The organism is Paenibacillus sp. J31R109, from assembly GCF_059692055.1.
This window is the reverse complement of sequence record NZ_JCAUAR010000004.1, coordinates 114,282-171,952: the sequence shown is the minus strand read 5'-3', so window position 1 is coordinate 171,952 and position 57,671 is coordinate 114,282. Positions and strand designations below refer to the sequence as shown.

General features: G+C 40.2%; 52 protein-coding genes (1 of these 52 only partly in view). 49 read left to right on the top strand and 3 right to left on the bottom strand.

Annotated elements, in window-relative coordinates; all coding sequences use genetic code 11:
• The 4 genes from ade to AC58QT_RS13745 form a co-directional block, all read left to right on the top strand.
• A protein-coding gene (ade, locus tag AC58QT_RS13760) for an adenine deaminase (protein ID WP_497409466.1) crosses the window boundary here: on the top strand, positions 1-1,438 show its 3' portion. 362 nt of this gene lie to the left of the window's left edge; the window shows 1,438 of its 1,800 coding nt (coding positions 363-1,800); the start codon falls outside the window, past its left edge; it ends in the stop codon at positions 1,436-1,438.
• Between the two features lie 164 nt (positions 1,439-1,602).
• On the top strand, positions 1,603-3,429 hold the full coding sequence (locus tag AC58QT_RS13755; RefSeq protein ID WP_497409465.1) for an APC family permease: 1,827 nt from the start codon (positions 1,603-1,605) through the stop codon (positions 3,427-3,429).
• A 415-nt stretch (positions 3,430-3,844) separates the two neighbouring features.
• Positions 3,845-5,359, top strand: coding sequence for an ATP-binding protein (locus tag AC58QT_RS13750; protein WP_497409464.1), 1,515 nt, complete (start codon positions 3,845-3,847; stop codon positions 5,357-5,359).
• Between the two features lie 28 nt (positions 5,360-5,387).
• Positions 5,388-6,086: a response regulator gene (locus tag AC58QT_RS13745; RefSeq protein ID WP_497409463.1), complete on the top strand. Its 699-nt coding sequence runs from the start codon at positions 5,388-5,390 to the stop codon at positions 6,084-6,086.
• 76 nt (positions 6,087-6,162) lie between these two features.
• Here the strand turns inward: AC58QT_RS13745 and AC58QT_RS13740 are convergent, their stop codons facing one another.
• Positions 6,163-6,867 (bottom strand): hypothetical protein, encoded by a 705-nt coding sequence (locus AC58QT_RS13740; RefSeq protein ID WP_497409462.1) that lies wholly within the window; start codon positions 6,865-6,867, stop codon positions 6,163-6,165.
• Between the two features lie 252 nt (positions 6,868-7,119).
• Here AC58QT_RS13740 and AC58QT_RS13735 point away from each other — a divergent pair, with 252 nt between their 5' ends.
• The 31 genes from AC58QT_RS13735 (at position 7,120) to AC58QT_RS13585 (ending at position 39,967) form a co-directional block, all read left to right on the top strand.
• Positions 7,120-8,145 carry an HD-GYP domain-containing protein gene (locus tag AC58QT_RS13735; RefSeq protein ID WP_497409461.1) on the top strand — a complete coding sequence of 342 codons (1,026 nt, stop codon included), beginning with the start codon at positions 7,120-7,122 and terminating at the stop codon, positions 8,143-8,145.
• Positions 8,142-8,444, top strand: coding sequence for a helix-turn-helix domain-containing protein (locus tag AC58QT_RS13730; protein ID WP_310499847.1), 303 nt, complete (start codon positions 8,142-8,144; stop codon positions 8,442-8,444). Before AC58QT_RS13735 ends, AC58QT_RS13730 begins: the two co-directional genes overlap by 4 nt.
• A 215-nt stretch (positions 8,445-8,659) precedes the next feature.
• On the top strand, positions 8,660-9,421 hold the full coding sequence (locus AC58QT_RS13725; RefSeq protein ID WP_497409460.1) for a YveK family protein: 762 nt from the start codon (positions 8,660-8,662) through the stop codon (positions 9,419-9,421).
• Positions 9,402-10,073, top strand: coding sequence for a CpsD/CapB family tyrosine-protein kinase (locus tag AC58QT_RS13720; RefSeq protein WP_497409459.1), 672 nt, complete (start codon positions 9,402-9,404; stop codon positions 10,071-10,073). Before AC58QT_RS13725 ends, AC58QT_RS13720 begins: the two co-directional genes overlap by 20 nt.
• Positions 10,074-10,119: 46 nt before the next feature.
• Positions 10,120-11,400 carry an efflux RND transporter periplasmic adaptor subunit gene (locus AC58QT_RS13715; protein WP_497409458.1) on the top strand — a complete coding sequence of 427 codons (1,281 nt, stop codon included), beginning with the start codon at positions 10,120-10,122 and terminating at the stop codon, positions 11,398-11,400.
• 21 nt (positions 11,401-11,421) lie between these two features.
• Positions 11,422-13,137 carry a hypothetical protein gene (locus AC58QT_RS13710; protein WP_497409457.1) on the top strand — a complete coding sequence of 572 codons (1,716 nt, stop codon included), beginning with the start codon at positions 11,422-11,424 and terminating at the stop codon, positions 13,135-13,137.
• A 12-nt stretch (positions 13,138-13,149) separates the two neighbouring features.
• Positions 13,150-13,350, top strand: coding sequence for a hypothetical protein (locus tag AC58QT_RS13705; protein WP_497409456.1), 201 nt, complete (start codon positions 13,150-13,152; stop codon positions 13,348-13,350).
• A 78-nt stretch (positions 13,351-13,428) separates the two neighbouring features.
• Positions 13,429-14,214 carry a hypothetical protein gene (locus AC58QT_RS13700; RefSeq protein WP_497409455.1) on the top strand — a complete coding sequence of 262 codons (786 nt, stop codon included), beginning with the start codon at positions 13,429-13,431 and terminating at the stop codon, positions 14,212-14,214.
• On the top strand, positions 14,214-14,483 hold the full coding sequence (locus tag AC58QT_RS13695) for a PqqD family protein (protein WP_497409454.1): 270 nt from the start codon (positions 14,214-14,216) through the stop codon (positions 14,481-14,483). Before AC58QT_RS13700 ends, AC58QT_RS13695 begins: the two co-directional genes overlap by 1 nt.
• Positions 14,470-14,925 (top strand): signal peptidase I, encoded by a 456-nt coding sequence (locus AC58QT_RS13690; protein WP_497409453.1) that lies wholly within the window; start codon positions 14,470-14,472, stop codon positions 14,923-14,925. Before AC58QT_RS13695 ends, AC58QT_RS13690 begins: the two co-directional genes overlap by 14 nt.
• Before the next feature lie 22 nt (positions 14,926-14,947).
• Positions 14,948-16,738 (top strand): ABC transporter ATP-binding protein, encoded by a 1,791-nt coding sequence (locus AC58QT_RS13685; protein WP_497409452.1) that lies wholly within the window; start codon positions 14,948-14,950, stop codon positions 16,736-16,738.
• Positions 16,707-17,714 (top strand): nucleotidyltransferase family protein, encoded by a 1,008-nt coding sequence (locus AC58QT_RS13680; protein WP_497409451.1) that lies wholly within the window; start codon positions 16,707-16,709, stop codon positions 17,712-17,714. Before AC58QT_RS13685 ends, AC58QT_RS13680 begins: the two co-directional genes overlap by 32 nt.
• Positions 17,715-17,899: 185 nt before the next feature.
• Positions 17,900-19,837, top strand: a complete 1,938-nt coding sequence (locus AC58QT_RS13675; protein ID WP_497409721.1) for an asparagine synthase-related protein — start codon at positions 17,900-17,902, stop codon at positions 19,835-19,837.
• Positions 19,838-19,851: 14 nt separating this feature from the next.
• Positions 19,852-19,989, top strand: a complete 138-nt coding sequence (locus AC58QT_RS13670; RefSeq protein ID WP_497409450.1) for a paeninodin family lasso peptide — start codon at positions 19,852-19,854, stop codon at positions 19,987-19,989.
• 95 nt (positions 19,990-20,084) lie between these two features.
• The gene (locus AC58QT_RS13665) at positions 20,085-21,017 is read left to right on the top strand and encodes an aldolase (RefSeq protein WP_497409449.1); all 933 of its coding nucleotides are present in this window, start codon (positions 20,085-20,087) and stop codon (positions 21,015-21,017) included.
• A complete protein-coding gene (locus AC58QT_RS13660) occupies positions 21,014-21,331 on the top strand; it encodes a lasso peptide biosynthesis PqqD family chaperone (protein WP_497409448.1) in 318 nt (105 codons plus the stop codon). Before AC58QT_RS13665 ends, AC58QT_RS13660 begins: the two co-directional genes overlap by 4 nt.
• Before the next feature lie 22 nt (positions 21,332-21,353).
• Complete coding sequence (locus tag AC58QT_RS13655) at positions 21,354-21,800, top strand: lasso peptide biosynthesis B2 protein (protein WP_497409447.1); 447 nt, start codon at positions 21,354-21,356, stop codon at positions 21,798-21,800.
• 17 nt (positions 21,801-21,817) lie between these two features.
• Positions 21,818-23,005 carry a nucleotidyltransferase domain-containing protein gene (locus AC58QT_RS13650; protein ID WP_497409446.1) on the top strand — a complete coding sequence of 396 codons (1,188 nt, stop codon included), beginning with the start codon at positions 21,818-21,820 and terminating at the stop codon, positions 23,003-23,005.
• Positions 23,006-23,015: 10 nt separating this feature from the next.
• Positions 23,016-24,830, top strand: coding sequence for an ABC transporter ATP-binding protein (locus AC58QT_RS13645; protein ID WP_497409445.1), 1,815 nt, complete (start codon positions 23,016-23,018; stop codon positions 24,828-24,830).
• Between the two features lie 148 nt (positions 24,831-24,978).
• The gene (locus AC58QT_RS13640) at positions 24,979-25,710 is read left to right on the top strand and encodes a glycosyltransferase family 32 protein (protein ID WP_497409444.1); all 732 of its coding nucleotides are present in this window, start codon (positions 24,979-24,981) and stop codon (positions 25,708-25,710) included.
• Positions 25,707-26,897: a glycosyltransferase gene (locus AC58QT_RS13635; protein ID WP_497409443.1), complete on the top strand. Its 1,191-nt coding sequence runs from the start codon at positions 25,707-25,709 to the stop codon at positions 26,895-26,897. Before AC58QT_RS13640 ends, AC58QT_RS13635 begins: the two co-directional genes overlap by 4 nt.
• Positions 26,898-26,899: 2 nt before the next feature.
• Positions 26,900-27,937, top strand: a complete 1,038-nt coding sequence (locus AC58QT_RS13630; protein ID WP_497409442.1) for a glycosyltransferase — start codon at positions 26,900-26,902, stop codon at positions 27,935-27,937.
• Positions 27,938-27,948: 11 nt separating this feature from the next.
• Positions 27,949-29,106, top strand: a complete 1,158-nt coding sequence (locus AC58QT_RS13625; RefSeq protein ID WP_497409441.1) for a polysaccharide pyruvyl transferase family protein — start codon at positions 27,949-27,951, stop codon at positions 29,104-29,106.
• A 16-nt stretch (positions 29,107-29,122) separates the two neighbouring features.
• On the top strand, positions 29,123-30,319 hold the full coding sequence (locus tag AC58QT_RS13620; RefSeq protein WP_497409440.1) for a glycosyltransferase: 1,197 nt from the start codon (positions 29,123-29,125) through the stop codon (positions 30,317-30,319).
• 4 nt (positions 30,320-30,323) lie between these two features.
• A complete protein-coding gene (locus AC58QT_RS13615; protein ID WP_497409439.1) occupies positions 30,324-31,505 on the top strand; it encodes a glycosyltransferase in 1,182 nt (393 codons plus the stop codon).
• Positions 31,506-31,524: 19 nt separating this feature from the next.
• Positions 31,525-32,718, top strand: a complete 1,194-nt coding sequence (locus tag AC58QT_RS13610; RefSeq protein ID WP_497409438.1) for a glycoside hydrolase family 88 protein — start codon at positions 31,525-31,527, stop codon at positions 32,716-32,718.
• The gene (locus AC58QT_RS13605; RefSeq protein ID WP_497409437.1) at positions 32,715-33,275 is read left to right on the top strand and encodes an acyltransferase; all 561 of its coding nucleotides are present in this window, start codon (positions 32,715-32,717) and stop codon (positions 33,273-33,275) included. The genes AC58QT_RS13610 and AC58QT_RS13605 overlap by 4 nt, the downstream gene beginning before the upstream one ends.
• Positions 33,272-34,822 (top strand): lipopolysaccharide biosynthesis protein, encoded by a 1,551-nt coding sequence (locus AC58QT_RS13600; RefSeq protein ID WP_497409436.1) that lies wholly within the window; start codon positions 33,272-33,274, stop codon positions 34,820-34,822. Before AC58QT_RS13605 ends, AC58QT_RS13600 begins: the two co-directional genes overlap by 4 nt.
• A 46-nt stretch (positions 34,823-34,868) precedes the next feature.
• Positions 34,869-36,626, top strand: coding sequence for a class I adenylate-forming enzyme family protein (locus AC58QT_RS13595; protein WP_497409435.1), 1,758 nt, complete (start codon positions 34,869-34,871; stop codon positions 36,624-36,626).
• Positions 36,619-37,713 (top strand): acyltransferase family protein, encoded by a 1,095-nt coding sequence (locus AC58QT_RS13590; RefSeq protein ID WP_497409434.1) that lies wholly within the window; start codon positions 36,619-36,621, stop codon positions 37,711-37,713. Before AC58QT_RS13595 ends, AC58QT_RS13590 begins: the two co-directional genes overlap by 8 nt.
• Positions 37,714-37,756: 43 nt before the next feature.
• On the top strand, positions 37,757-39,967 hold the full coding sequence (locus tag AC58QT_RS13585; RefSeq protein ID WP_497409433.1) for a right-handed parallel beta-helix repeat-containing protein: 2,211 nt from the start codon (positions 37,757-37,759) through the stop codon (positions 39,965-39,967).
• A gap of 67 nt (positions 39,968-40,034) precedes the next feature.
• On the opposite strand, the gene AC58QT_RS13580 is transcribed toward AC58QT_RS13585, so the two are convergent.
• Positions 40,035-42,440, bottom strand: coding sequence for a right-handed parallel beta-helix repeat-containing protein (locus tag AC58QT_RS13580; protein WP_497409432.1), 2,406 nt, complete (start codon positions 42,438-42,440; stop codon positions 40,035-40,037).
• A 485-nt stretch (positions 42,441-42,925) separates the two neighbouring features.
• Here AC58QT_RS13580 and AC58QT_RS13575 point away from each other — a divergent pair, with 485 nt between their 5' ends.
• From AC58QT_RS13575 to AC58QT_RS13510, 14 genes are all read left to right on the top strand, one after another.
• On the top strand, positions 42,926-44,755 hold the full coding sequence (locus AC58QT_RS13575; RefSeq protein WP_497409720.1) for a polysaccharide biosynthesis protein: 1,830 nt from the start codon (positions 42,926-42,928) through the stop codon (positions 44,753-44,755).
• 18 nt (positions 44,756-44,773) lie between these two features.
• Complete coding sequence (gene galU / locus AC58QT_RS13570; RefSeq protein WP_497409431.1) at positions 44,774-45,652, top strand: UTP--glucose-1-phosphate uridylyltransferase GalU; 879 nt, start codon at positions 44,774-44,776, stop codon at positions 45,650-45,652.
• Positions 45,653-45,663: 11 nt separating this feature from the next.
• A complete protein-coding gene (locus AC58QT_RS13565; RefSeq protein WP_497409430.1) occupies positions 45,664-46,830 on the top strand; it encodes a glycosyltransferase family 4 protein in 1,167 nt (388 codons plus the stop codon).
• Positions 46,793-47,854 (top strand): glycosyltransferase, encoded by a 1,062-nt coding sequence (locus AC58QT_RS13560; RefSeq protein ID WP_497409429.1) that lies wholly within the window; start codon positions 46,793-46,795, stop codon positions 47,852-47,854. Before AC58QT_RS13565 ends, AC58QT_RS13560 begins: the two co-directional genes overlap by 38 nt.
• Positions 47,855-47,870: 16 nt before the next feature.
• Positions 47,871-48,713 carry a glycosyltransferase gene (locus AC58QT_RS13555; RefSeq protein ID WP_497409428.1) on the top strand — a complete coding sequence of 281 codons (843 nt, stop codon included), beginning with the start codon at positions 47,871-47,873 and terminating at the stop codon, positions 48,711-48,713.
• 31 nt (positions 48,714-48,744) lie between these two features.
• Complete coding sequence (locus AC58QT_RS13550; RefSeq protein ID WP_497409427.1) at positions 48,745-49,818, top strand: EpsG family protein; 1,074 nt, start codon at positions 48,745-48,747, stop codon at positions 49,816-49,818.
• A gap of 25 nt (positions 49,819-49,843) precedes the next feature.
• On the top strand, positions 49,844-50,905 hold the full coding sequence (gene galE / locus AC58QT_RS13545; protein ID WP_497409426.1) for a UDP-glucose 4-epimerase GalE: 1,062 nt from the start codon (positions 49,844-49,846) through the stop codon (positions 50,903-50,905).
• Positions 50,906-50,916: 11 nt separating this feature from the next.
• On the top strand, positions 50,917-51,522 hold the full coding sequence (locus tag AC58QT_RS13540) for a sugar transferase (protein WP_497409425.1): 606 nt from the start codon (positions 50,917-50,919) through the stop codon (positions 51,520-51,522).
• Positions 51,509-52,498 carry an ATP-grasp domain-containing protein gene (locus AC58QT_RS13535; protein WP_497409424.1) on the top strand — a complete coding sequence of 330 codons (990 nt, stop codon included), beginning with the start codon at positions 51,509-51,511 and terminating at the stop codon, positions 52,496-52,498. The genes AC58QT_RS13540 and AC58QT_RS13535 overlap by 14 nt, the downstream gene beginning before the upstream one ends.
• Positions 52,488-53,177 (top strand): HAD family hydrolase, encoded by a 690-nt coding sequence (locus AC58QT_RS13530; RefSeq protein ID WP_497409423.1) that lies wholly within the window; start codon positions 52,488-52,490, stop codon positions 53,175-53,177. The genes AC58QT_RS13535 and AC58QT_RS13530 overlap by 11 nt, the downstream gene beginning before the upstream one ends.
• 56 nt (positions 53,178-53,233) lie before the next feature.
• On the top strand, positions 53,234-54,403 hold the full coding sequence (locus tag AC58QT_RS13525) for a DegT/DnrJ/EryC1/StrS family aminotransferase (RefSeq protein ID WP_497409422.1): 1,170 nt from the start codon (positions 53,234-53,236) through the stop codon (positions 54,401-54,403).
• Positions 54,404-54,699: 296 nt separating this feature from the next.
• Positions 54,700-56,508 (top strand): glutamine--fructose-6-phosphate transaminase (isomerizing), encoded by a 1,809-nt coding sequence (glmS, locus tag AC58QT_RS13520; protein ID WP_497409421.1) that lies wholly within the window; start codon positions 54,700-54,702, stop codon positions 56,506-56,508.
• 8 nt (positions 56,509-56,516) lie between these two features.
• Entirely contained in the window at positions 56,517-56,864 is a 348-nt protein-coding gene (locus AC58QT_RS13515; protein WP_497409420.1) for a helix-turn-helix domain-containing protein, read from the top strand.
• 152 nt (positions 56,865-57,016) lie between these two features.
• Positions 57,017-57,358 carry a helix-turn-helix domain-containing protein gene (locus AC58QT_RS13510; RefSeq protein ID WP_497409419.1) on the top strand — a complete coding sequence of 114 codons (342 nt, stop codon included), beginning with the start codon at positions 57,017-57,019 and terminating at the stop codon, positions 57,356-57,358.
• A gap of 18 nt (positions 57,359-57,376) precedes the next feature.
• Here the strand turns inward: AC58QT_RS13510 and AC58QT_RS13505 are convergent, their stop codons facing one another.
• Positions 57,377-57,550, bottom strand: coding sequence for an anti-repressor SinI family protein (locus tag AC58QT_RS13505; RefSeq protein ID WP_497409719.1), 174 nt, complete (start codon positions 57,548-57,550; stop codon positions 57,377-57,379).
• Positions 57,551-57,671 lie beyond the last annotated feature (121 nt).

Below are 57,671 nucleotides of genomic sequence, written 5' to 3'. Positions count from 1 at the left end.
TGCGAATGTGTTCGGCTCAGAGGGTGTTCGACTGATGCATGAAGAAGGGCAGCAGCTGCCCCTTAAAGTGTTCACTACGTTCCCTTCTTGCGTACCTGCGACCAATGATCTGGAAGATGGCGGCGCTACACTGGAAGTAGCCGATATTCAAGCGGGGCTGCAGTGGGACAATGTGGTGGGACTTGGTGAAGTTATGAACTTCCCAGGCGTGGTGTATGGTGATCCCAAAATGTGCGGAGAAATTGAAGCAACGCTGTTAAGCGGGAAGACCGTTACCGGACATTTCCCAAGTGACGATGATCGCATGCTGCAAGCTTATTTAGCGTCTGGCGTAACATCCGACCATGAGACGGTAACAAGAGAGCAAGGTCTGCATAAGGTTCGCATGGGGATGCATCTCATGATTCGTGAAGGCTCAGCGTGGCATGATGTCAAAGAAGTCATCAAGATCGTCACCGAGGATGGCGTAAATACGTCCAATATTTCGCTTGTAACGGATGATGTGAATCCACAGACACTAGTGGAAAAAGGACACCTTAATCACGTGGCGCGGCGCGCGATAGAAGAAGGCGTGAATCCGGTCACAGCGATTCAAATGGTTACGATCAATGTGGCGCGCTATTTTAAGCTGGAGCATGATTTAGGCTCAATCTCACCAGGCAAGTGCGCGGACATTCTGTTGATCGATGATCTGCAGAAGATGGAGCCAACCACCGTTATCACGGATGGTCAAGTGATTGCTGAGCAAGGGAAGCTCGTGGTAGAGTTCCCTGTGTTTACGTATCCTGCGCATATACGTACGTCCATGAACGTGAAGCGGGAGCTGACAGCCGACGACTTCAAGCTTGCATCGAAGGCTGGGCAAGAGACAACGAAAGTCAACGTGATCAACGTTATTGAAAATAGCGCCAGAACTGAAAAGATGACAGCAGAGCTGCGTGTGGACGCGGGTCATATTCAACCTGACCCTGCGCAAGACGTGGTTCGTCTAGCTTGTATCGAGCGGCACCAGGGTACGGGTCAGATATCGCTTGCCTTTGCACATGGCTTTGGTATGACGTCGGGGGCAGTAGCCTCAACAGTGGCCCATGACAGCCACAATCTTCTTGTAATGGGGATTGATGAAGCCGATATGGCCTTCGCGGCGAATGAGCTAGTGAAGCTGGGCGGCGGCATGATCGTGGTCGAACATGGGCAAGTCCTGGCACAGGTCCCAATGACGATCGCTGGACTCATGTCAGAGAAGTCTTTGCCTGAAGTAGTGGCGGAAGTCACACAGATGGATCAAGCATGGAAACAAATCGGCTGTTCCCTAAACGCGCCGTATATGACATTCTCGCTCATCGCGCTACCGGTGATTCCGGAGATTCGTATTTCTAATCGTGGGTTGGTGGATGTGACCGAGTTTACGTTGATTGATGTGGAGATTGTTTCGTAGTTTCAATTTTTTGAAATCAGTATGAAGTGCTTACTCTGCTAAGCGACCGAGCGAATCGGTCGTTTTTTTGTGTGCAGTTCTGTCCGTATTTCCATAATTTATAATTATTTTAGAGAATAAGGACAAACTAAACCGAACATATCAACATCTGGGTGGTGCACACATTGTTATCTGATCTGAAGCGTTTGTTAATTGGCCAGCCATTGAAGTCCCACGAATTGGGCGAGCAGAAACTGAATAAAAAGAAAGCCCTGGCCATTCTTTCATCGGATGCGCTATCCTCAGTAGCCTATGGTCCGGAGCAGATTCTAATTGTTTTAATTACCATTAGTGCGGCAGCCTTCTGGTATACAATCCCTATCGGTTGCGGTGTTCTGTTTCTTTTAGTTGCCCTTATTTTGTCGTATAGACAAATTATTTTTGCATATCCGCAAGGCGGCGGTGCCTATGTCGTGTCCAAAGAGAACCTAGGCATGAACGCTGGTCTGTTTGCAGGCGGCTCCTTATTGGTCGATTACATTTTGACAGTAGCGGTCAGTATTTCTGCGGGGACCGATGCGATAACTTCGGCTTTTCCAAGCTTACATGCCTACACAGTTCCGATTGCACTAGCGCTCGTGCTATTCATTACCATCCTCAATCTCCGTGGTATAACGGAGTCGGCGTCCATTTTAGCGTATCCCGTGTACTTGTTTGTGGTGGCACTGCTGATTCTTATTGGGGTTGGTTTGTACAAAATAGTAACAGGTCAAATCTCAGCCGATTTACATACGCCGTTGGGGACACCGATTGCTGGCATATCCCTGTTCATTTTGCTAAGAGCCTTCTCTTCGGGAAGTTCTGCTCTAACTGGGGTGGAGGCGATCTCCAATGCGATTCCCAATTTTAAGTCTCCTGCCCCGAATAATGCCTCCAGAACGTTGATGGCCATGGGCTTTTTACTAGCCATTCTTTTCGCGGGGATTATTTACTTAGCCTACTATTACGGCATTGCACCTGAGGAAAAGGAAACCGTCGTTTCTCAGATTGCGACCGTTACGTTTGGTAGAAATCTGATGTACTATATTGTCCAAGGCACGACAGCGATGATTCTCGTTCTTGCAGCAAATACGGGATATTCTGCCTTTCCTTTGCTGGCCGTTAATTTGGCTAAAGATAAATTTATTGCAAGAATGTTTACGATGCGCGGAGATAGATTAGGGTATTCGAATGGGATTATTTTCTTAGCTGTCACTTCAATGTTGTTAATTATCGTATTCAAAGGACAGACGGAGCAACTCATTCCTCTTTATGCTGTAGGGGTATTTATTCCCTTTACATTGGCGCAGACAGGTATGTTGGTGAAATGGAGTCGGGAGAGGCCGCCAGGTTGGTTGCTCAAATTATCCGTAAATTTGGTGGGCGCCATTATGAGCTTCATCGTGATGATGATCTTTTTTATCACCAAGTTCGGTCAAGTGTGGAGTGTACTCCTTTTCCTCCCGCTCATCGTTTTTATTTTTCATCAAATTAAAAAACACTACGATGCCATCGCGGAACAATTGCGTTTAACCTCTTGTGAACCCGTCGTACCCATTGAAGGGAATGTTATGATCGTGCCAGTTGCAGGCTTCACCCATGTGGTGGAGAATTCGCTCAACTACGCGAAATCACTCTCTCCAGATCAAATTATTGCGGTATATGTGGCGTTTGAGCGGGAGGATGAGAAGAAATTTGCGGAAAAATGGCAAAAATGGCAGCCCGATGTGCGTTTGGTTTCGCTGTACTCCCAATATCGAAGTATCGTGCATCCACTGACCAAATTTATCGATACCGTGGAACATAAAGCAACGGAATCCAACTATCGGGTAACTGTGATCATTCCGCAGTTTATCCCCAAGAAAAACTGGCATAACATCCTTCACAATCAATCCAGTTTACTGATCAGGGCCTTCCTGCTGTATAAGCGGAATTTGATTGTCACGACCGTGCCGTATCATTTGAAAAAGTAGAGGGAGAGCAATGCGTGTAAGTCGATTATTTCGACTTGCAGATGCCGAAAGCCCTCCCCAGGCACCCATTAGTCCTAAATTAGCGAACTAATCTCGCAATCCGCGTCTTGAAATCTTAATTAGTCCGAGTTAGCCTGACTAAATCCGCCAAAACAACCCCTACACAGGGAAAAGGGGCAGATAGTTGGGCCGAATCGGACTATTTTCACTTTTTAGCGTTAAAACTTCAAATTAATTCGGAGATATCGGACAAACGTAACTCAACACCTAGTAAAGAGCTATAGTTACTTAGCCGAACCTCAATTTTTATACTTTTTTTATACAATTGCTACTCATCTTTACTCCTTATTTACAGAGATCTGCGTTACAATAGTGTGCGTGTGGCAAACTTGGTGAAATAGGGTAAAATAAGTCTATGGAAACTCAACAAAACGAAAAAAATTACTGGAAATCGTACGGGGTGACGAGCCTTTTTATTGTCGTGTTAACGATTGTATTAAAAGGTATTGCTCCTTTCCTTGATCTCGTCAATATCTCGCTCCTATATTTATTTCCGGTGCTGTTTAGTGCGGTTCGTTGGGGGAGAGGTCCCTCTTTTTTTGCTGCGGGATTAGGTGTATTGGCGTTTGACTTCTTCTTCGTTCCGCCTACGCGCAGTCTGTCGGTAGCTGATTTACGTTATATTTTCACCTTCATAGTCTTCTTGTGTGTGGCGGGCTTGACGGCAAGTCTTGCTTCTAAGCTTAGAAATCAGATCCAGCAAGCGCAAAAGAGAGAAGCGAATACAGCTGCCCTATACGCGTTAAGTCGCAAGATTACAGCGATTTCTGATCTAGATGTCTTACTCATTGAGATTGTTCAGCACATTGCTGAAACACTGGATACGAAAGTGGCTATCTTTTTTCAGAATCAGCTGGGAGAGCAAGAGCTGACTGCTTACTCGAAAAATGACAAGGATTGGGCGAGTGATGAGTCGCATCTCTCTATCGCGGCCTGGGTCAATGCGAACCATACGATTGCTGGTCGGGGGACGCAGACGTTGCGTGAAGCCTCTGATTTACATATTCCATTGGCAACCGATCATCAGATGCATGGCGTGCTTGCTGTGCATGTTGGCCATCGCAGTGTGCTGGAAATGCCGGAACTTATTCCCATCATAGAAGCATTATCGGATCTCGCGGCCGTGGCTATTTCTCGGGTTAAGCTAGCGGATGAAGCCAAAGTGGCTCAATTGACAGCTGAATCCGAAAAGCTTCGCACAGCGCTGCTGGACTCGCTCTCTCATGAATTGCGTACGCCGCTGGCTACCATTATTGGTTCTGTCACGGGCTTGCTTGAGGGTGAGCACGTTTTTAGTCCTGATGATCGTCGAGAGTTACTCCTTACAACCCGTGAAGGGGCTACGCGTATGAATAGACTCGTTGGGAATCTGCTCGGTATGGTTCGCATTGAGAGCGGGATGATGCGTTTAAATAAGATGTGGTGCGGGATCGAGGATGTTGTCGGGGTTGCCTTAACGCAATTGAAGGATTCCTTGCAAAATCGAGTCATTCATATCGCATTGGATCCGGAGCTTCCGTCTGTTCCACTGGATGAAGTGCTTATCGAACAAGTGTTGATAAACGTGCTCAGCAATGCGATCAAGTATTCACCTGAAGGCAGCGAGATCCGGATTGAAGCGGAAAAGGCTGGCGATAGGCTGCTTTTGAGCATTACGGATGAAGGGGCGGGCATACCTCCTGCCGATAGGGAACGGATTTTTGAAAAATTTTATCGTGGAAATCGGACGAAACATATACCAGGCACAGGTCTTGGGCTTGCCATCTGTAAAAGTATTGTAGAAGCGCATGGCGGTTCAATCACCGCTAGCGAGAGAAAAGACGGTCGGCAGGGTACGGTGATCGAACTGAGCTTGCTTTTATCACAATAGAAATTCGCTAAGAGGGATGGAGAGAAGGATGACAACCACAGGGGCGAAAATTCTGGTCATTGATGACGAGGCACAAATTCGCAAATTAATGCGTGTTACGTTAACTGCACATGGATTTGTAACAGCGGAAGCTGCAACTGGCAAAGAAGGATTGCTGCAGGCTGCGATGTTTCGGCCAGATCTCATAGTGTTAGATTTGGGGCTGCCAGATATGACCGGTATGGAGGTATTGGACGGCATTCGTGAATGGTCGAATGTTCCCATCATTATCTTAACCGCGCAGGATCAAGAGCTTGACAAAGTCGCCGCCTTAGATCGAGGTGCAGACGATTATGTGACGAAGCCATTCGGTATGGGCGAATTCATGGCTCGCATGCGAGTGGCGCTTCGGCATATTGCCAAAACGCAAGATGAGCCTGTGCTTAGGCTTGGGCAGCTCGTTATTGATTTGGCTAAGCGCTGCGTAGAACTCCATGGTGAAAAGCTGAAGCTTACGCCAACTGAGTATGATTTGCTCAAGGTGCTTGGCGTTAATGCTGGACGCGTGATGACTCATAAACAGTTACTCAAGGAAGTATGGGGCGGTCAGCAGTATGAATCAGACAGTCAGTACCTGCGCGTGTATGTTGGACATCTGAGGAAGAAAATAGAGACGGATCCGACAAGACCTCAGTATATTTTGACAGAGCCGGGCATTGGGTACAGGTTTGCTTGGCAAGAAAGCTAGTGACATGGAATTAAATAAAAAAGCTTCCAGCCCTACAAAAATCGTGGGATTGGAAGCTTTTTTGCAATCTATGGTGTTAACAAGTAAAGGAATCGATAAAGCGTAAGTCAATTCCGAAGAAGATCCAAGAGAATCCAGTCCAACGGAATCCCGTAATCGATGTCCGTCCAACGAACACTGGGAAATACCAGTATTGTTGTCCGTTACTTTGCCATATATACGTGAATCTGAACAAGCAGCGGGAGATTCCGCCTGGATCTACGGCGTATACGCCGGGTGCTTTAAGTGGTTTTTGCGGTATGTGAGATGGCGGCGCGGACGTTGGCGGTTGATACCCGCCTTGGCCTTGGCCTGGTCCAGGTCCACCTGGGAAACCGCCTGGTCCACCCGGAAATCCACCAGGTCCACCTGGGAAACCGCCTGGCCCGCCCGGAAATCCACCAGGTCCGCCTGGAAACCCACCAGGTCCACCTGGGAAACCACCTGGCCCGCCCGGAAACCCACCAGGCCCGCCTGGGAAACCGCCTGGTCCGCCTGGGAATCCAGGCATCATGCCGCCAGTTCCTGGGAATCCGGGGATGCCCAAACCTCCTAAGCCACCCAAGCCGCGTGGATCATAGGCAGGTACCCATCCATAGTATTGAGGTACGGGATACCCATAAGGGTATGGTGTATGTTGTGGATAATAGGCTGCTGGGTAGTCCGAGTCCGTTGCCGCGCTTTGTGAAATCTCAGTTTCCAGTTCTACATCGCGCAGTTCTTGTTTCTTGTTCGATGCCATTCGTAAGTCCTCCTTAGGTAAAAGCGGATTGTCGATACTTACTATATGCAGGGAGATAGACGGATGTCACGGTTTAAAAATAACAAAAGTTAAGCATCACTAGACCTATAAGAAGTGGTATAATAGTTCGAATTGGGAAAATAAACCTACAATAGATTGTCGAAATATAGGTTAAATATCCCATATATATGATGGAATTTGTCGTATATAATGGAAAATGGAACGATTTTGAAATTAATGGGGCGGGATTTCTTGAGAGACCTTTTGGGTAAAAGATTAAGATATGATGTGACAACAAGTTATGGACTAGTCTTAGTCCCTGTTCATACCGTTCTAAATCAAGAACATTTGGATTTATTTAGGCAACATCGCATCGATCAGATGGATATTGTAACAACGACGATGCTTGAGAGCCAGCCGCCTGAATCGGTACCCGCTCAAGATGCGAATCGTCTTGTTCAAAAAGCTACGGAGTATGCCAAAGACTTATTCGAGCGTATTAAGACGCAAAAGAAGATACCTCTTTTAGAGATCAAGTCAGAATTAATTCCAATCGTTCAGCAGGCAGCCGAAAACCCTGATCTCTTTCAATTGTTTCAAGCCGTTAAGGCTAAGGATGAATACACCCACCAGCATAATATCGGCGTGGGCATTCTATCAACACTCATTGGCAAATGGATGGACCTTGCAGATACAGAAGTAGCGCTTCTATCCTTAGCGGCTACTATGCATGATGTGGGTAAAATCAAGATATCTCAAGAGATTTTAATGAAACCTGGAAAATTAACTCCGCAAGAGTATGATGAAATAAAAAAGCATACCATTCTTGGTTATAACATGCTGCGTGAGACGGTAGGCATTAACTATCGTGTAGCGCTGGTAGCTCTACAACATCATGAACGGGCTGATGGCACGGGGTATCCGCTGCAGTTGCAAGATAATCAACTGGACAAAATGAGCAGAATCGTCGCGGTAGCTGATGTTTTCCACGCAATGTCATCGAAAAGGCCATATCATGAAATGATGCCTTTTCACGAGGTTGTCAGTCGGTTAAGAAAAGGTTTCTTTGGAGAATTAGATCCACATATAGTTTCCGTCTTTTTACAAAACATGATTTACAATCTAGTAGGCAGGCAAGTTCTTCTTACAGATGGACGCTGGGGCGAAGTCGTCTATATTAATCCAACGGATGATACGAACCCACTCGTGAAAATCGAAAATACCTTTCTTGATCTCAGTCGAGAAAGACACATTCATATAAAGGAAGTTGTCATATGAAGCCAATAATTATAGAGAAGTCAGACGTTTTACTCCAATTTTATTCCAACTATGGTCTAACACAACGTGAAACCGAAATACTTTCCTTACTTGCGACATATGGTTACACCAACAAGGAAATTGCCGAAAATTGCTGTATCAGTGAGAAAACCGTGAAAATACACCTCGCCAACATTATGGGTAAAATCGGAATTGGCTCCATGCGCAAGCTATTAGCCTTGCTGTTGCAGCAAGCTCTGCTTGTTTCTGGACTGGGAGCGAATGAGTCTGTGCGTGTGGCGTCGGTGGGAATGAGATAAGTAAGGTGAATTACCTAGTGAAAGCAGCCTATCCTCTAACGAGGAGAGTGCTGCTTTTTGCTTTCTCTAAACCTCGAAGTCTCGATACATTTTGGAACCAAAAACGCACAATATTATATTGACATGATACAAAAAGTATCTTAAAGTAAGAGTAACAATTAAGATACAAATAGTATCATAGCAAGGCGAAATATAGACTTCTACCGGAGGGGAATATGGAAATTAATATGAAAGAATACGTGATGGTTATCATGAAGCGATGGTGGCTAATCGTTATAGTCGTTTGTACGTGTACGATTCTAACAGCGATGTATACAACTTCGAATTATGTTCCCATCTATCAGGCTTCTACGAAATTAATCGTTAATAAAACGTTTGAACAGGATCAACTAGGTACGGAGCAGATTGATTATGGCGCGATTGGAGTTAATATGGCGCTCATTAATACGTACAAAGAAATCATAAGAACCCCAGCTATTATGGATAAAGTCGTTCAACGTTACCCTAATCTGCGAGTTTCGACAGATCAATTAATTTCAATCGTCAATGTAACTAATCTGAATGATACACAAGTCATGTCGATTGTCGTAAGACATTTTTCGCATGAAAGAGCTGTAGGTATCGCTAATGCTGTATCGGATGTTTTTCAATCAGAAATCTCTAATATTATGAAGGTTGATAATATCACCATCCTGAATCGAGCCAAAATGCAGGACAATCCTACTCCTGTTAATCAGAAATCGAATCAGTACATCATTCTTAGTTTTGTTGCTTCCCTGGCTGCTACAATTGGTATCATTCTCTTGCTGGATGCTTTAGATGATACATTGAAAACAGATGAGGATATTCGAGAGGTGTTTGAGACTTCAACATTAGGCTACATTCCAAAAGTGAAGTACGGAAAATTGAAATTGAAACGGAAACATAAATTAAGTAAAAAAGCAGAGGATATTTCATATGCGAAAACTATCTACTAATACGAGCTCAACCGCCCTGATGCAAATTATCCAAGCCTCCTCTACATCTGAAGCTTACAGCTCCTTGAGATTTAATATTGAATGCTCTGTGTTCGGACGTGACGCTAAAACAATTACCATTACTTCAGCAAGTCGAGGTGAAGGGAAAACAACCACTGCTGTTCAATTAGCAGTCGCCTATGCTCAAATTGGCAATAAGGTCATGCTACTTGACGCGGATCTTCGGAACCCATCAATTCACTTGGTATTTGGTGTTGAACCTAGTCAGGGGCTAACCAATTATCTAGAAGGCCAAATTTCCATTAATGAAATCGTTCGAGAAACGATTGTAGAGAATCTCGACTTAATTACATCAGGATCACGCACAAAGAATCCTTCGAGTTTATTGGCATCAAAGCCAATGGACGCGCTCCTCGCTATGTTGAGAGAGAACTACGATATGGTTATTATTGATACTTCTTCGCTTCTTACAATTACAGACGCCAAAATAATGGGAACGAAGAGTGATGGAGTTCTGCTTATTGTAGAGTATGGAAAAGTGAAACGTGATATTGCGAAGAAGGTGAAAGAAGAGCTTGCACTAGCCAATATGAAATTAATCGGTGTAGTTCTTAACGAAGTGAAGAATAATCAGGCAGATGCTTATCTCTAATCAAATCTTTTGAAAAATAAAAGTAAGGGGAGAGAGTTTATAGCAAATGAGAAAAAAAAGAAGAAAGCCACAGTCACGAGCTGTAAGAATTGCTACTATTTTAACACTCAGTATAGGAATATTGGCAGGATGCTCGGACACCGCGATTGAGGGTACAGATGCAAATACGGTTTACACAGACCAAGTGCAACAACCGGTTAAAGTATTCAAGGTAATTAAACAAAAAATCGGAGAGTCGCTGGAGCGCACTGGCGAAGTTCAATCTTCTGCTCAATTTAAGATCATTGCTAAAGCAACTGGGGAAATTGAGCAAATTATGAAGAAACGCGGTGAAATGGTTCAAGAAGGCGATGTCATTATCAAATTAAAGTCTAGTGAGATTCTAGCTCAAAGAGAAGCTGCAATGGCGAACGTTAAATCGCTGCAGGACGGGATTGAAAAGGCGAAAGTAAGAGGACAGAAAGAATCGAATAATCAGAAAGCAGAGCTGAGTAATACCATTCAGAAAATGGAAATAGGGATGACAACACTTTTGCGTAATTACAACAAAATGAAAAATGACTATGATATCGGACTAGCGACCAAAGCTCAGCTGTACCAAATGGAGACTCAGATGATGAATGCTCGAATGGATTTGGATCAAATGAAGATAAAGTTAAACACATTTGACCCTATTGATTTGGCATCAGATATGGAATCCCAGCTGCAAGCAGCTAAACTTAATCTACAGCAGGTTGAGCAGTCTATCCAGAGTCTTGAAGTGAAGGCTACAGTCAGTGGTCTCATGACAGAGATGCCACTTGAAACCGGAATGGGGATACAAGTTGGATCACAAATTGCCTTAATTCAACGGTTGGATCCGATTAAAATTAAAGCACAACTAACAGATGAAGAGATGAAGCTAGCAAGTGGTAAGTCGGAAATGGCTTACGTACTTCCGAACAACAAAACGAGGTATCAAGGCGCCATTAGCTATCTATCGAAAGTCATAGATCCTGAAACAAAAGCTTACGAAATTAATCTTGAAGTACCTAACAAGGAGCTTACCTTGAAACCAGGTATGAAGTTAAAGCTCTTACTGTCAGATGATAAGGACCTCATTGTTGTGACCGTGCCAACGTATAGTATCGTTAGAGAAGGCGAGAACGCCTATGTGTTTGTAGTTTCAAATGATACCGTTGAGAAGCGCAGCATTCAATTAGGTCGATTAAACGAAACTAAGCAGGAAGTGCTTTCGGGACTTAAAGAAGGCGAGTTGGTTGTAAAGTCCAATCCAAGCGCATTAATAGATAAATCTAAAGTTCAAGTAGCAGTTGAAGAGCAATAAATAAAAATGGAGTGACTTTATTTGAAAATAAACTGGAAAAAAACAACGATTATGTTCGTCCTAGCGATCTCCTTGGTCATCCCATCGGCCTCCTTCCACGTTGCTGCTGATGAGAAATACGGACAAATAACATCACTCAATTACTCCCCGTTAACAGCATCACTTCAGGTTGAGGTTAAAAGCATATTGAATGAACCTACAACAGAAGGCACAAAAATTGGTGCAGTAATTAGGTATTATAATGCAGGAGAGCGTTTAGTAGGTGTTCCTGAGTATGAAGTTCGTGTTAAGACGAACGAAGGTTTGGAATACATTATGCGTCCCAGTTTAACGAATGCGAAGAATATTCAACCCAAAGAAACCGTAGAGCTCAGTTACTTGAATGTGATAGATCGATATGACGTTTTTGCTTTAGATGAGTTATCTTGGTCGGATGTGGATGAATTCGTCTACCCGAAACAAGAAAAACGAATTATTTCCCTACCTATTGCAGATCTGGAGTGGAAAGGGGAGAAGGCGAATCTTTCAGACCCTGCCCAAATCAAGCAATGGAGAGATTCCTTCACAATCCCTATGCTTTCGGACAAGATTGAATATAAGCCAGTAAGCATCAATGAACAGAATACGGTAAATGGTCTCAAAACAGTCGTGGGTTTCATTGCAACCAACCTGGGAGACAAGCCCATTACAATCCCTGATTTTCGCATAAATGGTAAGTCAGCGAATAAAGTATTCGTCGGTGAAAGACTGGAGCAAGATGAACTTGTACTCGAGCCTGGTGAGAAGAATTATGTACATTATGCCATTCCGGTCAAGAGTCGAGCGGAGTTGAAAAGTTTAACGGTTCTAACACCGGAAGAATTTGTAGCAGAGGATAAATCACATATCTCCTATACCATTGGTAGATTGACGATTCAAGTAGGCGGCATCAATAGTACTAATCTTCCTACGAACCAGATGGCGTTATATGAGTGGAATAAGCCGATTCAATTCGATCCCATGAGTCAACTGATTCCATCGGATATTGAGGTATCCATGGTTGATCTAAACATGAGCGAAAGTGCTGGCGGTGGGTTTAAATCTGTAGTTGCTAAGTTTAGATTACTGAATAAGAGCAGCGATTCCGTACCCGTTCCTCAATTCCAAACGGTGTTGACTATTGCTAATGGTAAAAAGTTTGCGGGAACTAGACAAGAAACGAAGGTTGATACACTCATTCCCAATATTAGCTATGTCATATACTACACGTATATCGTACCAAACGCAGAGACCGGTGAGCGTCTAACGATGGAAATTCTAGATGGCAAAAAGGTTGCGCCCTATAACTTCACTATCGCTGCGTTCAGGACCAAAGTTATGGAATCATCGGATACTAGCCTTGCTTTCTATCCATTTCAAGTCAAAATAAATGATACATCTTTGCAAACAAGCTTCAATTTAGGAAACGGGGCTAATTACTCCTATAAGTTAAGTGTAAATTTTAATGTTAAACTGCAGGATGAGGTTGTCGTAGATCAGAGTTTTTCCAAACTAAGATTAGAGGTCGCGGATGGGGCAAACCGAATTATGGCATCGAAAGTATTTACTTTCGCAGGAGAGAAGAAGCTGGTGAGCGACACAGATATTCTAACCTTCGACGCAGATACCTTAGAAACTACGTTAAACATTCGCATGTATGAGATCACAGATACCCCATTTGGTGAAGTAAGAAGACTAGTGCAAACGGTGAAACGATAGGAGAGATGTACGATGGATAATCAGGATCAAAGACAAAAAGTGTATTCACCACCAATGGTGTTAAGTCAGCAGCCAGTAAGGTTTGAAACCGCCCAGAGTTGGAATAAAGGTCATGGTAATTTGAAACACCCAGGGAAGGGTAATGGTGGCATTAACTATCCGAATCCTCCTTATTCAGGACCACACAATGGAAAAGGGAATGGTAAGCACTAGAAAAGAATTTGCGGAGGTCATGAGATGCTGTACAGCGTAAGTTGGCCTCCCTTATTATGATGTCTTGAGGGGTAGAACATGGAACACATTCATACGATAATTGGTGAGCATTATATTCAAGTTCAGACGCAGTCCACTAAAATCATAGATTGGATTCGGAAAAATTTCGCAATTATTCCCGCAGCACCGTATACCCCTCATATGAGGGTTAGGCTTCATGAAGGATATGGTGTTCCTTTTGTAAATTATGAGGTGTCCATCAAACAAGAAGAGAACAATCAGCTAGTCTATCGAAGGTCTGATTACCTCATCGTGGTTGATAGTGATTATCACGAAGCATCTATCTCCGTACATAATGAATTGGCATTAAAACATGCGTTCATGAACCTTTATAGCGCATTTCTCGTGCATAACCGATGGGGATTACTCATTCATTCATCTTGCGTGATCGAGAATGGTAAGGCCTATTTATTCGCTGGTCAATCTGGCGCCGGCAAATCAACCGCTGCGAAACTGTCGGATCCTCGTGAGCTTCTCTCCGATGAAGCTTCCATTGTGAAGATTACACCAGATGCCATAACGGTGTTTGACTCACCTTTTCGAAGCGAATTATCTCGATCAGGTTGTATGGAAAAAAGTTCACTTGCAGGAATTTATTTATTAAATCAAGCGACCTCTAATCACAAGGTGGCTCTTAGCAAGTCAGATGGTTTTCTACAACTCGTTGATAAAGTATTTTATTGGGCACATAGCTTGGAAGAAACGGTTAATATCCTGCATTTGTTACTTGATTTAGTGAAAGTAGTCACGATTAGTGAATTGCATTTTCAGAAAAATGATACTTTTTGGGAGTTGATCTCGTAATGACGCACTATGTACGAATGAATAATTATGAGTCTATTGAGCTTGATATGGAATGGATTATTCTTAATACGGATGAGTATACGTTAACGAAGCTGAATGGTGTGGGTGGATTTTGCTGGTCTCTGCTCGGCACGGCACAGTCTATAGGCACTATTGCTGATGCGGTTCGAAATGAATTCCAAGAGGTTCATAGTCACGTCGAAACAGACGTCGAAGTATTTTTGCAGGATATGATGAATCGGGGTCTTGTTCAGCTTGCTAGATCATAAGAACATCAATCAGATCATTGCACTAACGATGGAGAAACAAGGTTGGATTGATCTACCTTCGCAAGGTATGAGTATGTATCCTTTTATTAAGAAGGGGGATATTTGTAGATTTGTACGTGTAGAAGCATCACGTATGAAAAAAGGCGATATTCTCTTATTTCGCGACCGACACGGTCATTTAATCGCTCATCGATTGTCTCGTATCGTGATGAACAATCAACAACTACATTATCTGTGTAAAGGTGATACGAATGTAGCGTATGACGATTGGATTGCACAGAATCAAATCATCGGAAGACTGATTTGGAAGAAACGTAATGGGCGTCTTATTCAAATTACGAATCTAGCTTCAAGTACTTGGAGCTGGGCAATACGTACACTCCCTCTGTTGTCGCGATTAGTTCAATTCTATTTAGTTCGAAGTAAACTTGCGAAATCGTAAACGAGTATGGAGTGTCGATGAGATGAATGGTTTATTGAAAATGAATGAAGCACGCAGAACATATAACGTTTTGAAGCCCTACATTAAGCAACATCGAAGACCTTACGTGGGTCTTTTCCTCCTACTCTTCGTTGAAATTATGCTAACTATTGGATTCTCATGGTTTTTTGGTGCAATTACAGATGCAGCAATTCACAGTAACATTTCACGGATGAAATGGTTAGTACCTCTTGGTATCGCACTTGTTTTAATTAGTATTACCTCCACTTATCTCAATACCCTTTGGGAGACGATTGCCACTAATGCCGTTAAAAGGGACTTCTCTGAGCACCTATTCAAACACATTTTGCAATTACCAGGTAAACAAGTAGATCGTATTCATTCTGGCGATTTATTAGCTCATTTCACGAACGACATTCATAATCTGGATGGCATTATTGGCAGCAGTCTAATAAATTTGATTAAGTTACCTTTCATTTATGGTGCTGTGCTTATTTATTTACTGCATATCAATTGGAAATTAGCGCTTTTATGTGCATGTGTAGCACCAGCAGCCATGGTTTCTGGGGTTATATTTGGTATATTACTGCGTAATAATAATAGGCGAATTCAAAATTTGGTTGTTCAATTTAATGTGCTGTTAAATGAAACATTTCAAGGCTTTTTCGTTATTCGTTCCTTTCTTATGGAGAAAGCTGTATTCACCAAATATGCGATTAAAAATAAGAAGCTTTACGCATTGGAATTAAATAATGCCAAATTACGTGGTTGGTTTTATGTGGGAAGTCAAGCTGCCGCTTCAATTACATTTCTAGTCAGTTTGTGTTTGGGTTCCTATTATATTTCCATGGGTCTGTTAACTGTAGGAGCTTTGCTTACTTTTATCAATCTCGTCAATCATTTGGTGTATCCATTAACGGAGTTTGCTGGACAATGGGCTGGCCTTCAGAAATCGATGTCTGCTATGGAACGAATATTTAAAGTATTAGAGATCGAATCTGAATCAGATGATTTCCCAGCCGCGATGAAAGTAGAACCCATTATGTCCTCTATTGCCTTTAACAATATTACTTTCCAGTATGAAGAGCAGGCTCATTTATTTGAACATCTGAATGTACACATTCCAGCGGGGAAAATCGTAGCTATAGTAGGTTTAAGCGGAGCGGGCAAAACCACGCTGTTCAATCTACTCCAAGGTTTCTACAAACCGCAAGCAGGTGAGATTTTAATAAATGGACGACTAATTTCAAACCTTTCAATTTCTGAGCGAAGAAGTCTATTTGCTCATGTTTCTCAGGATACCATGCTATTCAGCGGTACAATCCGAGATAACTTGTTAGTAGCGCGGCCTGATATCACCGATAACCAAATGATTGAATCTACTAAAATCGCGGGAATCCATGCCTATATTTCTACGCTGCCCCTGGGCTATGAGACAGAAGTTGGGGAAAACGGTATGAAACTTTCCGGCGGTCAACGACAACGATTAGCGATTGCAAGGGCAATTCTGAAAGATGCGCCTATCCTGTTATTAGATGAGGGCACCTCAGCCTTAGATAGTGAGACGGAATATCATGTGAAAGCGGCATTGGATCGCCTTATGCATAATCGAACCACGCTCATTATTACACATCGCCTAGCGTCCATTCACAAAGCAGATTATATTCTCGTAATGGATAAAGGTGAAATTGTGCAAATGGGGCGGCATGAGGAAATTATGCAAAAGGAAGGGGTATACCGTTATTTGCATGGCATGGAATCCAAGAGAGGAGAGTGGGGCTATGCTGATGCCTTTGATCAAAGCGTTGTATGACCCGCAAGCGTCTCTTCCAGAGGAGTCCATGTTCTATGAAAAAGTACTTGAGGAAATCAAACGGTATTCTATAGGTTCACAAGTATTTTCGCTACTCCATCAGCAGGGCAAATGGGCTCAGGTACCTACTTTTTTTCAAGAACATTTAAAGCAGTACTCTGATGAGACGCGTTGTCTTAATTTTTTCATTAAAAGTCAACTTGACCAAATTCTTCGACACTTCGAGGCATCAACTATTTCCGTCATCCCGTTAAAAGGTGTTCGATTTGCTGAAAAGTACTTCGGCCATTTTGGCGCTAGAGCGACATCGGATATTGATGTACTAATCAAAAAGTCCGATTTGGAGGCCGCGATTCAATGTTTAAAAACACTGGGATTTGTCATCGAGGAGAGGAGGTCTCCATCTCATTTCCATTGGAGTTTCTCCAAGCAATTGCCGTGTAGTGCGATTCCATTGACCGTTGAGCTGCATTGGAATGTACTAGTAGAACAAACGTCCAATATCAATATGAATGAATTCTGGGAGCAAGCGACACCACTCGCATCGTACCAGTATGTGAAGGAACTTTCTGTCTATCATACGTTCTATATGATTTGCTTGCACGGTTGGAGTCATTACATGGATTCGCCTAAATACTATATCGACATTTTGCAATTGCTCCTTCGACATCCTGATGACATTAACTTTGAAGTGCTCTTTAAGCATGCTGCTTCTCATCAAACGTTAAAAAGAATACACCGCACGTTAGTGAACGTGTATGGCCATTTCCCGTATCTTGGGGCTTTTAAAGAGCTTCCGGTCTTTTATAAGAGGGGAAGTAGTTCGTCTGATAGCCGTTATTTGGTGGCTTTAGCGAACAAGATTCATAACAAATTTTTCAACTTTGACTCGGGTTCGCATACCTTGGTGGCGATGATCCATACCTTATCTCAATTGGTAAATTCAAGGTTTTCTAGCAGAATAAAAAAGTTTTAATAAGGCTGTTGACAGTGGAGATAGAAGATGATATTCTGAGATTGTTCTCGATAAAGAACAACGAGTGCTCGAAAGAGAAACTTAAAATAAAGATATATCCACAAGTAATAAAGTCGAATTATATAGCGTTGTTCTTTAATAAGAACTTCGAGTCGAAATGACAATGATGTGAAGAGGGTGAAATGATGAGTGCCATTGTTGGAATATACAACTACAATCAAGAGCCAATTCAAGTTGAACATGGATATCGCATGATGTTCGATTTAGAGAAATTTCCAGCGGATGACATTCAAACATGGCACCAAGATACAGTGTTTCTAGGCTGCCATGCACAATGGATTACGCCAGAATCCGTCGGTGAGCGATTGCCTTATTATGATAATGCAAGGAAGCTTGCGATAACAGCAGATGCGATCATTGATAATCGAGATGAGCTATTCGAGAAATTACAAATAGAGCGAGAACGAAGAGCGAAGATGCCGGATAGTGAGCTGATTCTGCTGGCGTACCATAAGTGGGGCGAGGAAAGTCCGAAGCACTTAATTGGTGATTTCGCTTTCATGATCTGGGATGAGAGAAAGCAGCGATTATTTGGGGCTAGGGATTTCTCGGGATGTAGGACGTTGTATTTTAAACGAAACCAGCATCAAATTGCTTTTTGTACAATCATGGAACCTCTATTTACTTTGCCAGGGATGGGAAAAAAAATTAATGAGAAATGGATTGCTGAATTCCTTGCAATTCCTATGACGACGGATTCGATAGATTGTTTCTCCACGGTGTACGATCAGATCGAACAGTTGGCTCCTTCCCATTCAATAACGGTAGACAACGGCAAAGTAACATTTTCCAAGTACTGTACAGTTACGGACGTCCAAACGCTGAAATTGAAGTCGAATGAAGAATATGAAGAGGCGTTTCGTGATGTGTTTGGGCAAGCTGTCGAAGCGAGACTGCGCACACGTCGCCAAGTCGGTTCACATTTAAGTGGCGGACTAGATTCTGGGTCTGTAGTCAGCTTCGCAGCGCCATTATTAAGAAAAGAAAATAAACGATTGCATACATTCAGTTACGTGCCGGTTGATGATTTCACGGATTGGACGAGCAAAGGAAGATTTGCGAATGAGAAACCATTCATTCAATCAACGGTAGATCATGTTGGGAACATTACGGATCACTATTTAGATTTTAAAGGGCTCAGTCCTTTATCCGAAATCGATGATTGGCTCGATACCTTGGAGATGCCTTATAAGTTTTTTGAAAATTCCTTTTGGTTGAAAGGGATCTATGAGAAGGCCAGCCAGCAAGGCGTTGGGGTTCTACTTAATGGACAGCGCGGGAATTGGACCGTTTCTTGGGGACCGGCATTAGACTATCAGGCTAGACTGCTAAAAAAGATGAAATGGATTCAACTTCACCATGAAGCCAAGCAGTACAGTATGAATATGGGAACTGGCAGGAAACGAGTCCTTTCGTTAGTAAGTAAAAAGGCATTTCCATTTCTAGGTAAACTACTAGGAGCTCAAGGGGAGGGTAAATTCCCAAAGTTAATTAACCCGCAGTTCGCCAAGAAGATGAATGTGCTGGATAAGTTGCAAGCGCATGGCTTTGATCGAACAGATTTCTCAGCGCAAAGCGCGTATGATATCCGGAAGAAACAATTCGAGCAACTATATTATTGGAGTTTAAATGGGACAATTGGGACGAAATTATCTTTACGCTATGCCTTGTGGGAGCGTGACCCAACAAATGATCTGAGAGTGGCTCGCTTTTGTCTATCTGTACCCGAAGAACAATGCGTTCAAGATGGTGTTGATCGCTCACTAATCAGACGAGCAACAGCGAGTTATTTGCCTGACAAGGTGAGGCTCAATCAACGAACCCGCGGTGTACAAGGTGCGGATGGTGTTCATCGAATGGCGCCATCGTGGGATGTATTTATACAAGAAGTTGAAAAGTGCATTCAGAATCCTAGAAATTCAGAATATTTAAACCTGACAGAACTGAAATCGGCACTCGCAGAGATAAAAGCAGCAGCTAAACCAGAATATGTCTATGAGTTTGGATTTCGTATTTTAATGCGAGGTCTGATATTTTCTAGGTTTATGAATAACATGTCATGAGAGGGGGTGAGTACATGCAAAATCAAGCTAAGAAATTGTGGGAAAATCCGACTTTGGAAGTTCTTGAAGTAAAAATGACGATGGCTGGACCAGGGATTAAGACGCCTGATGGCGTTCAACCAGATCCAACTGAAGTTGTTCACTACAGCTAATTAGTACATATGTAGAAGCTTGATATTACCCTTATACTGTAACAGGTGTAAGGGTTTTTATCCTAATAAACATGCAAATGTGTGGAGTGAGAGAAATGATTGAAACGCTGAATAGAGTTGTATATAAAGCATTTGGGCTGCGCATATCCAGTGAGTTTCTGCTACCTGAGTTAGCTCAAATAAGTGAGCTAACTGCCCAATATGATGTGCTGGTGAGACGAAGTGACTTAACTACAGAATGGTTTCAGGTAGCTAAGTCGCATGAAAAGTTTGCTGTTAGTGAGAATATGTTCATGTTTCATATCCCTGACACAGCCATCTTTCGTATTAATGATGGGGAGAGCATCGACGTATCAGTGATGGACGGCGCGGATGAAGCGAAAATCCGGCTTTATGTGCTAGGTACGTGTATGGGTGTTCTACTCATGCAGAGGAAAATATTGCCACTTCATGGAAGCGCAATTGAGATTGATGGAAAGGCTTATGCGTTCGTTGGTGACTCTGGTGCAGGTAAATCGACTCTAGCATCTGCTTTTCTTAGTAAGGGGTATCGCTTACTCAGTGATGATGTGATTGCGGTAACATTAACGGAAAATCATATTCCAATGGTGATGCCTGCTTATCCACAACAAAAACTATGGCAGGAAAGTTTAACTGAATTCGGGGTAGGAACAAGCAGTTTACAATCCATATTTGACAGGGAAACGAAATATCTGGTTCCCGTTCCAACTAAATTTGCCAATGAGCCATTGCCCCTCGTGGGGATCTTTGAACTTAATAAAACAGCAAGCGACGGTATTCAGATAGGGTCGATCGAAGGTCTTGAAAAGCTGCGAATTTTGTTTCATCATACCTTCCGAAGCACTTTGCTGGAGAAACTTCAACTGTTGGATTGGCATTTTATGACGTCGGTAATGATTTCTAAGCATATTGACTTCCATCAGTTGCGTCGACCGTCATCGGGTTTCACGGCTCACGAAATGGTTTCTTTAGTTCTACATACGATCCAAGAGGGGGAAAGATCATGATCGAGAATCAGCGTATTCCTATGAATTTTCAAATTCATCAAGGAAAAGGGAACATTGTAAGTGATATGGATGGCGAAAAAGTCATGATGAATATAGCGAATGGAAGCTATTATAATCTTGGCGTTATTGGAGGTAGAATATGGAATCTGTTGGATACCCCTGCTTCGGTTGCAGAGCTAGTGTCGGTATTAGTGTCTGAATACGATGTTGAACATAGTGTCTGTGAGGCACAAGTGATTTTATTTTTGCAGGATTTGTTGGGTCAAAACCTAATCTATTTTGGCGAAGAGACTGGGCATACGCTTCCAGCTTAGGTCGGCAGAGGATGTGATCGATATGAGTAAAGTCAAAGTGTTACTCTCTCTAAACGGGAGAACGCTGCTTCTATGGATCGAGGCGCTATTTTACTTGGAATGGGCGCGTATTCTTGTGAGATTGCCTTTTGCTAAGGTGGCTCCTTCATTGGGGACCTCTATGCAGGAGACGTCAGATGCTCAATTTGAAAGTAATAAGATGACTCTGCGGCAAATTTCCAGTGCGATTAATTTGATGAGCAAGTACACGATTAGGGATAGCATATGTCTGGTTAGAGCGATTGCGGCTATGAAAATGCTCCATCGACGTCAGATAGAGAGTACCCTTTACTTGGGGACCGCACGAGATGAATCGAAGAAGATGATTGCTCATGCGTGGTTGCGAAGCGGCCATTATTATGTAACAGGTAGGGAAGGCATGGAGCGATTTACAGTTGTAGGTAAATTTGCAAAGATGAGCAGTAAATGAGATAAGGGAGACATGGAATGAACACGGATATAGAGTTAGATTTAACCGATTTATCGAAAGAGTTGAAACTGCTGCTCGAATTCGTGAAGTGTGAGAGCGACGGAATAACGCTTTCTGACCAACATCCATTGATGAAAGATACGAATTGGGATATCTTCTTAGGATTATCAAAGCATCATCGCATATATCCCTATATCTACAATCAAGTGAAAAAAATGAATAGCACTACGATTCCATCTTATGTTACTGAAGCTTTGCGCAGGGAATATCAACAGAATACATTTCAAATGCTTCACTTAAGCGGTGAAATGGAACAAGTATGCCAAATGCTAGCTGAGAATGAGATCCCAGTGTTGCTGCTCAAAGGACCCGCGCTAGCGGTAGATCTCTATGGAGATCTGTCTAAGAGAACTTGCAGTGATTTAGATGTGCTCATTTCTTTAGAGCAGTTGGAGAAGGCACATGAGCTCCTCACTCAACTTGATTACGTAAAAGATGACTACTTCTCAACGGTCCTGAATGATTGGCAGTGGAGACATCATCATGTCACCTACTTCCATCTTCACAAAAAGGTAAAACTTGAAGTTCACTGGAGACTCAATCCAGGGCCTTCGTATGAACCAACCTTTCAAGAGTTGTGGGACAGGCGAAGAATAAGCACAATGGTTAGCCAACCCGTATTTATGCTAGGTTATGACGATCTCTTTCTATTCCTTTCTTCACATGGTGCACGTCATGGTTGGTCAAGATTACGCTGGCTCGTTGATATCGATCGCATTGTGAGGCTTGGGCATAATTGGAGCAATGTATCTCGTGTACTGAAAAAGTATCAAATGAATCATCTTGGCGGTCAAGCACTCTTCTTAACCTCTCAATTGTTAGGTACTCCCTTAGGTAAGGACTTATACGCGATAACTAGTGGCAAGCGACCGAGAGCACTAGCGCATGACGCCTTATTTTATTTGAAACAAATGATACATCTTCATCAAGAGCCTTTACCAGATGATGTTGCTAGCTACCACAAACGTTACTTATTCTCGTTAATGTCCTTTCAGTTGAAGCTTCTTTATATCATTAGTTTCCTATATCCGTATCCCATAGATGTGGAAATACTTCCACTGCCAAGGAATCTACATTTTTTGTATTTTCCATTGAGACCTGTGCTGTGGGTTTGGAGGAAAACAAGGAATCACGCATGGCAATAGGGGGACAGACATGGAGTACATCTTGCATTTTACCAAAAGACTGTATGCTTTTAATGGCAATAAATTAATGTTTAGCATTATGGGCATGGTATTGATTAGTTTATTAGAAGGAGCTGGCGTATTCTTATTGCTTCCCATCATCAGTGCAACAGGCCTTATGGATATCCATACGAGCGGTTCTCCTATTTCGCGATTCTCTGCCTTTTTCCAAGAGTTTCCCACAGCACTAGGACTACCTATTATGCTAGGTATGTTTGTACTACTAAACATTGGGCAGAACTGGATCCAACGATCTCTCACTTTGCGAGATACCCTCATACAACAAAGTTTTCTCCGTCATTTACGGTTGGAGACCTATTCGGCATTGATGCAATCGAATTGGATTTTTTATGTGAAACATCGAAAATCAGACCTTATTAATTCGTTAACAACGGAATTAACGCGTGCAGGGTATGGAACCAACTTAATTATTCAGTTTATTGCGTCGATTATTTTCACTTTGATACAAATTAGCTTAGCTTTCTGGTTATCTCCGACGATGACAATTTTCGTAATAACATTTGGCATTATCCTTACCTTCTTTTCACGAAAATTTATTAAAAAGGCAAAATCAATTGGCGGTCAAACATCCCAATTGTCCCAAAGCTTTCTGGCAGGCATTACGGATCAACTTGGTGGTATGAAAGATATTAAGAGCAATACGCTGGAGGAATCCAGGCTAGCTTGGTTTCGCTCCCAAACTCAGAAATTAATGAGCGAGCAGATTGATTATGTCAAGCTAAGATCTGATTCTCAGCTATTCTATAAAGTGTCATCTGCCATATTGATTGCTGCATTTATGTATCTATCCTTTACCTTATTTCAAGCCAAAGCGGGCCAACTGTTGCTCATTATCGTCATATTTTCTAGATTGTGGCCACGCTTCACAGGTATTCAATCAAATTTAGAAAATATTTCTGCTACGATTCCAGCGCTTCAATCAATTATTAAGTTGCAGAACGAGTTGCGGCTTGCACAAGAGTTTCATATCGACCCTAATCCCAACCAGCAAGAAGTTCAACCATTAGTCGTACATGAGCATATCGAATGTCATAATTTGTATTTTAGATACCAGCCTGCTGAAGAGACGTTTGCGCTTACTGATATTAATTTGCAAATTAAATCGTTACAAACAACGGCTATCGTGGGTCGTTCAGGTGCCGGCAAAAGTACGCTTGTTGATGTTATTATGGGGCTCATACAACCAGAAAAAGGGCAAATACGGATAGATGGAGTACCGCTCCAATATAATCAAATTCGTTCATTTAGAAGATCAATTAGCTATGTATCACAGGATCCCTTTCTCTTTCATACAACGATCAGGGAAAATCTACTTATGATAAGTCCAGACGTATCTGAAGAAGAGATGTGGGAAGCACTGGAGTTTGCGGCAGCAGCGGAATTTGTCTCGAAATTGCCACAAGGGCTCGATACAGTCATCGGTGACCGTGGAATTCGGTTCTCAGGTGGCGAAAGACAACGACTTGTATTAGCCCGTGCAATTTTAAGAAAACCAGCCATTCTTGTTTTGGATGAGGCAACGAGCGCATTGGATTCAGAGAATGAGGCTGGGATTCAAGAGGCATTGGATCGTCTAAAAGGAAAAATTACGATTGTCGTTATTGCCCACCGGTTATCGACCATTCGGAATGCGGATCAAATCATTGTGCTGGATCAAGGGGGAATTATTCAACGAGGTACTTTTTACCAACTTGCACATGAGGAAGATGGATTATTCTCGGAGCTATTAGGAAATCAGAAATTGACTATTTCTCATGCGATATAGAGTATTCAGTTTATGTGTGGGTGTTCGTTATCGAAGTATAAATGTGTTGACATGTTCTTTATAAAGAACTATTCTAGAGATAGATAGATGTTCTTTATAAAGAATTTTATTTTCATTTAAACGTATTCGTGTGTGAGGAGATTATAAGATGACCATCCCTAAGATTATTCATTACTGTTGGTTTGGACATAATGAGAAGCCTGATATCGTGAAGCGATGTATTCAAAGCTGGCATCATCATCTAAAGGACTATCAGTTTATTGAGTGGAACGATCGTAATTTTGATTTGAACAGCAATCCTTATGTAAGAGAAGCTTACGAAACAGGCAAATATGCGTTTGTAAGTGATTATGTAAGAGTAGACGCATTATATCATTATGGTGGCATATATCTTGATACCGATGTAGAGGTATTTAAACCATTTGATGATTTATTGCATCATGACTCATTTTGGGGATTTGAACAAGAAAATTTTATTGCGACTTCCACAATTGGAGCCTCCCCGCATAACAAGTTAATCCAAGTCTTCTTGGATTCCTATACGAACAAAAACTTCTTACGCTCGGACGGTACCTATGACTCATTAACCAATGTGGCTTTGATTACCAACATACTTAGCGACTGGGGAGTCAAACCGAATGGTGAATTTCAAGAGCTAGAAGGTGTTGCGACGTTTTATCCCCAGGCGTATTTCTCCCCCTATGACTATATCAATTGCCGGACCTTAAAAACGGGAGATACTTATGCCATGCACCATTTCTATAAGAGTTGGCTGCCGCTGAAGGCAAGGTGGAAGGGGCGGATTAAGCTCATCGCTTCTAAAATTATTGGTGGGAACAACATTGTAAGAATTAGGAAGGTGTTAAGGAGGATATCATGAAAAACATACTAATCTCCTCCTTCGATATGGAAGTAGGGGGAGTAGAACGCAGTCTAATAAGTATGTTAGACCAATTCGATTATTCAAACTATAAAGTTGATCTTATGTTATATAAGCATCAAGGCGATTTCATGAAGCTAATTAGCACCAAAACCAATTTGTTAGAAGAAATACCCGCGTATACTACATTTAGAAAGCCCGTTTCCCAAATTATGAGGGATAAGCAATTCCGCATAGGCAGCTCAAGGGTTTTATCAAAACTACATGCAGAATTATTAGGACGATTTAAGCAAGTGTCAGAACCTGGATACTATCAGATGCAATTAATGTGGAAATATGCACTTCCTTTTCTTCCTACTATGCCTAATGAATATGATGTAGCAATTAGTTATTTATGGCCACATTATTTTATTGCTGACAAAGTGAAGGCTAAGAAAAAAATTGCTTGGATACATACAGATTATTCAAATGTTGAAACTGACATTAAATTAGATCTCGAAATGTGGTCTAAGTTTCACTATATTGTAGCGGTTTCTGAGGCGTGTAAAGCCTCATTTTTATCAAAATATAGAGAACTAGAACATAAAGTGATTGTCATTGAAAATATAACTTCACCTGATTTTATTAAAACGATGGCTTCAAAAGAAGTTCCTGTCTCCATGTTAAGTGACGATCGTTTTAAAATCGTAACCGTAGCACGGCTATCGCATGCAAAAGGGATTGATAACGCAGTCAAGTCGTTAAAAATTTTAAAAGATAAAGGTTACCTAGATATTGTATGGTACATCGTTGGTTATGGCGGTGATGAGGCTGCTATCAGAGAGCTAATTCATAGCAACGGACTGGAGAATCAGTTTATTCTGCTAGGAAAACAAATAAATCCTTACCCCTATATAAAAGCATGTGATTTATATGTACAGCCCTCCAGGTATGAAGGTAAAGCGGTGACGGTAACCGAAGCCAAAATTTTAGGTAAACCTATTCTTATAACTAAATATCCTACATCGGGGAGTCAAGTCGAGGATGGAGTAGATGGTGTAATCTGCGAGTTAGGCGTTGAGGGAATTGCAGAGGGAATTGAACGAATGTACACAAAGAGTGATTTACGGGCTGATTTAATAGACTATACAAGTAGAGTTGATTATGGCAATACGCAGGAATTAGAAAAATTATACGGAGTGATTTAGTCATGAGTACGAAAATAAGTGTCATTATCCCTGTATATAATGCAGAGAAGTACTTAGTACCTTGTATTGAGTCACTAATTAATCAGACCTTAGAAGAAAGTGAATTCATATTCATTAACGATGGATCTCAGGATGGCAGTGCTGGGATCATAGAGAGCTTCGCTAAACTTGATTCGCGAATAAAACTTGTACATCAAAATAATCAAGGTGTAAGTATGGCGCGGAATCATGGCCTAAGGTTAGCGAAAGGTGAGTATGTGGGTTTTGTTGATGCGGATGATTATGTTGAGAAGGATATGTTTGAAACACTGTACACCTCTGTTAAGCCAGATAATCTCGACGTAGCCATTTCGAATTTCGAAAGTGAATTGGAGGGTCGTAAAGTTCTGACGAACTATCCATTTCCAACGAATACATGCTTATCCAGAGAGCTTATAGAACAAGAGATCCTACCTTTCCTTTTAAAATCAGAACAATTAAATACTGCATGTAATAAGCTATATCGCCGCAAATTAATCGTAGACTTCGATATTAAATTCCCAGAAAGAGTTGCTTTGGGAGAAGACGGAATGTTTAATATCCATATTTTCAAACACGCAGTTCAAGTTATTTACATTGATTACACGGGATATCATTATCGTGAAGTAAAAGGTAGTGCAACTAGGGATATTAGTAAGAAGGATTATTTCGGAAGATCATTAGAAGTTTATAGGCAAGATACCTCAACCCTGTTTGCGAATTTGATCGAGCCCAATAAGGCTTTGGAAATGAAGTCTATTAAACTGATTACTAGTGTGATGTCCTATATTTATGTGTATTTAGACTCAACCAACGGACTAAATTTTACGAACAGAATTAAAACGGTTGGTAGTATGATTGCTAACACTCATGTTAGAGATGCATTAGTTATCTATTATAAAGTAATGTACCCACATTTAGGTAGATATGACAAGTTTATCGTAACTATGATGCACAGACAGTCTGTGATTGGCCTGCTGTTCGCTGTAACATACAGCAAAGTTAGAAATAAATCATTCTAAGGAGAATTGAAATGAAAATAATGATGTTTGCTCATGATGGGAGTCAGAATAGAGGATGTGAGGCAATCGTTCGTTCATCAACTAATTTGATTAAAGATAAAATGAAAGGCTCACAAGTGTTCTTAGCATCAGGAAAGCCAAGTACGGACCGCATTATTTCTAAACTAGATGGCATTTATGATGGTTCATCTCGTCATATCAAAAGATATTCCTATGAATGGTTAGTGTCTTCTATTAAGGTAAAGTTGTTTAAAGATGAGTCATACGCACTTGGAAAAATACATGATAATATCGTTAAACACATCCCATCCATGGATATCTGTCTGTCTATCGGAGGGGATAATTATTGTTATGGTGAACAACCAGGATGGTATGAAATAAACAAGCGGGTTAAAGCGCAAGGAAAAAAGTTAGTACTGTGGGGTTGCTCCATAGGTCAAGAAGATATGTCGGAAAGAAAATTAGCCGATTTGAAATTGTTCGATCTTATTCTTGCTCGAGAAACGTTAACGTATCACATGCTAAAAAGTAAAGGATTAACTAATGTTGAATTATGTGCAGATGCAGCATTCACGATGGAAAAGGAAGAATTAGAACTTCCATCTGGATGGCAGGAAGGAAATACAATAGGGCTTAACTTTAGTCCTTTAATTATGGAAAGAAATTTAAATTCCAAAATTGCGGTTAGGGAGCTAATTTCTCATATTCTTGATAAAACAAATATGACAATTGCGCTAACACCCCATGTTATCCTCGCAGGCAATAACGATTATGAGATTCTTGAACAGTACTTTGAGGAGTTTAAACATACAGGCAGAGTGATTTTGTTACCCAATCACTTAAACGCGATTCAATATAAGGGCTATATTTCAAGAATGAGATTCTTTATCGGAGCTAGGACTCATGCAACCATTGCGGCATATTCCAATTTCGTTCCAACGATGGTACTAGGATATAGCGTGAAGTCTAAAGGAATTGCTAAGGATATTTTTGGAGAAGAGAAACTAGTCCTGGGCATAGAAGAGATTTCTGATGCTAGCAAATTGAAGAGTAAATTTGATGAAATGCTAAGTGAGGAAGAAGAAATAAGACAAAGACTTCATTCGGCCATACCACGAATTAAGCAAATGTCATATAAAGCTGTCGAACTTCTCCATCAATTAGTTTAATGATATGAGGTGAATTATGAAGAAAAAGCTGCTATTCATCATGCCTAGTTTATGCTCTGGTGGTGGAGAAAAGAGTCTAGTTACCTTACTTAATAAACTCGATTTCAGTAAGTATAAAGTAGATTTATTCTTATTGTCACATGATGGGTTGTTTATGGAGTTCTTACCTAAAGAAGTACGAATTCTACCCTTACCGGAATCATACAAAATTTTTAGTTTGCCACTACATAAATCTATCTCTAAATTCTTATTGAGGTGGAATGGGAAATTAGCATTCAACAGAATGTTGTACACTTTTAGAAACCGGAACTTAAAAAATATTTCCATACGAGAGCAATATAATTGGAAGTATATTTCCAAGTCTTTAGAAGAAATAGAAGGGCAATATGATGCTGCAATTGGATTTCTAGAAAAGACATCAACCTATATTTGCATTGATAAGGTGGCTACTGCTGCGAAGAAAATTGGCTGGGTTCATATTGATTATGATCAATTAGGCATGGATCCTTCATTTGATGAATCTTATTTTAATAAGTTAGACCAAATTGTTACGGTATCCGAAGAGTGTGCAAATGTGTTAGAAAGCAGGTTTCCTGAGCAGAAAGCCAAGGTGAAAGTGATTTATAACATTGTGTCGCCCACGATTATTCATAAAATGGCTGCACCACATGTAGAAGTATTCGAGAAGCAGGAGAATGAATTTAATATATTATCTATAGGTCGCCTACATCATCAGAAAAACTTTGAATTGGCAATTGAATCTTGCAGATTATTAGTCGATCGCGGTTACAACATAAGATGGCATGTTATTGGAGATGGGGATGAAAAGGGGAGATTGCTCCGACTAATCGAAGAATACGGTTTGGAAAGTAATTTTAAATTGCTGGGTTTAAAGTCTAACCCGTATCCGTACATTAAGCAGGCGGATATTTATGCACAAACATCAAGATTTGAAGGGAAATCTATTGCAATCGATGAAGCTAAGATCTTGAATAAGCCGATTATTGTCACCAATTTCAGCACTGCCAAGGATCAAATAAATGATCAGATTGACGGACTTATCGTAGATATGGATGCTAAGGCAGTGGCAGATGGCCTTGAAGAATTAATGAAAAGTAGTACATTGAGAAACAAATTAAGCTCTAATCTGGAGAGGTTACAATTAGGGACAGAAGAAGAGATTGATAAGTTATATGAACTGGTAAATGGGTGATGAGATGAAAAAGAAGGTACTATTTGTCATGAATAATTTAAGTTGTGGGGGAGCCGAGAAAGCTCTTATTTCCCTATTAGAGACGATTGATTACGACAGCTATGAAGTAGATTTATTCCTATTGAAACATGAAGGATTATTCTTTAGTAAAATCCCTCAACATGTAAAACTTCTACAAGAACCAGCAGAATATAAGTATTACGATATGCCAATTAAAACGGCTATTATGGCGTGCTTCAGAAAGGGCAGATTAGATGTTGCTCTATATCGAATTTTAGCCGGCACTATTTATAAAAGTGAAAAAAATAAGATTCGATGTGAGCAACGGGTTTGGAAATACATATCGAAATCATTGAATCATATAGATAAGAAATATGATATTGCAGTTGGGTACTTAGAGAAAAATCCTATTTACTTCTGTATAGATAATGTTAAAGCTACCCGGAAAATCGGCTTTATACACAATGACTATGACAAACTTGGTATGGATGCCGATTTGGACGAACCTTATTTTAAAAGATTAAACAATGTCGTGACGGTATCTGAAGAATGTGGACATATTTTAAAGAGAAGATTTCCTATGTATACAAGTAAAGTGAATGTCATGCACAATATTGTATCACCTGCTGTTATTCGTAGGATGTCGCTAGAAGACACAGTCTATGATAGATCTACAATTAATCTAGTATCTGTTGGGAGATTAAATCACCAGAAGGGCTTTGAACTTGCAATTAAAGCTTGTAAGGAACTTGTTCAATCGGGCTATGCTCTGAAATGGTTTATTATCGGTGAAGGTGAAGATCGGGGTAAATTAGAACATTTAATTGAGGAAGAGGGTTTGCAAGACATATTTAAGATTATAGGGATTAAAGAGAATCCTTATCCTTACATAAAAGCTGCAGATATTTACGTTCAACCCTCGAGATTCGAGGGGAAATCAATCGCGATTGACGAAGCCAAAATACTCAATAAACCAATTGTCGTAACCAACTTTGACACAGCCAAAGATCAAATCATTGATCAAATGAATGGCTTAATTGTTGAGATGAACCCGGTATCGTTGTCTGCAGGAATTGCTAGTTTGATAGATAATCCGTCTCTTAGGGAGAAATTCACGCATAATCTCTCGACTGAAAATTTAGGAACAGAAGATGAAATTCATAAACTATATGAGATGTTTAATTAATTGAAAGAGGTTAACTTATATGATATTTCAACTCATCGGTTATGCAATATTAGTTCTCATTGCAATCATAATTACCATCGATATCCTACCGATATTCAAGGATTGGTTAAGCAGAATTCATATCGGAAGATATGACAATCAACAAACGTGGAACAAATCAATAACTCGAATGGGTGTCAAGTGGCTGCAAGCAACTCCGAAGATAAAGGTAACCGATCATACCAGGTTAGTCTTTATTGATATGTTGAAGGGTAACTATACGAAAGCTGCCATTCAACATTGGCAAGAAGCCGCGTTACTTCTAGGAATGTCTGAATATCTGAAACAAAATGATGACAGCGATGTCAAGCAACAGCTTAGTAAATTCATGGCTCAGAAATTTAATGATCAAGGTCAATGGAAACACACACCTAAATATGTTGATGGGGCTATTTTAGCGTATGCAGTGATGAAGTTAGATTTTATTGATACGGACAAGTTTAAACCTGCTCTAGATGCTGTATGGGAAATGATTCAAGAACATATCGGCCAGGACGGTACGGTGCAATATCGCAGCTTTATGAAGGAATATCGCTATGTGGATACGATAGGATTCATCTGCCCTTTTTTAGTGGCGTATGGTCTACGATATCACAAAAGTGAGTGCATAGAGTTGGCTGTGAAGCAGATTACGACCTATGAAGACAAAGGTATGTTACAAGGACACCACATCCCAAGTCATGCTTATGCGGTTGCTGAGAAATTACCACTGGGACTGTATGGGTGGGGCAGAGGTCTTGGGTGGTATGCCATAGGACTTATTGATGCATGGGGTGAATTGCCCAATGATCATGCATATAAATCCATCCTGACAGAGAGTGTTGAACGATTTGCTGAAGCAGCCGTATTATTCCAACAGGATCAAGGAAATTGGAATTGGACGGTGACTAGAGGAGAATGTCGGCCAGACTCATCCACGACAGCTACATTAGGTTGGTTTATGTTAAATGCCTCGCAAATCGATGGAATCTCAGAATTATGTGTAAACAGTGCTAATCGAGCAGCCGCTTATCTTATGAAAGTGACTAGAAGAAATGGTGCTGTTGATTTCTCTCAAGGAGATACCAAAGATATAGGTGTCTATTCGACATTGTTTAATATCTTGCCATTTACACAGGGCTTCTGTATCCGAATGATGAATTTCAATCACAGTTATAAGGTTGTGAAGAGATGATTAAACGCATCGTAACCTTTATAAAAGTTAGGCTTAGAAAGTATATTTTAGAGGAAATCTGGATAGAAGACTACATGAAGATGGGGATGAAAGTGGGACAGAATTGTTCGATACAACCGGGTGTTATTATTGATTATTCACACTGCTGGCTTATTAACATTGGAAATAATGTAACCATTGCGCCGCAGACCTACCTATTAGCTCATGACGCTAGTACAAAAAGGAGTATTAACTTCACCAAAATAGGTAGTATTACAATTGAGGACAATGTTTTCATTGGTGCAAGGACGTTAATTATGCCTGGTGTTACAATTGGGAAGAACTCAATTATTGGAGCAGGGAGTGTTGTAACAAAATCAATCCCTGCAGATAGTGTTGCCGTAGGTAACCCTGCAAAAGTTGTAAAGTCGGTTGAAGATTATATAAAAAGCAATAACGAAATGTTAACGAATAGCAAAAAGTATGATGCTACATACACACATAAAGGCAAAATTACTCCGGAGCAAAAGCAACGCATGTATCAAGAACTCTCAAATGAACTAGGTTTCGTTCTATGAGAACAAAAAGCTCGATTATTAATATATCAGTCGGACTAGGTAATCAGTTAATTATTACTTTCCTAAGTTTCTTCTCCAGAACAATCTTTATTCAAACACTGGGCATCGATTATTTAGGTGTAAATGGATTATTTACGAATATACTTGCCATGCTCTCTCTCGCGGAAGCAGGTATTGGTTCCAGCATTATTTATAACCTATATAAACCCGTTGCTGAAAATGATAAAGAAAAAATGATCATGCTGATGAAATTGTATAAGAAGGCATATCTAGTCATTGCACTGATTGTCTTAGTGTTAGGGCTTGCTATTATGCCTTTTCTAAATTATTTTGTGAAAGATACGAATGTAGCTCATATCCATCTGATCTATTTTGTGTTTCTGATAAACACAGTTACACCTTATTTATTTCAATACAAGAGTTCTTTTCTGAATGTAAGTCAGAAGGGATATATTGTTACGGGGATGTTTTCAATCTCTTCTATTGTTTCAACTTCTTTGAAAATAGTTATTTTGTATACAACTCAAAACTATCTTGTGTATTTAATTATTGACAGTGTGATCACGTTAATAAATAGTTTCATTGTATCAATTATTGTTGATCGCTTATATCCATTTCTAAAGGAGAAGATAACGAAACAGATTGATCAATTAACAAAGAGTAATTTAGTTAAGAATATTAAAGCAATCATCTTGCAGAATGTGGGGACCTATTTAATATTCGGTACAGATAATATTATTATTTCTTACTATGTGAGTGTGGCGGCTGTTGGGTTATATTCGAATTATTTTATGCTCATCGACATATGTCGAACCTTTGTTAATCAAATTTTTAATAATATTTACCACAGTATCGGCAATCTCGTAGCCAAAGAAAGTAAAGAAAAGATCTATCGTGTATATAGAGTGACTATGTTTCTTAATTTCTGGCTGTACTCGCTGCTTGCGATTGTTTTATATATCATGATTGAACCATTTATAAGCCTCTGGATAGGTCCCAAATTCCTAATGGATAAACTTGTACTAATTGTTTTAGTCGTTACTTTCTATGAAAGAGGAATGAGAAACTCGATTAGTACGGTTAAAACAACCGCTGGTATCTTCCATGAGGATAGATTTGTACCTCTGTGTCAGGCTGCAGTGAACTTAGTCTTCTCAATTATTCTAGTGCAATACATAGGAATCGCAGGCGTATTTATTGGAACATTGATTAGCGCAATGGTTGTTCCATTTTGGACGACACCGTATTTCGTGTATAAGAAAGTGTTTCACAAGTCAATTTTCCGATATTTTGTGCGGTATTTCTACTATGCGGCTATAGGATTAGGTACTTGCTTAATCACTTCTTATATAGCCAATTTGATAGTTGTGGAGAGCATTGTTTCATTAGTTCTGAGGGCAATTCTTTGTCTGTGTATTCCTAATCTTATTTACATTCTCTTGTTCCATAGAAGTGATGAATATAAGTATTTACTGGGAATCGCGAAAGGGATGTTAAATAGCATTCAGAGGAAAGTTACACCAAAAGGGAGTTCAGAATCTTTTTGATCTTTGAGTGTTCTTAATTGGGAACGGTGAAGGAGTCCGAAATGTGATGGAAATGATGCCATGTAACCCAGAAACCATAGCGTTTCTATTGCAAAAACGTGCGAAAACGTGTGCCAAAGATATTGCATATAGTTTTCCAGAAATAGAGCAGCATTATTCTTGGTCAAAGCTGTGGAATGAAGTTCAAATCATTGCAAAAGGGTATTTAGATCTAGGGATACAGAAGGGTGATTCCATCGCATTTCTTATGACAGGAAGAATGGAACTCATCATTTCTATGTATGCAGCCGCTTGTATTGGCGCAGTAAGCGTACCCTTGAATACATATTCGAAAAAGGGAGAAATTTGCGAGTTTTTAAAGGGAGCGAGTCCCAAAGCTATGATCATTGGAAAGGAAGGACATCAACAACAATATGCTTCCATGCTGATCGATATTTTCCATGAGTACGTTCATAGTGACAACCGCCCTGCCTGGTTACCCTCCCATATTTTCATAGTGGAAGGGGATGGGATAGAAGTTCAGTCTCCTATAAGACACTATTCAGACTTGCACACAATCGGAGCACAATTGGGAGATGATGCTCTTCTTCGTGCATGTTTATTGACATCTATCCATGATCCGTTAATTCTGTTATACACGTCGGGTACGACCGGAACACCTAAAGGGGTAATTCGTACAACAGCTTCCTTCATATCAACCGCACCTAAGTATACGAACAAGAAGAAAGCTAACCCTATCTTGCAAAAGGTGACAGATGTGATAGCTAGAAGTTTTTCTGTTATCAGTCTATTGCCCTTGTACCACCTAGGAGGATTCGGCGTTATTTTCACAAATTTGAAAGTTTGCAATATAAGGATGGTACTGCTTAGTTATTACCATCCTTTGACTGCCATAGAGATGGTTAGAAAGGAATCCTGCCGTATATTGATTGGCACACCCTATATGGTCCAACGTATGCTTTCTGTCACGCAAGGCAACAATTCTGCCCTCTCCTCTCTAATTGGCATTTCCTTTACTTCTGCAGCAGTCAGTAGTGCCTTGCTCCATAGGGTGAAAAGTGAGCTTAAGCTCTTATTTTTTATGGTTACCTACGGCTCTACAGAAGCTGGTGCAATTGCGAACGGCACTTGTTTCACCGGCGGGGAGAGAAATTTACTCTTGTCACTGCTTTTCAAATTACTGAGAAGTACTCATTTATTAAGCGGTGCCGTTGAGTACAAGCAATTCGAGCAGAACAGTTATAGTCTTGCAGGGAAAGTTGACCGAGGCGTAGAGGTAAGAATTCGCGATGTTGTTACGGGGATTGATCAATCTGCGCTTGAACATGGTGAAATTGAAGTTCGTAGCCATCGTGTGATGGGTATGCTTCATAGTCAGACGTCCAATATGGATGAAGGCGGTTGGTTTCGAACAGGAGATCTAGGGTATATAGATAATAACCGGAATTTGACAATAACAGGAAGAATTCATCGACTGATATCACGCGGTGGGGAAAAAATCTCTCCTCTTGAAATTGAAGGGGTATTATTGAGGAACGAAGATGTAGAGGATGCCTTCGTATTAGGTATTCCAGATGTGCTATACGGTGAAAAACTTTGTGCATGCATTGTAGCAAGGAAAGGCTCGAGCCTAACAGCTGAATCACTAGTAAGAAGTCTTGTAAGTCAAATATCCGCTTTTAAAGTACCTGAGCATATTGTTTTTCTCCCGGAATTGCCATTATCTCCGACTGGAAAAATTTCTGTAGTTGAAATTCGTTCAATCGTTATGAATGGGTTAAATCGGGAGATTCGTTATGCGTAAATACTATCCAGGCATTACAATTTTTAAACTTGTCGGTTGCCTGCTCGTTTTATTTGCCCATTTAGCGATTAATCGTTATATGGTCTCAATGCCGGATCATCAACTGCGATTTCTTTCGCTGCCCCTTGGTGTGATCGTTCCTTGCTTTTATGTTGTTGCAGGGTTCCTAGCTTATAAGGGATGGACAAATGCGAGCAACTCACAGCACTATATCAGAAGGTATGTTAGCCGGATTCTCTTGATGTATGTGCCTTTTTGCTTGCTGTTTGTTTTTGAATTTATCGCGCCTGAACTGATTCGCGGCGGGATGACAATTAGCAATCTGGGGGTGCAAGCCAAGATTCTTGCTGCCGCTGTCATCTTGAATGGACCATCCGTACAATTATGGTTTATTCCTCCCTTAATTTTCAGTCTTAGTGTCGGGTATTGGCTTGTTATGAAAAGAGGTATACGCACCGCTCTCATAGCAGGGATTGTCGGTTTTCTAATGAGTTTGCTGATATCGGGCAGCTTGCGTTCTTTCGTAATCGATCCTATAGAAGACTACCTATCTGGAAGCTCGATTCTGATCTATATGAAGTTGTTCATCTATAGATACTTTGGGCTTGGTTTCACTTTTGTTGTAATGGGGATTTTACTTGCACGCTATGAAGAGAAGTTCAATCGGGCCAAAGTGTGGCCATTAGTTGGAGCGGCCTTAATTATTTCGACAGCGGAATTTTTATTTTTATGGCGATACATCGACTGGAATATGGAGTATAAGATTACATTGAGTATTATTCCGAATACCTTACTTGTCTTCTACGGCATACTGAGAGTGAAAAGCCTCATCATCCAGAAGTATCATAGCTTCATTAATTTATTTAGTATAGTTACCTTCTGTGGACACATTTTGTTTATGAAGCTTAACCTTTTAGTATTAGATTGGGAGATAACAGAACTGAGCAATGGGCAGAACATCATCTATGTGGCAGCTACAGGTATAGAATGTATTCTTGCAAGTATCGTTTTGTATAAATGGAAGTCGATTTTTTCGAGCTTTCAGATTTACAGGCTGAAGAGACTGAGTAAAAGCACTAATCGATAGTAGAGGGAAATTCCCGTAGATATGAGAGGATTGATATTTGGTAATGTCTAAGTTAGTTTTACTTATTTACGTTTTGATGCTGTCCTTATTGCCAACGTGGTCTAGTAGTTCGAGTACAAGCGCTAATGCTAGCCCAAGTCCAAGTCCAACGGTTACTGCGAGTTCTAATACTGATTCGCCTTCTACTTCGGATACTCCGACAACAGGCCCTATTGAAGTACCTATGGGGAAGACATATGAACTTAATTTGTCCCAGTGGCAGATTTACAATGATAATACACATGCCCAAGAAACAACGGATGGATTAAATAAGGCTCTTATTTGGGCGCGTGAAGCGGGCTTTACTGTGTTTAAAGTACCCGCGGGAACGTATCTCATTGCTAAAGGTACCGATGGAACGTGGGATTCTCGTGGGCGAATTAATATGGTAAGCGACATGACTTTCTGGCTTGATGACAAGGCTGTTATTCAGAAGGAAACGAATGCCCATACGAATTATTCTACATTGCTAGTTGGCGTAGGAGTCCGAAATGTAAGAATAGTGGGGGGGACTTATCGCGGTGATAGAGATACACATGATTACTCAAGTGGAGGAACACATGAAGGAGGTTGTGGGATTGCAACCACGGGTGCTAGTAATGTAATTATAGATCGTGTTAAGACAATTAACTTTACTGGTGATGGTCTTTATGTAGCTGGGGGAAATGGATATATGAAGGACCTATATGAACCTGCTTTTGAGAAAGGCGGTATTAATGAGGAAGGGAATGTAGTGGAGAACGCGGAGGAAATTAGAACTAAACAAAGTTTGAAGATAACAGATCCATCTTTTGAACTAACAAATGCTCTAATTATAGATAACGGTATTCGTTTACCTAATAAGTTTGACATCTACTTTTATAAGGCTGATGATTCATTTCTCTCACGTGTATTGCAACTAAGTCAAGGGGAATACATACCTATTCCTAAAGGAAGTAGCTCGATACGACTTGTTTTTAGCGGAGTTGTTCAACCAGGCACATACTTAGAAATATGGAATAGAGTACAATCTTCAGATGTCATCGTGAAAAATTCTGAATCTGCGTTTAACCGTAGACAAGGATTGACCATTGGTGGTGGGAAGAATGTTATTGTACAAAATAGTACTTTCCATGATATTGGGGGGAAAGGCGGAACTGCACCCATGGCGGGAATAGATGTGGAAGGAGGAGTAGGTGACAATGGTTACATAAACGATAACATTACGATAAAAAATAATAAGTTTTATAAGAATAGTAGATATGATGTGATCTTCTACGATGGTCATAATGGCATTCTTGAAAATAATCATTTAGCTTCTGTTGGAGCTATTGGGCTAGCCGTTTCTGAGCCATTTACAGGGGCTACGATTACAAATAACAATTTTGAAGGTACTAGCATTTACGCGACACATGACGTTACTTTTAATGGAAATCAAATTAGTGACTCGCTAACGCATTTCGATGGACCTAATATTCTAATTAAAGGAATGACAGCAACGAATACAAATTTTTCGATTTCTAGCTCCATACCTTTTGGGGTAACTGCGTCGGATATTACCATTAATCTAACTAAAAGAACAGCTCATGGCGGATTATCGATATGGAAGAATCCTGTCCACTTGACAAATGTTACGATCAACGGGGCGCCTGCGTTACGAGCAGTTTCAGGTGGTAATGTCCCGGGTAATATATTCGATAACCTCTCTGTTATTGGTTATAATTCCACTTACGGATTAGATTTACCGCCAGGCACTTATAATAATTGCTCATTCAGCGGTCCTAATGACGGAGGAAAAGCAGGTCCTACTATTGTAAATCCCGGGAAGTACGTTTTTAATAAGTGCACAGTTACAGGTTATGGCGGAATTCAAGCAGGAAATGAGAATTTGGACCTCACCATCACAAACTCAACAATTTATACAAAGGGTAATGCTTCGGCTGTGTCCGTAGATAGTGCTCAGAACGTGATTATTGAGAATAATGAAATTATTGCGGAAGGAATTACAACAAGTTCAACTGAAATAATTAAAGTGAATGACTATTGGCAGAAAGAAAAGGCAAATGATATCGGATTTGTTCGAATAAAGAACAACTCTATTACAAGCAATATGGAAGCAATAGGAATTTCAACGATAAATGTTGGAACGGGAGCACCTGCTTTTGACATTTCAAGCAACAACTTAAAGAATGCCATACTAAAGTTGAAAGCAAACGATAGGGATTTAGCTAATTAGTAACATGGGTAAATGTACAAAAGGAAGAGTGACGTTGAATCACGCGGCTCTTCCTTTTGTTATTGCATTATAAGGTAATATTGTTAATTAAACGGGTGTTGGCGTTGACATCCGTAGTGACATTACTAAATATACAAGCAGCTATTGTCATTGATTTTTCACGAGAGAGCCAATGTAGGTTTATTTTTGTATTATCCAAATAACTATTGGTTATAACCGCTACGTTCGCACTGTCAGTTTTACCAATGCTTGCATTTATTAGTGTACTGCGATTATTGATTACGTTTCCATTGTAATTAACACCTACATTTTGAAATAAACAATTATCAATAAATAATTTTCTTGTGTAACGAATGTCATTAGAACCGAGAGCAATATCTCCACCGAGTATACTGGATTTGGCTCGAATGAAGGATCCGTTGTTTAAGTTCGTGGACTCGAAATTAGCTCCACCTTCAATTACGGTTATCCCGTCAATCGTATTTGGTCTTCCTGCATAGTTAGCTGGCGATCTAAGGTCGACTTCATAGTTTTTTACGGTAATGTTGCGGAGGACAGCTCCTGTGAGAAGTAATTGGAAATTAGGTGTGAGTGCATTATCAGCTCGCCAGTCCCTTTCAACCGTAATATTGGAGATATAGCACCTGCCATAATTAAATCTACTCACATTAAATCCTGCTATTCCAGCGTCAGTTATTTTAACGGGATTTCCATTTAAGGTTTCAGAAACTTGGAAGCTATTTGGTTTAATATTGACTGTATAATAAAGCTTATCTACACTAATTCCAGAAGGAATTTTCCCAACCCATTGCTCAAAAGTAATCTTCGCCCCGTTTCCTGCTCCATGAGCTGCAGCGAAGGTAAATGTGCCAGTTGCCACATCGACAGTAGGTGTTCCCCAATATCCGTAAACACTCGAACCATAGAACAGGCCATTGGTAATTTTACAATTGTTGATTACAGCGCCAGTAACATCTAGTATTTTGATATTCCCATTGTTACAGATGGCTCCGTTAACAAAATTGTCGCCTTTTACAATAAGTTCACAATTAATCATTGTATTATTTAAATACTTAACATACATATTATTGGGATTAGAGCTTATTGCACCTACATTATAACCTTCAAATGTATTATTTTCTAAAGTGACATTAATACCATCTACATTTACCAAATGCCCACGGCTATTGTTGTATATATAATTTTGATTAATATAAATTCGTGTATTTAATTCGAAGCCTGCTTGATTTAATTCAGGTCTCCATGTGGGAATGTTTGTTTCGGACCACATGGACTCGATGTCAATTCCAAACATAGGAGCTGTACCGTCTTCCGTTATACCATCATCTGCTCTACCAATATGGTGGATCTTATTGTTAGTAATCGTGATATCATTTGATCCAATAATTGAAATGCCTTGCCTTCTACAATGATGCAAACTGCAGTCAAGGATGGATATAAATGATCCCATTTGCTCTTGTTTATAATCCGCAGGATTATCTTTATATTCTAGCCAAGTGGTTGCTATTGCATCACCAGTACAATTGCTAATATCAATATTTTCTAATCGTATGTGGTTTGCACCCAAGAGACAAATCCCACTACCCCATTCATGTGTGTAGTACTGAGAATCTAATTTGGCAGTAATTTGGCCAATCTGAACATCCGTCAGTGGGGATGCAGTAATGTCGATTGCAAAAATCATTTTGTTAGCGTTGGCAATATCAGCAAACCAACCTCTTCCAGTTGGCGCAGCTGGTGCAAATTGCCCATTCGTACGCGAACCAGCCAATGTCGAGTTAGAAATCGTATCTTTGTACTGAAAGAAACTATAATTCGTGTTTGTTATTCCAGTAATCGTCCATAATCGGAACATTTTAAGTAAACCAGGATTTTTGTACCGATCAATGATTTCACTACGGATCCAATTTGGATTCGAATTTAATGAACCATCTGGATTAATGCCACCACGAACAAATTTTATACCTAACTGATAAATATGTGTTTTCTTATCACCCACAATCATTCCACCTGAAATCGTAGCATCATTAACACCTTTTAAATAAAAAATTTCGTACCAAGGTGAGGAATTCGTTTCCAATTGTAGAATGCAACCATCAACCATTTCGAAGTGCATATTGCTTTGCATGGTAATGCAGGCGAATGTGGTGTTGTCCATTTTTAATGCATAGGTGCCTCTTGACAAAATGCAGTGTGTGATGCCTTGGGATTTAGCCCAAGCGATTGAATCATTGATGCCTTTAGTCGTTGCAGCTGAATTCGTTCCATCATTCTTAATCGACCATTTGGCTAGGTCAATCACATAGGAAGCAGAGGCACTAGTAGTCGGGCTAACGGGTTGTTTTGGAACCCAGCTGGATTGAACACTGTCATAAGTTAGAACATCATTTTGAGCTGGTAGTTTGGTCGTTACATTAATATCATCTAAATCACCAAGATTTGCATGAATCATACTATCTCACCTTTCTTTCTAGTTATTTTGTCGCATAGATTAGTTTATGTAATACTAGTTAAATACGATAAGGATGAAAGACTAGGTGCCAATAGTTTATTTTGGTATTGACACGTTCTTTATAAAGAACTACAATGAAGGTAATTTAATCAAACCATTTTTCAGTTTATTTTTTTTAGTTTGAATGTTCTTTATAAAGAATATTTATTGAGTAAACGTTCTCTATACAAAGTAAAAGGCAGAGATACACGTCCTCGTTCTTTATAAAGAACGAGGGGGAGGGCGAACGGCTCTCTCGGTAATGCCTCCTTACCGTTATCAACGGAGGCACTCGATCATGCTGTGGGTTTATAGGACCTTAGACGCGAGTCGTCAAGAGTGTGGTGCGAGGTGGGGTTAGATGCCCTATTGATTAAAGGGTTTAATTATAAGGTCTTTTTTTAAAGGCCCTATACTTAAGAACTTTAAAGAAAGGGTGGATTTATCTGTCATATAGCCAACGATTGTCACTTTTAATTATAGCGGACTCCTTTATTGTACTAACCTCTATTTTTTTTAGTCGATTTTTATTAAGCGCAGATCTACGGGTCATTACGTTGCCATTAGTTGTAAGTGCGATTGCCCTATTAGTAAGTCACCATGTATTTTCACTACGGTATAAACTGTATAAAAAAGCATGGGAATACGCGAGTATTGGAGAGTTGCTAATTGTTCTGAAGGCAGTTTCGTTTTCTATTATTGCCGCTGCATGCGTTCAACAGTTTGTTGTCCAAGATATTTACTTTCGGTTACTCGCTGTTACATGGATGCTACATATATTGTTAATCGGCGGCTCTCGCTTCTGTTGGAGATTACTGCGAGGAACTTTGATTAAGAAGACGGAGAATAAGAAGCGTACTTTAATCATTGGCGCTGGATCAGCTGGTACGATGGTAGCCAGACAACTAATAAAAAATAGCGATACAGAACTGCTTCCAGTGGCATTTATTGATGACAATGTACGTATCCACAATCTAGATGTTATGGGGATCCCGGTTATTGGCGGTATAAGTCAAATTGAGAAGACCGTTGCTGAACTTGGTATTGATAGCATTATTATTGCCATTCCTTCCTTAGGCAGGAAAGAACTGAATGCCATTTTCCAAGAATGCGCCAAAACGACAGCCAAAACACAAACCCTGCCCATGTTAGAGGATCTTGTAACAGGTAAGCTTTCGGTCAATCAATTCATGGATGTTCATGTTGAAGATTTATTGGGTAGGGAGCCGATTGAGCTCGATATTGCCAGTATTTCTGAGTTTGTTACCCACAAAGTGGTACTGGTAACCGGTGCAGGAGGATCCATTGGTTCTGAAATCTGCCGTCAGGTTTCTAAATTCCAGCCTAGCAAGCTCATCTTACTAGGGCACGGAGAGAACAGTATTTATTCCATCGAAATGGAATTGAAGGACATTGTTGAATATGACCAAACGGAATTCATTACAGAAATTGCTGATATTCAAGACGCACGTAAAATGATGGCTGTTATGAATCGACACCGTCCTGATGTCGTCTACCATGCAGCAGCTCATAAGCATGTCCCGCTGATGGAACGCAATCCCGAAGAAGCGGTTAAGAATAACGTGATCGGCACAATGAACGTTGCTATTGCAGCAAGTAACTATGACGTTAATACCTTCGTTATGATCTCTACGGACAAAGCCGTGAATCCAACGAGTGTGATGGGGGCGACGAAACGAATGGCCGAAATGATTATTCAAGACATGGATAAAAGCAGTAATACGAAGTTCGTAGCCGTTCGATTCGGCAATGTCTTGGGAAGCAGAGGCAGTGTCATTCCAAGGTTCAAGCATCAAATTGAAAAAGGTGGTCCCGTATCGGTTACCCATCCAGATATGATTCGTTACTTTATGACGATCCCGGAAGCTTCTCGACTCGTTATGCAAGCTGGCGCATTAGCGAGAGGTGGAGAAATATTTGTTCTTGATATGGGGGAACCTGTGAAAATCGTTGATCTAGCTAGAAATCTAATCAAGCTTTCAGGTAACTCTGTGGAAGATATCGGTATTGAATTTACCGGAATGAGGCCAGGAGAGAAGCTTTATGAAGAGCTACTGAAAGCTGATGAAATCGAAGAACAGCAAGTATATCCAAAGATTTATATCGGTAAGACGGCAGATTTATTCATGGATGAAATCAAAGAGACCATATCCATTTACAACACATTAGATAAAGATAGCCTAAGAGAGCATTTGCTTCATATTGGAAATAGCAATGTTCTTCTACTGTCCAAGAAACTATCATCTGTAGGCTAAAAAAAGGAGCAATTACTTATGAAAGTAAGAAAAGCAATTATTCCAGCAGCTGGTCTGGGGACAAGATTCTTACCTGCAACGAAAGCAATGCCGAAGGAAATGCTCCCCATTGTTGATAAACCGACAATTCAATATATTGTGGAGGAAGCCATTGAGTCGGGCATAGAAGATATTATTATTGTGACGGGTAAGGGGAAAAGAGCGATCGAAGATCATTTTGATAATTCCTTCGAGCTTGAGCAAAATTTATTAGAAAAGCAGAAGTTCGAGCTGCTATCGGAAGTGAAGAAGTCTTCTAATGTAGATATTCATTATATTCGCCAGAAGGAGCCGAAGGGCTTAGGGCATGCGATCTGGTGTGCACGTAAATTTATTGGCAATGAGCCATTCGCCGTATTGCTGGGGGATGACATTGTTCGAGCGGATAAGAAGCCTTGCTTGCAGCAATTGATGGAACAATATGAATACCACGACGCGTCGATTATTGGCGTAAAGCATGTACCTGACGAAGAGGTATCCCGATACGGGATTGTCGATGGCTTTGAATTAGAGAACCGCCTACACAGCGTCAATCATCTTGTCGAGAAACCGCTCAAAGAGTTAGCTCCCTCCAATTTAGCAATCATGGGGCGCTATATTCTAACACCAATGATTTTCGAGATACTTAATAATCAGCAGCCAGGCGCTGGAGGCGAGATCCAGCTTACCGATGCGATAGCACAACTCAATCGGATTGAATCGGTTTATGCGTACGAATTTGAAGGTACCCGCTATGATGTTGGGGAGAAAATGGGCTTCATTCAAACAACAATCGAATATGCGTTGCAACGTAAAGATCTAAGATACGGTCTATTGAAATATCTATCCGAACTTATGGAAAAAGAATTAATTAAATAGGTGATGCCATGATGTCTAGAAAAGTACTGTTTTGTGCCACGGTGGATTATCACTTTAGGGCTTTTCACCTCCCTTACTTGAAATGGTTCAAGGATCAGGGTTTCGAGGTTCATGTTGCTGCGACTGGGAACATAGAGCTTCCATATGTAGATATGAAGTTTGATATCCCTATTCAGAGATCGCCTCTTAATTTCCAAAATGTGAAAGCGTATGGTCAACTTAAATCCATCATAGATAAAAACGACTATAATATTATTCATTGTCATACCCCAATGGGGGGAATGCTTACACGATTAGCAGCGAGAAGTGCGCGGAAGCGTGGAACAAAAGTGATATACACAGCGCATGGGTTCCATTTTTGCAAAGGAGCTCCACTCCTGAACTGGTTGGTTTATTACCCTATTGAGAAGTTTTTTTCGATTTTTACGGATTGTCTCATAACCATAAATGAGGAAGATTTCGCTTTAGCAGTAAAACGTCGGTTTAATGCCAAGAGAATTGAGCATGTTCATGGCGTTGGGGTTAACACTGAGCAGTTTCAAATGATTACCGACTTTCACAAACAAGAACTGAGAAAAAGTTTTGATTATGCATCAGATGATTTTCTGTTGTTCTATGCAGCTGAATTTAATGCCAACAAAAATCAGCAACTCCTCATTCACGCAATGGCTTTACTTAAGGATCAGATACCCCATGCAAAGCTGTTATTGGCTGGAAGTGGGCCGCTAAAGCAAAGCTGCCGTGATCTTGCAGTTCGTCTTGGTATTGAAAATATGGTGGATTTTCTTGGATATAGAAATGATATCTCCAAGTTATTACCACTATGTGACGTGGCTGTTGCTTCAAGTCTTCGTGAGGGTTTACCAGTCAATATTATGGAGGCTATGGCTTGCGGTTTGCCGATTGTAGCTAGTGAAAATAGGGGACATGCAGAGCTTGTAAAAAATGGAATAAATGGATATATCATTACTGGGCAAAAGAGTGATCAGTTTGCGTTAAGGTTGATCCAACTCTATCAGGTTGAGAAACTCCGACAAGAATTTGGGATTGCGAGTGTTCAGAGGGTAAAAAGATACTCAATTGATCAGGTTGGAACAGAACTCGTTGGAATATATACAAATTACTTTTTGGGGGATAAGGATGAAACCAAAGGTAAGTATAGTAGTGCCTATATATAATGTTGAAAGTTACTTAGGTAGATGTTTAGATAGTATATTATCTCAAACATTACAGGAAATTGAAGTCATAGCGATAAATGATGGTTCAACCGATACAAGCGGCGCAATTCTCGATCAATATGCTAGCAAAGATCCTCGCATTGTAGTAATTCATAAGGAAAATGGCGGAGTTTCTGCAGCTCGCAATGATGGAATTCAGCTGGTAAAAGGGGAGTATATTGGTTTTGTTGATCCAGATGATTGGATTAATTTTGAGATGTATGGAGCATTATATCGTTCCGCAATAGAAGAAAAAGCTGATATTGTAATGTGCACGTACATGCGAGAATTTGGAACTCACTCCAAGGAAAAGAAATTTAATCTTCCAGATAAAGTCTGCTATCGTAACCAAGAAATTCGTTCAAATGTATTAAGACGTTTAATAGGACCCATTAAGGAAGAAATGGCAAATCCAGAGTACTTGGATGCATGGGGAACTGTGTGGTCCAAATTGTATCGAACTGAAATCATTAAGAAAAATAACCTGGCATTTGTCGATCTTAGTGTTGTGGGTACCAACGAAGACTCGTTGTTTAATATCCATACCTGTTATTATGCTAATGTATTTGTTCTACTGAATAAGCCATTTTATCATTACTGGCGAGTGAATACGACATCATTAACATCCGGTTACAAGCCCGAATTACATAACAAATGGTTTAAGCTTTATGGTTTTATGGAGAATTTCATAAAGGAGAAAGAACTGCCGCGTGAATTCTATGAAGCTTTAAATAATCGTATTTGTCTTAATATGTTGGGACTTGGCTTAAATACGATAAGTAACTCAGAATCTTCATTTTTAAAAATAAGTAGATTAAGTACAATTCTAAATGATAGTCGTATGAAACGTTCCTTTAAACAATTTGAGACAGTTTATTGCTCATTTGTTTGGAGAACGTTTTATTTTTGCGCTAAGTTTAGGCAAGCGATTGGACTATATGTAATGCTGGTAACCATTAATAGGCTTAGAAGAATGATTAGATAGGAAATATGTTAGGGAGATGGATGCAGTGAAACCTGAAGTTTCAGTTATTATGGGTATATATAATTGCGAAGATACGCTAACTCAAAGTATTGATTCTATTCTTTCGCAATCGTATGAAAATTGGAAGTTAATTATGTGTGATGATGCATCGACGGATAATACCTATCAAATAGCAAATTCATATGCTCTAAAGCACCCAGGGAAAATCAAGTTAATTCAAAATAAACAGAATATGAGACTGGCAGGAACACTGAATCATTGTTTGAGGTACGTGACGGGTAAATATGTCGCCAGAATGGATGGGGATGATATTTCGTTGCCAGACAGATTTGAGAAACAGGTTAATTTTCTAGAACTTAACCCACAATGGCATGTCGTTGGAACTGGTATGCTAGCATTTGATGAAAAGGGCATAAGGGGACTAAGAATGCCTGAGCCTGAACCACAACCTAATATTCTTATTAAAATGACTCCTTTCTGTCACGCTACTATCATGATGAGAGCAGACGTGTATAGAGCCCTTGATGGATATCGAGTTTGTCGGCAAACACGACGTATGGAAGATTTGGATCTATGGCTAAGATTTTTTGAAAAGGGATATAGTGGATACAACATACAAGAAGCACTTTATAAGGTACGTGAAGATGGCAATGCATTAAGCCGTCGCCGACTTACTTATTCGCTAGATGCAGCAATATTAGTTTATAAAGCTTGTCGACAATTAAAGTTGCCATTAATGAGTTATTTATTTGTATTAAAGCCGATCATCGCTAGCCTCATTCCGAACAGTCTCATGAACTTGTATCATAAAAGGCAACTGAGAAGAAAACAGCCCGATGTTGCATATGGAGATACATAGATGACAAAGTTGTAATTGGAAGGAACTTCTTATGCAAATATTATGGATTAATCTAGCTATTGTTTATATTGCATCTTATTTTTCCAGACGTACAGCCAAACCAATCTCAATTGGTTATGGTTTGCAATGGATGAAGCCTAATCAATGGTTGACCGCTTTAGTAATGGTAACATTTGTACTGATTGCAGGACTTCGTAATAACATCGGCGATACCGTTTTTTATATCCACTCTTATAGGTTGAATAGCTTTACCTGGGAAGAAGTTAAAGCTGAGAAAGATATTGGCTTTGGCATCTTACAAATGATATTGAAGTCAATATCAGATAATCCGCAATTATTAATTTTTATTACAGCCTTAGTTACTAATGTATTTATTGTATACGTCTTATACAAGTATTCTAACCTGTTTGAATTATCCGTCTATATCTACATAACATCAGGTCTCTATATTGTATCGATGAATGGTGTTAGGCAATTTCTAGCTTCAGCAATTGTATTCATTGCTACAAAATATCTATTTGAAGGAAGCTGGAAGAAATATTTTCTTATCGTTGGCTTTGCCTCTCTTTTTCATGGCAGCGCGATGATATTAATTCCAATTTACTTCATTGTCCGAAGAAGAGCCTGGACGTCTTCCACGCTTGTACTCATCGTAGCTTCTATCATCTTAATTCTAGGGTATAACGTGATTTCGAATGTCATATTCTCTGCTATTTCAAGTACACAATACGGTGAGTACCAGAATTTCCAAGAGGGCGGAGCTAATGTCATTAGAGTTGTAATTAGTGCGGTGCCGCTAGTATTCGCTTATTTAGGCAGAGATAAGCTTAGAGAGGTATTTCCACAAAGTGATTTTGTCGTTAACATGTCTATATTGAATTTTATAGTCATGGCAGTTGCTACACAAAATTGGATTTTCGCTAGGTTTACAATCTATTTTGGCTTATACAACGTACTTCTTATGTCATGGGTAATATGCTTATTTGCTAAAAAACATCAGAAATTTGTCTATTATACAGTCATCTGCTTCTATTTAGTCTACTTTTACTATGAGAATGTCGTGACCTTAAATATTATTTACAAAAGTGATTTTCTAAAATTCTAAGTATTAAGTGGGAGGGAATACCTAGATGGCCATTCTCGTAACCGGAGGCGCCGGTTATATCGGCAGTCATACCTGCTTGGAACTATTAAATGCAGGACATGAGGTAATTGTTGTTGATAATTTAAGCAATAGCAGCATTGAATCATTAAAAAGAGTAAGTGAGCTCACTGGGAAGACAATCAAATTTTATCAAGTGGATTTATTACAAAAGGAAAAACTCGAAACCGTGTTTGAACAAAATAATATTGAAGCCGTTATTCATTTTGCAGGGCTTAAAGCAGTAGGGGAATCCGTTGAGATTCCTCTTTTTTATTATCATAATAACATTGGCGGAACCATTATATTATGTGAAGTGATGAAGAAATATGGGATAAAGAGCATGGTATTCAGTTCTTCTGCAACCGTCTATGGAATGTCTGAACTTACTCCAATTACGGAGAACTCCCCATTAAGTGCGACCAACCCTTATGGACGCAGTAAACTCATCATTGAAGAAATATTAAATGATTTATATGTCTCTGATAATAGTTGGAGTATTGCGCTCCTGAGGTATTTTAACCCTATTGGAGCACACAAAAGCGGGCGAATTGGTGAAGATCCAAACGGTGTGCCAAATAATCTAATGCCTTACATTTCTCAAGTAGCTGTTGGGAGACTACAAGAACTTAGTGTTTATGGAAGTGATTATTTAACTATGGATGGTACAGGAGTAAGGGATTATATCCATGTTGAAGATCTGGCTCGTGGACATTTAAAAGCGTTAAAGAAGATAATGGCAGACTCAGGCGTGGAAGCTTATAACCTAGGGACTGGTCACGGTTATAGTGTACTCGAAATGGTTTCTGCTTTTGAACGTGTTACGGGTAAGTTCGTGCCATATAAGATAAAAGAACGAAGACCAGGCGATATAGGGATTTGTTATTCGGATCCAACGAAAGCCGAGCGGGAATTAGGATGGGTTGCTGAAAAAGGAATAGAAGAGATGTGCCTCGATGCGTGGCGTTGGCAGTCAAATAATCCGAATGGTTATCAGGAACTGTCGAACACTTCGATTGAATTCGAAAATCCAAGACTCATTGTGATGTAGGAGAAGATTCTATGAAGCGTTTATTTGATTTATTTGTTGCTGTAACTATGCTTATATTGTTTCTTCCGATTATCGGAGTTGTTGCCATCCTAGTGAGAGTGAAGTTGGGATCGCCAATTATTTTTAAACAGACGAGGCCAGGATTACATATCAAACCTATTCAAATATTAAAGTTTCGTACAATGACAGATGCCATAGACATGGATGGAAGACCATTACCAGATTCGATTCGATTAACGCCTTTCGGTGAGTTCCTTCGAAAATATAGTTTAGATGAATTACTTCAATTAATTAATGTGATAAAAGGTGATTTGAGTTTAGTGGGACCTCGACCACTTTTAGAAGAGTATCTGCCATTATACACTGTAGAACAAGCCAAGAGGCATAATGTTAGACCTGGAATTACAGGTTGGGCGCAGGTAAATGGTAGAAATGCGATCTCTTGGGAAGAAAAATTTAATCTAGATGTATGGTACGTCGAAAATCGAAGCTTTCTCCTTGATTTAAAAATATTAGTTTTAACTTTTAGCAAAGTACTGAGATCAGAAGGAATTCAAAACGGCAAACATGCAACAATGCCAATATTTGAAGGGAGCATGAAAAATGTTAAACAGTAAGATGAATATTTTGTTTACGAGCTCGGGTAGAAGACTATCCTTATTGCAACAATTTAAGAAGACGTTCGTTCAATTTGGTGTTAATGGAAACATAATTACGGCTGATTTGAGGCTTACGGCACCTACCGCTTTTATTAGTGATAAGCATTATATTGTACCGAGAGTTACCGATCCTAACTATATGGGGAGATTAAAAGAAATTTGTCGAGAAGAAAAAATCGATATTATTATTCCTCTAATAGATACAGAATTAATGGTGTTATCGGAAAATCAAAAAGGGTTTGAAGAGATTGGTGTTAAGTTACTTGTCTCAAGTAAAGAACTGAACGAACTGGCAGGCGATAAAATAAAAACATATCAATTTTTTCAAGAGAGAAATATTTCAACGCCTAAAGTTTTCACTGAAGATGAAATTACTAATAAACAATATCAATTTCCGTTATTAGTAAAGCCTCTCGATGGAAGTTCGAGCGTTGGCGTTACCAAAATTAATAATGAAAAAGAATTACTGTTTTTTAAGGATTACATTCCGAATGCCATGATTCAAGAATATGTTTCTGGAACTGAATATACAGTTGATGTGATGCTCGATTTTAACGGGAATATCCGTACTGTCGTTCCAAGATTGCGAATTGAAACTAGAGCTGGAGAAGTAAGTAAAGGAGTAACGAAGAAAGATAATGACATTATTGCTGCAGTCCAACGCGTAGTGAATTTATTACCAGGTCCAGTGGGATGTATTACCTTACAATGCTTTAAAAAGAATGATGGAGAGATTACCTTTATAGAAATAAATCCTCGCTTTGGCGGGGGGATCCCACTTTCTATAGAGGCAGGAGCGAATTTCCCATTGTGGGTTCTTCAAATGTGCAACGGAGAGAAATTTACTGAAGGGGATTATTCTTGGAGAGAAAATTTGACGATGCTTAGATATGATGATGCCATATTTACGGAGAGTATTCAACATGACCTGTAATGCCTTGGTATTCGATATGGATGATACATTATATGATGAAAAACATTATGTGAGCAGCGGATTTGCATCGATTGATAAATATTTGAGCAATACGTATAATTTGTTTGGTTTTTATGCAACAGCAATGGAGATATTTAATTCAGGTGAAAGAAATTTAATTATTAATAAAACATTACTCAAGCTCAAGATCGTTTATGATGATTCGACGATTAAAGAGATGGTAGAGGTTTATCGTTCTCATAAACCAGATATTGAGTTATCCACGGATGCCAGTTGGATCCTTAATAAGGTGAGGGAAACCGTGAAAATTGGTTTAATTTCAGATGGTTACTTAGTTTCGCAGGAAAAGAAAGTTGAAGCACTTAAGCTCCACAAAAAATTTCACTCCGTTATTCTTACTGATAAATTAGGTAGGGAAAATTGGAAGCCTAGTCGGGTTCCTTACGAACAAGCAAGTCAGGAATTAGGTGTCCCACATAGTCAATGTGTGTACATAGGGGATAATGTTAGTAAAGATTTTTATGCAGCCAAGAAACTTGGATGGACAACGATTCAAATTGATCGTAAAGATGGTATATATGCCGGCCTATCTGCAGAAGAGGAATTTTCGGCTCATTATAAAATTGATAATTTAAAAAGTCTCATGGAATTACCTATACTCCAACATATGTTTTCTTAGCGTGCTAAATAGCACTTTTTTGTTATTATTCTAAGGGAAAAGGGTGTTTAAATATCATGTTCACCAATAAAAAAAGAATCTATCTCTCTCCCCCACATATGAGTGGCAATGAAATGGCGTATATCCAGGACGCATTTGATACAAATTGGATCGCTCCTCTTGGCCCTCATGTTGATGCTTTCGAGAAAGAGATTGCAAGCTATGTCGGCCTTGCTGATGCGGCAGCAGTGAGTTCGGGAACAGCGGCTATTCATTTAGCATTGCGACTATTGGATGTTACCGAAGGGGATACTGTCTTTTGTTCAAGTCTAACGTTTGTTGCTAGCGCTAATCCAATTGTTTATTTAGGAGCAACGCCTGTATTCATTGATTCAGAGCCAGAAACATGGAACATGTCTCCACAAGCATTAGAACGTGCATTGTATGAAGCAGCGGGTAATGGGAAATTGCCTAAAGCAATCATTGTCGTAAATCTATATGGTCAAAGTGCCAAAATGGATGAAATCGTTGCCTTATGTGAATTATTTCATGTCCCCATTATTGAAGACGCGGCAGAATCCTTAGGATCGACCTATAAAGGAAGAGCAAGCGGTTCTTTTGGAAAGTATGGCGTCTATTCCTTCAATGGGAATAAAATTATTTCTACTTCAGGCGGAGGCATGTTGGTTTCAAATGATGGGGATGGGCTGAATAAAGCACGCTTTCTAGCTACACAAGCACGAGATTATGCCTTACATTATCAACATAGTCAGATGGGTTACAACTATCGAATGAGTAATATATTAGCGGGAGTTGGCCGTGCCCAGCTCGCAGTTTTAGAAGAAAGAGTTGCTGCTAGACGCGTTGTATTTGAACGATATTATCACGCTTTAGCCCATTTGCCAGGCATTCAATTTATGCCGGAGTTACCGAATACAAGGTCGAATCGTTGGTTGACCGCGTTGACTGTCGATGCAAAAGAAGCCGGCGTATCCGTGGAGACACTAATAGAACTTCTAGCGGAAGAGAATATTGAGGCTCGTCTCGTTTGGAAGCCGCTGCACATGCAGCCTCTTTTTGAAGGGATTGCCTATTATCCGCATAGTGAGAACGACAATGTTTCAGAGCGATTATTCCAATCAGGCTTATGCCTTCCTTCAGGTTCAAGTATGTCGGAAGATGAGCAAGAGCGCGTTATTACATGTATTCAGAAATCTATAGTTAAAGCTAAGAGTATCAGTGCGTAACTAAAGTTGGCTTATGAACTTTGGTCCATTTTCATACGATGATGAATCATTTTCTGCAGTAAAGTTAGTTTCATTTGAGTGTCGAGGCAGTCGCGATAGAGGATATAGTTGTAGTCATGCATGAATTGATGGTACCTACGTATTATCTGTCTCCATACGTTTATCCAAAATGAAGTCATGGCATGAATTCCTCCCTTCTGTACAAACGTATGAATACATAGACAAATCTATTCAGTTATTCCTAAATACTGACTAGTCGTTCGTTATTAAGAATTTAAATTGGGGAGGTCATGCAAATGTGCGGAATTGTGGGATATATCGGCGGTCAGGATGCGAAGGAAATATTGGTTAAGGGATTAGAAAAGCTAGAATATCGGGGGTATGATTCCTCCGGTATTGCCATTCTAAACGAGAGTGGCCTACATCTGTATAAAGAGGAAGGTCGTATTGCAGCGCTTCGCGAAGCAATTGATCAGGAGCAAATCGCTCGGGTTGGGATCGGTCACACAAGGTGGGCAACGCATGGAAAACCAAGTAAGCGCAATGCGCATCCTCATCAAAGTCACAATGGTAGATTTACAGTCGTGCACAATGGTGTAATTGAGAATTATCAAGAGCTGAAGGAGCAGTCCCTTTCGCATATTCCGTTCTCTAGTGATACAGACACGGAAGTCATTGTACAGAAGATGGGGCTGCTCGTGGAAAGTGGATTATCTGTTGAGGAGGCTTTTCGGCAGTTACTTCTAGCCATTAAAGGTTCTTACGCGGTAGCTATATTAGATAGTCATGACACGGAAACGATTTATGTTGGCAAAAATAAGAGCCCATTACTCATTGGTCTTGGAAGCGATTTCCACGTTATAGCGAGTGATGCGATGGCGATGCTGCAGCTTACGAATCAATTCGTCGAATTGATGGATGAAGAGATGGTTATTCTTCGCCAGCATACCAAGATCATTAAAAATCTGCATGGTGAAACTGTTCAAAGAAGACCTTTTCAAGTAAAATTGGACGCCAGGGATATAGAGAAGGGGTTATACCCGCACTATATGCTTAAGGAGATTGATGAACAACCATTGGTTATTCGCAAAGTGATATCTAAATATCAGGATAGCCAGGGTGGAATAAGAATTGATCGGCAGTTGCGTGAACGTATGAAGACGGCGGATCGCATTTATATCATAGCTTGTGGGACTAGTTATCATGCAGGGTTGGTTGGTAAGCAACTGATCGAAAATATCGCACATATTCCCGTTGAAGCCCATATCGCCAGTGAGTTTCTATATAACAGACCTATTCTGTCTGCGAATCCACTGTTTATCTTTATTTCACAAAGCGGCGAGACGGCAGATAGCCGAGGTGTATTGGTTGCGATTAAACAGATGGGGTATCCTACAGTCACGATAACTAACGTACCAGGCTCGACATTATCCCGTGAAGCGGATTATACGTTACTCACGCATGCAGGACCAGAGATTGCTGTAGCTTCGACGAAAGCCTACACGGCACAAATTGCTGTGTTAGCGTTGCTTGCCTTCGATAGCGTAAGAGAGAATGGAGTCGGGGAACGACTGTCCATGAATCCTTTTCATGAGCTGAGTATTGCCGCAAACGCAATGGAAATCATGATTAATAAGAAAGAGATGATGGAAGAGGTCGTTTGGAAATATCTCACTTCCTCACGGAATTGTTTTTTTATCGGTCGAGGGGTAGATTATTATGTTGCTTTGGAAGGTGCGTTAAAGCTCAAGGAGATTTCCTACATTCAGGCTGAAGGGTTTGCAGGGGGAGAGCTCAAGCATGGCACAATTGCGTTAGTGGAGGAGGGGACGCCAGCCGTAGCACTTATTACCCAGTCGCATATTCGAGCGAATGTTCGTAGCAATGTGCAAGAAATGATGGCACGTGGAGCTAATGTCTGTATGATTAGTATGGAAGGATCCGAGGAGAGAGGCGATCAGATTGTGCTGCCTGCGGTCCATAAGCTTCTTACCCCCTTGGTGTCAGTTATACCGTTACAATTAATCTCTTACTATGCAGCTAAATATCGGGGCTGTGATATTGATAAGCCCAGAAATCTTGCCAAAAGTGTCACTGTGGAGTGATGATAACGATGATTGGTCACAATATATCGAGCATTCGTAAGCAAAGGGGATATACATTGTCCGAACTTTCGGAGCGAACAGGTATTTCCAAGTCGTATTTAAGCAATATTGAGAGGAATTTGAAGCAGAATCCTTCTATTCATGTGATTGAGAAGATTGCTTTGGTTCTTAAGGTTGATCTGAAAATCCTTTTGAAGATTGCTGTAGAAGTGGAAACCAATCAGCAGCTGGATCAGGAGTGGTTAGATTTTATTGCGGACTTAAAAAAGTCAGGAATCAAGAAAGAACGGATCCATGAGTTAAAAATATTGATAGAGTTCATGAACTGGCATAATGGCAAGATAACGAGTGTATGATGAGACCTTAAGTAGCTTATTACTGGTAGAAAGCAAACACTAGCCCCTCAGGGGGCTAGTGTTGTTCTTTATTAGGAACAATATTTGTTCTTTACTAGGAATTCTGTTATACTAATAGAAGTAACTACTACATTTTAAAGGGAAGATCTCATATGATTGGTAAACGTGTACAACAATTAAGGAAAGAGAAGGGCCTGTCCCTTACAGAATTGGCTGAACGGGCAGGTGTGGCCAAATCGTATATTAGCAGCCTAGAGCGAGACATCCAAAAGAATCCGTCTATTCAGTTTCTAGAGAAAATTGCAGCTGTATTAAAAGTGCCTGTCGACCGACTTATTGATGATCAAGAAGAGTTAGTTGTAGGTGAGCGCGAGTTGGATGAGGAATGGTATGACATTATTAAAGAAGCTATGACTTCTGGCGTAGATAAGCAGCAATTTCGGGAGTTTTTGGATTTCAATAAATGGAGAATGAAACGGCCTAACGATGAATAGTTAGCTTGCTATTTAAATTTATGGGGACATACAAGGATTATTTTCATTTGTGTTTTGTGTTGGTTTCATGGGTTGGAAAGGGTTTCTTAAGAAGGCACGGATATCATCCATGGTAAGTCCCATCTTACGAGCGCTCATAATAAGATTGATCCACTCAGCATCATACTCTTCTAAATCCGTTTGTTTTAGCATGTTCACAACCGACCCCTCCAAAACTTTCTGTGTAAGATACGCTTTGTATCGTTATATGTATTATCGCATGTTTTTTCTCCGAAATCAATCCCGTTAACATTAAAATTATACAAACTGTATC

Bases quoted from the DNA above. Each gene is read 5' to 3' on its own strand.
- AC58QT_RS13750 (WP_497409464.1), top strand. From the start codon at position 3,845: ATGGAAACTCAACAAAACGAAAAAAATTACTGGAAATCGTACGGGGTG.
- AC58QT_RS13745 (WP_497409463.1), top strand. From the start codon at position 5,388: ATGACAACCACAGGGGCGAAAATTCTGGTCATTGATGACGAGGCACAA.
- AC58QT_RS13740 (WP_497409462.1), bottom strand. From the start codon at position 6,867: ATGGCATCGAACAAGAAACAAGAACTGCGCGATGTAGAACTGGAAACT.
- AC58QT_RS13730 (WP_310499847.1), top strand. From the start codon at position 8,142: ATGAAGCCAATAATTATAGAGAAGTCAGACGTTTTACTCCAATTTTAT.
- AC58QT_RS13725 (WP_497409460.1), top strand. From the start codon at position 8,660: ATGGAAATTAATATGAAAGAATACGTGATGGTTATCATGAAGCGATGG.
- AC58QT_RS13720 (WP_497409459.1), top strand. From the start codon at position 9,402: ATGCGAAAACTATCTACTAATACGAGCTCAACCGCCCTGATGCAAATT.
- AC58QT_RS13715 (WP_497409458.1), top strand. From the start codon at position 10,120: ATGAGAAAAAAAAGAAGAAAGCCACAGTCACGAGCTGTAAGAATTGCT.
- AC58QT_RS13705 (WP_497409456.1), top strand. From the start codon at position 13,150: ATGGATAATCAGGATCAAAGACAAAAAGTGTATTCACCACCAATGGTG.
- AC58QT_RS13700 (WP_497409455.1), top strand. From the start codon at position 13,429: ATGGAACACATTCATACGATAATTGGTGAGCATTATATTCAAGTTCAG.
- AC58QT_RS13695 (WP_497409454.1), top strand. From the start codon at position 14,214: ATGACGCACTATGTACGAATGAATAATTATGAGTCTATTGAGCTTGAT.
- AC58QT_RS13685 (WP_497409452.1), top strand. From the start codon at position 14,948: ATGAATGGTTTATTGAAAATGAATGAAGCACGCAGAACATATAACGTT.
- AC58QT_RS13680 (WP_497409451.1), top strand. From the start codon at position 16,707: ATGCTGATGCCTTTGATCAAAGCGTTGTATGACCCGCAAGCGTCTCTT.
- AC58QT_RS13675 (WP_497409721.1), top strand. From the start codon at position 17,900: ATGAGTGCCATTGTTGGAATATACAACTACAATCAAGAGCCAATTCAA.
- AC58QT_RS13670 (WP_497409450.1), top strand. From the start codon at position 19,852: ATGCAAAATCAAGCTAAGAAATTGTGGGAAAATCCGACTTTGGAAGTT.
- AC58QT_RS13665 (WP_497409449.1), top strand. From the start codon at position 20,085: ATGATTGAAACGCTGAATAGAGTTGTATATAAAGCATTTGGGCTGCGC.
- AC58QT_RS13660 (WP_497409448.1), top strand. From the start codon at position 21,014: ATGATCGAGAATCAGCGTATTCCTATGAATTTTCAAATTCATCAAGGA.
- AC58QT_RS13655 (WP_497409447.1), top strand. From the start codon at position 21,354: ATGAGTAAAGTCAAAGTGTTACTCTCTCTAAACGGGAGAACGCTGCTT.
- AC58QT_RS13650 (WP_497409446.1), top strand. From the start codon at position 21,818: ATGAACACGGATATAGAGTTAGATTTAACCGATTTATCGAAAGAGTTG.
- AC58QT_RS13645 (WP_497409445.1), top strand. From the start codon at position 23,016: ATGGAGTACATCTTGCATTTTACCAAAAGACTGTATGCTTTTAATGGC.
- AC58QT_RS13640 (WP_497409444.1), top strand. From the start codon at position 24,979: ATGACCATCCCTAAGATTATTCATTACTGTTGGTTTGGACATAATGAG.
- AC58QT_RS13635 (WP_497409443.1), top strand. From the start codon at position 25,707: ATGAAAAACATACTAATCTCCTCCTTCGATATGGAAGTAGGGGGAGTA.
- AC58QT_RS13630 (WP_497409442.1), top strand. From the start codon at position 26,900: ATGAGTACGAAAATAAGTGTCATTATCCCTGTATATAATGCAGAGAAG.
- AC58QT_RS13625 (WP_497409441.1), top strand. From the start codon at position 27,949: ATGAAAATAATGATGTTTGCTCATGATGGGAGTCAGAATAGAGGATGT.
- AC58QT_RS13620 (WP_497409440.1), top strand. From the start codon at position 29,123: ATGAAGAAAAAGCTGCTATTCATCATGCCTAGTTTATGCTCTGGTGGT.
- AC58QT_RS13615 (WP_497409439.1), top strand. From the start codon at position 30,324: ATGAAAAAGAAGGTACTATTTGTCATGAATAATTTAAGTTGTGGGGGA.
- AC58QT_RS13610 (WP_497409438.1), top strand. From the start codon at position 31,525: ATGATATTTCAACTCATCGGTTATGCAATATTAGTTCTCATTGCAATC.
- AC58QT_RS13605 (WP_497409437.1), top strand. From the start codon at position 32,715: ATGATTAAACGCATCGTAACCTTTATAAAAGTTAGGCTTAGAAAGTAT.
- AC58QT_RS13600 (WP_497409436.1), top strand. From the start codon at position 33,272: ATGAGAACAAAAAGCTCGATTATTAATATATCAGTCGGACTAGGTAAT.
- AC58QT_RS13595 (WP_497409435.1), top strand. From the start codon at position 34,869: ATGGAAATGATGCCATGTAACCCAGAAACCATAGCGTTTCTATTGCAA.
- AC58QT_RS13590 (WP_497409434.1), top strand. From the start codon at position 36,619: ATGCGTAAATACTATCCAGGCATTACAATTTTTAAACTTGTCGGTTGC.
- AC58QT_RS13585 (WP_497409433.1), top strand. From the start codon at position 37,757: ATGTCTAAGTTAGTTTTACTTATTTACGTTTTGATGCTGTCCTTATTG.
- AC58QT_RS13580 (WP_497409432.1), bottom strand. From the start codon at position 42,440: ATGATTCATGCAAATCTTGGTGATTTAGATGATATTAATGTAACGACC.
- galU (WP_497409431.1), top strand. From the start codon at position 44,774: ATGAAAGTAAGAAAAGCAATTATTCCAGCAGCTGGTCTGGGGACAAGA.
- AC58QT_RS13565 (WP_497409430.1), top strand. From the start codon at position 45,664: ATGTCTAGAAAAGTACTGTTTTGTGCCACGGTGGATTATCACTTTAGG.
- AC58QT_RS13560 (WP_497409429.1), top strand. From the start codon at position 46,793: ATGAAACCAAAGGTAAGTATAGTAGTGCCTATATATAATGTTGAAAGT.
- AC58QT_RS13555 (WP_497409428.1), top strand. From the start codon at position 47,871: ATGGATGCAGTGAAACCTGAAGTTTCAGTTATTATGGGTATATATAAT.
- AC58QT_RS13550 (WP_497409427.1), top strand. From the start codon at position 48,745: ATGCAAATATTATGGATTAATCTAGCTATTGTTTATATTGCATCTTAT.
- galE (WP_497409426.1), top strand. From the start codon at position 49,844: ATGGCCATTCTCGTAACCGGAGGCGCCGGTTATATCGGCAGTCATACC.
- AC58QT_RS13540 (WP_497409425.1), top strand. From the start codon at position 50,917: ATGAAGCGTTTATTTGATTTATTTGTTGCTGTAACTATGCTTATATTG.
- AC58QT_RS13535 (WP_497409424.1), top strand. From the start codon at position 51,509: ATGTTAAACAGTAAGATGAATATTTTGTTTACGAGCTCGGGTAGAAGA.
- AC58QT_RS13530 (WP_497409423.1), top strand. From the start codon at position 52,488: ATGACCTGTAATGCCTTGGTATTCGATATGGATGATACATTATATGAT.
- AC58QT_RS13525 (WP_497409422.1), top strand. From the start codon at position 53,234: ATGTTCACCAATAAAAAAAGAATCTATCTCTCTCCCCCACATATGAGT.
- glmS (WP_497409421.1), top strand. From the start codon at position 54,700: ATGTGCGGAATTGTGGGATATATCGGCGGTCAGGATGCGAAGGAAATA.
- AC58QT_RS13515 (WP_497409420.1), top strand. From the start codon at position 56,517: ATGATTGGTCACAATATATCGAGCATTCGTAAGCAAAGGGGATATACA.
- AC58QT_RS13510 (WP_497409419.1), top strand. From the start codon at position 57,017: ATGATTGGTAAACGTGTACAACAATTAAGGAAAGAGAAGGGCCTGTCC.
- AC58QT_RS13505 (WP_497409719.1), bottom strand. From the start codon at position 57,550: ATGCTAAAACAAACGGATTTAGAAGAGTATGATGCTGAGTGGATCAAT.